Below are 55,882 nucleotides of genomic sequence, written 5' to 3'. Positions count from 1 at the left end.
TGATCGAGTGGTGCTGCCGCTCGTCGAACACCGCGATCGCCGCGGCGGCGATGACGCAGGCCGTGACCGCGGCGTACGCGGCGACGAACGCGCCGGGATAGCCGGTCGACACGAAAGCGAAGAAGATGCCGACGATCATCGCGTTGCCCAGGGCCGCGCCGATGCGCTCGACCGTCTGCTTGATGCCGCCGGCCGTGCCGCCGTGCTCGTGCGGGACGTCCTGGAGGGAGAGGGTCTGGTTGGCCGAGCCGATCGCGCCCATGGCGAACCCGTTCAGCGCCAACGTGGCGCCGAGCGCCCACCACGGCACCCCGTACGGCAGCAGCAGGACGACGCCGATGCTCAGGGCCGTGCCGAGCACCATCAGCCCGAGCATCCAGACGATGAGGCGGCGGCCGTGGCTCAGCACGTACTTCACCGACCAGATCGAGGAGAACGCACTGATGACCGCGTTGGGCAGCCCGATGAGGCCCACCGCGATCGCGGGCACGTGCAGGCCGTTCTGGAGGAACAGCGCCAGCACCGCGAACGTGGAGGCCACGCCGAGGAACATCACGCCCGAGACGAGCATGCCGTTGCGGAACGAGCGGAACCCGAACAGGTTCATGTCGACCATCGGCGCGCGGCCGCGGGCGGCGTAGCCGCGCTCCCAGCGCACCCACAGCCACAGGACGACCGGCGCCAGCGGCAGCAGCCACCACGCCCACGGTTGGTGGGCCATGAAGGGGTACATCAGCGCGAGGATCGCGAGCGTCAGCAGGACGGTGCCGAGCGGGTCGAGGTCAAGGCGCTCGGACGCCGGCCCGCCCCCGGCACGTGCAGCCCTGCGCTTGCGTTCGGTCTCGAACGGGAACCAGGCCAGCGCGAGCGCCAGGGCCAGCAGGCCGATGGGGATGTAGATGAAGAACGCCCAGCGCCAGCCGTCCTCGGGGCCGAGCGCCTGGATGATCGCGCCGGTGAGCACGGGGCCCACGGCGACCGAGGCCGAGATGACCAGCCCGAACATCGCGAAGGCCTTCGCCCGGCCCTGGCCGGTGAAGTACTGCTGGATCATGCCCGTGACCTGCGGGGAAAAGATGCCGGCGCCCACACCCTGCACGATGCGGGCCACGTTCAGCAGGAGAGGGGTGGGCGCGAGACCGCACGCGAGCGAGGCGACCACGAACAGCACCAGGCCGGCGACGAACCAGCTGCCGCGACCCAGCACGTCACCGGCGCGGCCGGCGGGGATGAGGGAGACGCCGAGCGCGAGCGCGTAGCCCGAGAGGATCCATTGCACGTCCGAGGGGGTGGCACCCAGCCCCAACTCGATGGTCGGCAGCGCCACGTTCACCGCAGACACGGCCATCAGGGCCATGGCCAGCGGCAGCAGGACGACGACCAGGATCTTCAGCCGGTGGAAAGTCCTGTCCGTCCCCGCCACGCGGACGATGTTGTGGTCGCTCACCCGGCCGTTCTATCACCCGGTCAGCCACAATCCCCAGTCAGGGCGGCAACCGCCGGTGGTTCAGGGCAACAACGGCAGCACCGCGCCGGCCGCCAGGCCGACGGCCACCGCCACCGTGAACGACGCGAGCGTGCCGATGATGAACCGCTCGCTGGCGCCGCCCGCCTGCTGCAGTTCGGGGTAGCGGCCCAGGCCCTTGACCGCCACAACCACGGCGATCAACTCGGGGTGCTGGGCGATGATCGCGCCGGTGATGGCCAGGCGTTCGAGGATGCCGACCCACAGGCCGCCCCGCAGCAGGGGCCGCGAGGGCTTCGGCGCGGTGGACAGGATCGGGACGAGGCGACCCGAGGCGTCCCGCTCGTACTCGGGCAGCACCAGTTCGGGCACGCGTGCCCAGCGCAGCACGAGGACGGACACGGCCAGACCCAGCCCCACCGAGAGCGCGAGGGCGGCGGCGACCACGAGGGCGGACAGCCAGACGGTCACGTCGCCTCCTCCAGCAGTCGGACCAGCACAGGGTAACCCGCGCGCTCGACCGCGATGGCCGAGGCGGCCAGGGCCTGTGACACGTTCTGCGGGGTGACGCCGAGGGCCTCGGCGGCGGCGCGCTGGGTGGGGGCGGCGTCCACGGCGTCCACCACGGCCCACTGCCGCTCGGTGCGACGGTGGACGAGGGTGCCGATCAGCCGGGCCAGCGCTTCGACGTCGCGTGCCGCCACGGGGTCGGACGCCGACGCCACGGCCAGGCGGACCTCGCCGGCGTCCTTGGCCCGCTCGACCGCGGCGCGGGCGTCCAGGAGGGCCTGCCCGCGGGCGGCCCGGGCCGAGGCGGGGAGGGGGTGCTCGACGGACCCGATGCCGAGCCCGACCGACCAGCGCCCGTCGCGCAGCACCACGAGCAGGGCGGCCAGCACGGCGTCCGCATCGTCGAGCAGACCCTGGACCTCGTCCCCGACCGTCCGCTCGAACGGGAGGACGGCCGGGACGTCGGCCAGCGCGGCGAGGAGCCTCGGCACGAGGTCTTCGCCGCGGCGCGAACCTCGCTGGTCGATCGTCAACGCGAACATGTGTCAATGCTATGAGGTTGATTGCAGGGGATCAACCCTTTGCGCTTGTCACCCGCACGGCTGGGTCCGCCGAATCCGCTCCGACGGGCCCAGCCAAGGCGTGAGTGGTTCAGCCCAGGGGCTGGCGCCCGATCGTGCCCACGAGCGACGCGCGGTACGCGGCGGACCCCAGCCGCTCCACGGACGCCTCGGCGTCCGCCAGACGGTCGGCGATGCCAAGGCGGTCGGCGGCCTCGGCGTTCGCCGGCTCGGCGAGGAAGTCGCCCAGCCCGAACGTCGCACGGTGCGCCTGGCGCAGCTCCTCGGCCCGCTTGGCGTCCAGCCGCGCTGCGTACCAGTCGGAGGCGAGCACGGCATCCCGCTCGAACTGGGAGCGGAACTCGTCCGAGTCGAGCGTCCAGCCCTCGCTGGTCGCGCCGTTGGCCATGATCTCCAGCAGTCCGCGCAGCGGCGGGACGGCGTCGACGATCGTGCCGTCGCCGAAGTAGGACCGAGCGACCCGCTCGTGGGTCTTCACGATCGTGGCCATCGACTCGGCGAAGGTGTCGAGGTCCTGGAGCTCCGGCTTGAGCATCTCGGGGGTGAACACCACGTCGGGGTGCAGGAAGATGCGCCCGAAGAACGTGGTCGCGAACGCCTCGTTCATCCGGTAGCCGAGCCGGGACGCCGCGACGGTCGCGCCGTCGTGCTCGAAGTCGGCCAGCTTCTCCAGGTAGCCGTTCGCGATCAGGGAGGCGGCCGAGCGCTCGTCGTCCTTCATGCGGCTGAACAGTTCGGGCACCAGCATCGAGAAGTCGTGGTCGATGCGGACCTTGGGGCCGATCATGCCCGCCGACGACAGCCAGCCGTCGTACCCGGTCAGCACGAACGAGAGCAGGGCGGCGTTCAGGTCGTAGATGGGCGGCAGCGCGTTGAACGGCCCCTTTGTCATCGCGCCCTCCGAGCCTGCGCCCGTCGTCGACGGGGACTTGCCGGTCATCGAGCTGATGAACTCCATGAAGAGCTCGGGCAGCTCCATGTAGTGCAGCGGGTTGTAGGTGCACAGCGGCGGGACGCCCGGCTCGGCCGCGTTGTTGCGGCGCCCGGCGGCGACGATGTCGACCGGCGCGGGGCACGGCTGGTCGAGCGGAACGCGCAGGAACAGGTGCAGCGCGATGTCGGCCGTGGCCGTCGCCTCCGGCTTCGACAGGTCGGGGCGCACCTGCAGGTACCGCGGGTTCTTCGACGGCTTGCCGTTGACCAGGCGCGGCTCCGAGGAGCTGACGAAGTAGGCGGGGCCCTCGTCGTCGGCCATCTCGGCCACGTACTCGATGAGGCCGGCCATCGGCTCGCTGTACAGCGAGAACGCCTGGACGTCCTCGACCATCTCCCGGGCGTCGTCGTGGGTCAGCGGCTCGAAGTTGGAGATGAACGTGCCGGGCTGGCTCATGTCGATCTCGGTCTGCTTGTCGTAGCCGCGGTGGATCGCGTCGTCGGGGCGCTGGAACAGGAGCTGCTCGCAGTTGGCCACCACCTTGCGTGACAGGCCGGACGCCGTGGCATCCGCGTGCGGAATGCTGGCGCCGGGCACGACGGTGGACGCCGTGATGTCGTCCTCGGACTGCACCTTCACGGCGGCCGAGAAGTCGGGGCGCAGCGAGAACAGGCGCCACGAGCCGTCCGTCTCGAAGCCGACGCGCAGGTAGTTGGCCACCACCGGGTCACCGTCCACGCGCAGTGAGTTGCCCTCGCGGCCGTTGATCGTGCGGACGCTGAAGTGGCTGCGCCAGTCGGAGCCCCACTCGGGCCGGTGGTACCGCTTCACCGTGAAGAGCAGTTCCTTCACGTGGTCGGGGATCGTGCGCAGGTGTGCGTTGTGGCCGTCACTGAAGCGGCTGGAGGGAGTCATCAGCTTGATGACCGAGCCCAGCGAGCGCTCCTCGGACAGGATGCCGCGGTGGTCGGAGCCGTTCCGCTCGGGGTCGGCGAAGCGCCACTGGTAGTCACCGTCGATGAGCTGCTGCACCTGGTCCATGTCGGACTCGAAGTCCGACACCCAGATCGGGCCGAACTGGAAGGCATCCAGGATCGACTTGCTGATCTCGCTCTTGCCGCCGCCGGACACGGTGGCCGGTTTGTGGCAGTGCGTCGGCTCCGACGAGGTGCCCACCAGGTGCCAGTGCGTGCGGTCGGTCTCGCGGTGCTTGGCGTGGACGCGGTAGCCGTTGGGCAGCAGGTAGGTGTGCCCGGCGTCCAGGCGGATCTCGCCGGCGCCGTCGGGGCCGTCCCAGGTCACCGAGCGGTTGGACAGGGAGAAGGACGCGCCGGCGGGCACCAGCGTCAGGTGGTCCCACGCGGCGTGGACGGCGTGACCGGCGGGCTGCCGCTCCCACAGCTCGGGGTCGCGCGCCACGGCGTCCGCGACGGTGTAGGACGCGGGCGTCCGGGCGTCGACCCACTCGCGGCCGAGGTTGTAGGCCGGGAACACGACGGCGCCACCGGCGTGCTCCTCCTCGGCGTTGCCAAGCAGGTTGGCGGAGTAGGAGATCTGGGTCTTGACCTCCTTCTTGCAGTAGCCGAAGTAGTTGTCGGCGATCACGGTGGCGATGACGCCGCGGGCGTCGCGCAGGCACAGCTTGAAGGCCTGGCCACCGTTGTAGCGCTCGTCCTCGGCCTCCCAGCACTGGCCGTCGCGCTTCTGGCGCTCGGTGGCCTCGGAGACGTGGGGCAAGCCCAACTCCTTCTTCGTCAGCGCGGTGAGGTGTGGGGCGAGCACGACCAGGCCGGTGTGGCCGGTCCAGGTCTCGGGGTCGAGCGAAGCGTCGTTCTCGGGCAGGTAGGGGTCGCCGCCGTTGCCGAAGATCGACTCGACGAAGTCGAGGTTGGCGACCATGCCGCCCGGCACGATGAAGCGCACCTCGAGGCTGCGCTCGGGATTGACGCCGTGCACCCCCGGCACCACGAGCGGACGCAGCAGCAACGACACGAAGCACTCGGCCGGATCGTCGGCGGTCGAGGACCAGGGCAGGCGCCGGGCTTCGGCCGGCGGGGTGAAGGCGGCGGCGAAGATGCGCGCGGCGGCGTCGCGGTCGACGGCGACCTTGTCGTCGGGGATCGGCAGCCCGCCCTCGGCGATGTGGAACACGCCCGCGGTCGTGCGGCGGTCGTTGGCGGGGTTGTGCAGGACGCCGTTGACCAGGCGGTAGCTCGAGAGCAGGTCAGAGGAGAAGGAGTCGGAGTCGACAGGCAGGCTCAGTTCGCGCGCGAGCCCGGGCTGGTCCAGGACGAGCGTGCGGCGGGGCAGCTCCACCTTGGTCGACGTGCCGGCGAGGTAGTCGTCGAGGAAGTCCTGGATGCGCTGGTCGGTGGGGGAGAGCCGGTCGGACAGCCGCCGGGACAGCTCGCGCTGCCGGGCCAACAGGGGGGCAATCGTGGTGTCGGAGGCGAACTCCTCGGCGTCCACCAAGGGCTGGCCGATGAGTGCGAGTCGGAGGTTGATGGCGGCGGTGGATGCGTCCATGAGAACACCCTCTTTCGGATCGGGCGAAAAGTCACGGGGTTCCGCGGCGTTGGCACCGAACCGTCCGGACGCAGCGGGTGTGTTAGGGAGGGTGTCGTGCCCACGGCGTCCTGCCGCAGTCTGGGAGACTGGTGCGGCCAGAAGGGAGCCCTCGTGCCACAGGCCCGCAGCATCGTCGTGTTCCATCCGACCTCCTACCGGGAGTCCCGGGTGATCGGCGAGCACCTGCGCGACGGCGACATCGTGGTGCTCGACCTCACCCGCATGGACGCCGAGGAGATGCACCGCCTGGTCGACTTCGTCTCCGGCATGGTGTTCGGCCTGCAGGGCAACATCGACAAGGTGACCGCCTACGTGCTGGTGCTCGCGCCGCCCGGCGTGACCGCCATGGACGACGCCGCGCACCTCACCGGCTCGTTCTACAACCAGAGCTGACGAGCCCCCTCGCACCTTTGACCTTTCCCTGAGGGTTTCTCGGTAATCCTTTGACGATTCCTCAGGGACGCCCGCATGCTCGATTCCGGCCCGCTCGTCGTCGGAAGGACATGTGATGCCCAGCAACCGCCTCGTGACCGGACTGGTCGCAACCGCCATGGTCTCGTGGGGCGCCCTTGTGGGCGGCAGCCTGATGATGTCCCAGGCCGGCGCGAACGAGTTCGAGGTGTGGGACCGCGTGGCCCGGTGCGAGTCCAGCGGCAACTGGTCGATCAACACCGGCAACGGCTATTACGGCGGCGTCCAGTTCTCGCTGAGCACGTGGGCCGCGTTCGGCGGCCGCGAGTACGCCTACTACCCCCACCACGCCACCAAGGCGCAGCAGATCGCGATCGCCCGCCGGACGCTGTACGTCCAGGGCCCAGGCGCGTGGCCGACCTGCTCGGTGAAGGCCGGCCTGACCAAGGAGAACGGCGGGGCCGACCGCTACGCGCAGCCCGTGAACGACGACGGCGGCGCGCAGCCCGCGCCCCCCGCCAACGACACCCTCACCGTCAACGGTGACCTCGACCGCCCGACCATCATCGCGATGCAGAAGTGGGTCGGCGCGTCCCCCGACGGCATCTGGGGCCCGGCCACCACGCGCGCCCTGCAGGCCAAGGTCGGGGCGTCCGTCACCGGAATCCGCGACCGGCAGACCACCGTCCGCGTCCAGACCGTGGTGGGCGCCAGCCCGGACGGCGTCTGGGGCCCCGCCACGACACGTGCGCTCCAGTCGTTCCTGTTGAAGGGAGCACCCAGCACGCCTGCGCCCGCACCGTCACCGGTGCCCGCCCCCGGCGGCGACCTGGCTGTCAACGGCACTTTGGACCGCCCGACGATCACCGCCATGCAGCGGTGGGTCGGCACCAACGCCGACGGCGTCTGGGGCCCGGCGACCACCCGTGCGCTTCAGGCCAAGGTCGGTGTTGCGGTGGACGGCGTCCGCGGGCCGCAGACCACGCGCGGCGTCCAGCGGGTCGTCGGCGCGACGGCCGACGGCGTCTGGGGCCCGGCGACCACGCGGGCCCTCCAGCGGCACCTCAACTCCCTGGGCTGACCCGCTCGACCTCCGTTCTCCACCCCGGGTCGGCCGGGTGTTCCCCGAACGCCCCCTGACCACCCCCTTGAGAGGCTTAAAACGCACCGGGATCGGGTGGATCATGGAGTCATGACTGATCCGCAGGCCCAGAACTCCTCGCCGAACCCCCAGGGCGGAAAGCCCTGGGCCAACCCGATGGACGCGCCGCCGCCGTTCCCCCAGACCGGCCAGCCCTACTCGTCGGGCTCGTCCTACCAGGACGCCTACAACTCGAACCCCTACGCCGGGCAGCCGCTCAGCCGCAACCACTCCGGCGGCCACCGCGCCAGCGGTGACGAGCGACTGTGGGCGATGATCGCCCACCTGTCCGCGCCGATCGCCACGATCGTGTCGGCCGGCTGGCTCAACATCGTCGGCCCCCTCGTGGTCTACCTCGTGAGGAAGGACAGCTCGCCCTTCGTGCGCAACGCCTCGGCCGGCGCGTTCAACTTCGTGCTGACCACCTGGCTGATGAGCATCATCGGCTGGCTGCTGACGTTCACCGTCATCGGTGCCGTCATCGGCATCCCGCTCATCATCGCCGGCGCGCTCGGCTCGATCGTGCTCGGCATCGTCGGAGCCATCAAGACGTGGAACGGCGAGTCCTACACCTACCCCTGGCAGCTGAAGGTGCTCAGCTGACCTGACACACCCCGCAAAGACGGCCCGCGGGCTCACCTCGGAAGGTGGGCCCGCGGTGCCATGCGTGGGCCGTGTTGCGGGTGCCGGACGCCGGCCAGTTCCAGCAGGCGCTGCACCCGGTAGCGGTGCCCCGCGTACGGCTCGAGCAACTCCGCGACCGCGTCGTCGTCGGTCTGCTCACCGATGAGCGCCCACCCGATGCTGCGCGCCACGTGGTAGTCGCCGAAGCTCACGGCGTCGGCGTCCCCGTGGGCGCGCTGGCGCACCTCGGCCGACGTCCACACCCCGATACCGGGCACCGAACGCAGGCGGGCATCGGCGTCCGGCCGCGCAATGGTGCGCTCGAGGCCGGACGCCACCCGCGCGGCCCGCAGCAGTGTCGCCGAGCGGGCGTGGTCGACCGGCAGGCGCAGCCACTCCCAGGACGGGATCGCGCGGAGCTGCTCCGGGGTGGGGGTCAGGCGCAGCCCGAGGTCTGCGGCCGGGCCGGGCGCGGGCGTCCCGAAGCGGCGCGCGAGGCGGCGCTGGGCGCCGAACGCCTCCTGGCCGGTCACCTTCTGCTCGATGATCGCCGACGGCAGCGCCTGCCACACCACCCCGCCGCGGCCCACCCGCCAGTGCCGGTGGACGTGCCACGCCCGCGCCAGGACGGGGTGCTCAGGGCGTGGCTCGAAGCCGGTCGGGTCGTCGTCGGCGCCCAGAAGCTGGGGCAGCTGGTCCAGGGCCCAGTCGGCGCCGTCGCCCCAGGCGTCCGCCTCGACCGTGCCCGCCTGGGGGCGGGGCAGGATGCGCACAGTCGCCGGGCCGGTGGGAGTGTGCAGGGCGCGCCAGTGGCGTCCGGCCTCGTCGACGCGGTAGGTCGGGTCACCCGTGCCGCGGCGCCAAGTGGACCAGATGGACGCCACGGGGCACGGCCACGCGGGCGTCCAGGTGCGGGTGCGGTGGGTCACGGCGTGGTCAGGCCCCTCACGTCGACGGGGTGGCCCGGAACGGCCGTCGGGGCGTGGGCACCTGGCCGGTGTGGGCGGGGTAGCCGAGTTCGCGGATGCGCTCGGCCGTGGCCAGCAGGGACGCCGTCGCTGCGCGGTCGTCGACCTCGCGGCCCTCGTCAACGGGGTAGCTGGGCGGCTTCTCGCGCTCCAGCAGGTCGGCGTAGTGGCCCCAGTTCTCGCGGGCGTCGTGCAGCAGGTCGCCCAGGCCGGCGGTGGCGGTGCGGTAGCGGATCCAGCGGTGGTTGTCCCAGTCGAAGGACTCCAGCTCGGCCGCCCCGGCGTCTCCGCGGCGGGCCACCTCGGTGACGACCTCGGGCGGCATCGTGAGGTGGAGGCCGCCCGCGTCCTCGGGGATGCGCACCTCGACGACCCGGTCGCGGTTGCCCGCGGCCGGCACGGTGAGGGCGTCGCGCCAGTCGACGAGCACGCCGATGATCGCCTCGACGAATGAGCCGACGCCGGTGATGGGGCGCACCCGGCCGAGGATGCCGGAGTTGTTCCTCAGGGGTCGGAACGCCAGCTGGTCGGGGAAGTCGGGGTGCGGGGCCTCGAGTGTCACGCCGAAGGTGGGGTGGCCGGGCAGCGGGGCGTCGAAGAACTCCAGCGGGAAGTTCGACGTGAGGCCCCCGTCGGAGAACCACACCTCGCGCCAGCCCCAATGGCCCTCGGCACGGTACCGGTCGAGCACCCACATCGGCACCGCGCTGATCACGCCCGGGAACGACAGGCTCAGCCGGACGCCCACCGTCACCGGCATGTCGGAGGGGTGGGGGAGGCGGCGCAACGGCACGCCCGTGTGGTGCAGGCAGTGGTCGGGGATGAGCGTCGGCACCCCGTCGATGCGCTGGCGCTCCGGGCGCGCCGGCCTGGACGTGGCGACGAGGTGGTCGATCACGCGTGGGGGGAACCAGCCGGCCCAGCAGTCGGGGCACCAGTGGAAGACCCGCGTCGTGAACGGGAACGTGTACGGACGCCGCAGCGACAGGCAGGTGGTCATGACCTGCAGGTCGATGATCGGCTTGAACGACTCCAGCTTCGCCGGGTCGACGGCGCGCTCGCCGGTGCCGAGCCGCAGCCGGCGGTGGGCGCGGACAGCCTCGGGCCCCCAGAGGTCGCCGAACGTGAGAGGGCGGCCCGGGGGCAGGCCGGCCGTGGCATCGAGGTTGTCGGTGATCCACTCGGTCAGGGCTCCGCCGGGCTCGGTGCCGGCGTCGGGGTCGGTCAAGCCGCGGACGAGCCCGTACCCGTTGTCGACGGCGCGTTCGAAGCCCACCCTGACGAACCAGACCAGACAGAAGAGGGCCACGATGCCGAACAGCAGCACCGCAAGGAGGAGTCCGGTCAGCACCGCGACCCACGGGTCGGCCGCGCCCGTGGCCCAGGTGCACCAGGCCAGGGCGGCCCCGAACGCGAGGCAGGCGACCAGGCCGAGCCCGAGGCGTCCGGCCGAGCCGGCGACGGTGTGGCGCAGGGCCGGGAGGACCTTGCCCGCGCCCCGCTTGTCGACGAGGGCGAGGACCGCGCCGAGGTGGTGGCGGAGGTCGTTGCGGGGGGCGAACAGGGCGGGGAGGCCGTGGGCCAGGGCGTCCGGCATGAGGTGGAGCAGGTCGAAACCCGTCGGGCTGTCGGTGTCGGGCACGTGGCCACCCGCGCGGCGGTGGCGGTCGAACTCGGCGGCCGCGGTGAACGCGGCGGCGATCGCGCCCGCGGACGCGCCGCCGATGCGCACGAAGCGGTGGCGGTGGGACAGGCGCGTCACGAGGCGGGGATAGACGATGCCGCTCGTCACGCCGCCTTTCATCACGAGGTCGCAGGGGGTAGGGGTGGTCATGCGCGAAACACTACGATCTCGGGCCGACAATCCGACAGGGGCTGTCGACGCCCAACACCGGGGCTCTCGGCGGAGGGGGTGTGGTCGAATGGGGGCATGGGTGGGCGTCGGGAGTGGCAGGCGGCGCTGAAGCGCCGGGTATCCGGGATCGCGCACGGGACGGGGCGGCGTCCGGTGCTGCAGTGGGCCTACGGGGGGCTGATCGGGGCCGAGACGGCCGTGGCGTCCGCGTGGGCGCGCCGCCGGGGGCGCGGGCCGGTCGACCCGGGCAACCTCACGCTGGTCGTGAAGACGTTCGAGCGTCCGGCCGTGCTGCGCCGGATGCTCGCCAGCATCCGGAGGGTGTTCTCGGGTCCGGTGGTCGTGGCCGATGACAGCCGTGCGCCGGTGGCGCCGCACGACCCGGCGACGCGGGTCGTGGCGCTGCCGTTCGACACCGGCATCGGCGCGGGACGCAACGCCCTGCTGGCCGCCGTGGAGACCGAGTACGTGTTCATGACCGACGACGACATGGTGCTGCTGCCCGACTTCGACGTCGCCCGCGTGCTCGACTACCTCGACCGCAACCCCGAGGTCGACGTGGTCGGCGGCCGGGTCGTCCACCTGCCGCTGTGGCGCACGGCCGACTACTCCTCGGCCGCCCTCTACGCCGAGGACGGCGAGCCGCGCGTGCGCCGCGGCACGCTCATCGACGGCCTCCCCGTGGCTTACAAAGTGCCCAACTTCTACATCGCGCGCACCGCGTCCGTGCGGGCGATCGGCTACGACGACAAGCTCAAGCGTGTCGACCACAACGACTTCTTCACCTCCGCCTACGGGCGCCTCGTGTGCGTCGTCGACCCCGCGATGGTTTGCCTGCACGCGCACTCCTACTTCGACGCCCACTACCAGTCCTTCCGCATGGACACCTCGGCCGACCAGGCTTGGATCGCCCAGAAGTGGGGCGGACGCGGTGCGTCGCTCCCGGACGCGGACTCGGGCGCGTTGACGGACGCCCAGCGGCTCGCCCTCCACCACGCGGCGCTCGAGGTCGTCGCGCGCGACCTTGGCGTCACGCTGGTGCACGGCGGCGGGCCCGACAGCGACAGGGCCCGGATCAGCGTCATCGGCGGCCCGGACGCCCTCGTCGCGGTGCTGGGCACGATGGGGTGGCGCGGTGCGCGCGGCCAGTTCACGCACCCCCTGTGGGGCGAGTTGCAGCTGCTGCCCAAGGCCGCCGAGGTGGCGGACGCCGTCCCGGCGCTGTTCGCGGGCGTCGCCGGGCTGGCGCGGGACGCCGGGCGCTGGCCGTCCCCCGACGGGGCGGCCGCGGAGGCCGGGGCCGGGGCGTCCGGCCTGCGGCGCTCGCCGCGCGTGGGCTGGGTGGAGACCGAGGAGGCGATCCTCGCCGCGCCGCTGCCAGCCGGGCCGGTTCTCACGCTGACCACCCCCGGCGACGCGGTCTTCGCCGCGTTCGGCGACGAGCGGCGCACGCCCGACGCGGTGGTGGCCGAGGTGCTGGCGGTCTTCGACGACCCGCCCGCCGAGGCCGAGGAACAACTGCACGGGTTCGTCCGGCTTCTCGTGGAGCAGGGCCTGCTGGACCGCTAGCCTTCCGGGCATGGGGGATGCGGAGAGGGCGGCCCGAGCAGCCGCTGGCAAGGGGAAGGGCGCGGCGCGGAAGGTAGAGCAGTCGACGGCCTACCAGTGGCTGGTGAAGGTCGGCCTCGTCTTCTACGGCATCGTGCACCTGCTGGTGGCGACCATGGCGATCCGGCTGGCGCTGGGCATGCGGGGTGTGGGCGAGGAGGCCTCGAACACCGGGGCGCTGCGCTCGCTCGCCGAGACGCCCCTGGGAGCCGGGCTGATGTGGGTCGTGGCCGTCGGGTTCCTCGCCCTGGTCGTCTGGCAGCTGGTCACCGCCGTGATCGGTTTCCACGAGTTCGACGGGTTCAAGCGCCTCCGCAAGCGCGTGTCCGCCGCGCTGCGCGCGGTGCTGTACGGCTACCTGGGCCTGTCGGCGGCGCGGATCGCGTCCGGCCCGGACGCCGACGACGGCGGGGACGCCCAGGAGTCGCTGTCCGAGGGGTTGCTCGCGTTGCCGTTCGGACAGGTGCTGGTGGCCCTGGTCGGCCTCGCCGTGCTCGGCTACGGCATCGCCCAGATCGTGCGCGCGTTCCGTGAGTCGTTCAACGAGGATCTCGACACGACGCTCACGGGCAAGGCGCTCCGCCTCGGCCAGGCGGGGTTCATCGGCAAGGGCATCGCCATCGGCATCGTCGGCGTCCTGTTCCTGTGGGCGGCCCTCGACGCGGACGCCCAGAAGGCAGGCGGGCTCGACAAGGCGCTCCAGCACGTCCTCAATCAGCCGTTCGGCACGTGGCTGCTGGTGGCACTGGCCACCGGCATCGGCGCCTACGGCATCTACTGCTTCTTCTGGGCCAGACACGCGAAGCACGCCTGACCGGGGGCATGTCCTAGGCTCGGTGCACCTGAGGGACGCCGGGGGTGCGCTATGGAATGGCTGGTCGCGCTGGTGCTCGCCGCCGCCCTCGTCGCGGTCGGCCGGCTGGCCGTCCTGCAGCGGCGGCGGGCCACGGAGCTGGGCGTCGAGAACGCCCGCTGGCGGGCGCGGTTGGTTGCTGCCTGCCTGACCCACCCATGATGGCGAAGTGACGCTCAGCCGCCTCTCGACCCACGCGCGACCCGGCCCCCGAGCGGGGGAGGTGGTCGAGCACGAGATCGAGAGGCGGCTGAGCGTCATTTGTCGTGCGCATCAGCGACGGAGGACCCGCTGACCCAGCCAGCCGGACCACCCGCGGGTCAGGAGCGAGCCGGAGCCGGCGCGTTGTCTGGGCGTGGGCCGGCAGTGCCAAGACGCCCACCGACTGGGCGGCAGCAGCGATGGAGGCGAGGCGGTGCGGGGCCGTCGGTGAGGACCACGGCGAGCGTGGGTCGGGGCCGCTGCTCCTCGATCGCAGCCAGGGCCACGCGCAGGTCGGTGCCGCCGCCCCGTGGAGGACGGCGTTCAGGGAGGCGAGGTCGGGTCCTGTCGCGTCGTCGCCGCGGTGGGCGCGTCGCCCCCGTCCGCGGCCACCGCCGTGCCAGCCCCCCTGGGGGCCGTCGCCGCAACGCACGCCCGGACGTGTTCGGGGGAGAGTGGGGGTTGGGTCCGGGTCATCCCTCTGCCGAGGACCGAAGCCCCGGATCGCGGAGGCGTCCTCGCTGGTCAAATCGGGCCAATAGCTTGCTGACTAGCGCAGATGCTGCAATCGTGGGAGGCGCAGCCCGGCTCTCCGCCGGGATTTCGTGCCTTCGAGAGGAGACCTGAATGTCTTCGTACCCCAACGACCCCTATCGCCCGGCAGGGCAGGGGTTGACCCCCGATCCCGTCTCGACCGACCCCGCGGCGCGTGAGCGGCGGGAGGCCGTCGCATCGGTCGCCGGCCCCGCCTCCGACGTCAAGGACGCCGGCGTCGCCGCCGGTCAGGACGTCCTCGCGACCGCCAAGGCCGAAGGTGCCCAGGTCGTCGACGAGGCCAAGGTCCAGGGGCGCCGCCTGCTGGACGAGTCGGTCTCGGAGCTCCGCACCCAGGCGTCCACCGTCCAGGGCCGCCTCGCAGACGCGGTGGAGGCCCTGACCGATGAGTTGCGCGCCATGGCGTCCGCCCCCGAGGCCAACGGCACGCTCACCAACCTGGCGCACACCGGCGAGCAGTACGGCGACCGTGCGGCCGCGTGGCTGCGCGACAACGACCTCGACCAGGCGCTGGCCGGTGTCCGTCGTTACGCCGCGCGCAATCCGTGGGCGTTCCTCGCGATCGCGGGTGGCGCTGGCCTCCTGGCTGGACGCCTCGCCCGCAGCCTGCGCGACGCCGACGACCCGGCCGCCCTGCAGGGCGGCTATCGGGCCTCCGGCTCGCTCGAGTCGACGGACCGTGTGACCCCCGTCGCGCCCGTCGATCCGGTGGTGCCGGTCGAGCCGGTCGAGACCTTCGACCCGAACGCAGGCCGTCCTTGGGGGTCCGCATGACCCAGACCCCCAACGACCCCTACGGCCCGCCGCCCCTCGCCGAACCCACCGCGTCCGGGCTGGGAACGAGCGCGACCAAGGCGGAATCGCCGCCCCCTGTCGACCGCTTCGCCGAGGACCCACGCTCCCTCGGTGAGATCGCCAGCGACCTGCTCGGCAACGCCTCCACGCTGATCCGCCAGGAGGTCGCCCTCGCCAAGGCGGAGGCTGGCCAGATGGCCAGCCGCGCGGGCAAGGGTGCCGGGCTGCTCGGTGGGGCCGGCGTGGCCGGCTTCTTCGCCCTGCTGTTCGCCTCGCTCGCCGCGTGGTGGGGCATCGCCGTCCTCATCGGGGCGGCGGAGCGCCCGGCGCTCGGCTGGTCCGGGCTGATCATCGCCGTCGTCTACGGCATCGTCGCCCTCGTGCTGATGAACAGCGGCAAGGGCGAACTCAAGCGAGTCAAGGGCCTGCCCGAGACCGCCGACACCGTGAGCAAGATTCCCAACGCCGTGACCGGCAACGAGGAGAAGAACTGATGACCGTCCACAACTCGCCCGAGGAGATCCGTCGGGACATCGAGCGCACCCGCGCCGAACTCAGCGACAACGTGAACGCGCTCGGTGACGGCGCCAACCCGGCCAACGTGGCTCGCCGCCAGGTCGACAAGGTCAAGGAGGGTGCGGCCAGCCTCAAGCACCGCGTCTTCGGCGACCCGAACGACCCGTGGGACGACGGCGCCGTGGGTGATGTCCAGAACCGTGCCGCCGGCGCGGTCGAGGACGCCAAGATCGCGGTGGCGGACGCCCCCCGCCAGGTGCGCCGGCAGGCGCAGGGCAACCCGCTGGCCGCTGGCCTGATCGCCTTCGGCCTCGGCGCCCTCGTCGGTGGGCTCATCCCGTCCACGCGGGCCGAGCAGGACCTCGCCGCCACCGCCAAGGACAAGGCGGAGCCGCTGGTCGAGGAGGCCAAGGCGATGGCCCAGGAGGCCGCCGACCACCTCAAGCCGGCCGCACAGGACGCCGTCGAGGGGGTCAAGGGGGTCGCCGCGGCCGCGGGTGAGAACGTCCGCGACGATGCCAGGTCGGCCGTGGACGACGTACGCACCCAGGCCGAGGTGTCGGCGGAGCAGGCCAAGGCGGACCCCCGCAATCCGCTCTGATCCCACCCTCCCCGGAGCCCGCATTCCCGTTCGGGGTGCGGGCTCCGCTGCACCTTGGCGCGACAACCCAACACAAACCCACACAAAAAGTGGCGATGCCTCTTGACTCCGTTTTTGTATTGGCGCAGACTCGTCCCCAGTGGTGCCGTCCGCGACGATGTTCACGGTCGACAACTTCATGGGCAGCCCCGTCTACGACGACGTCGTGGAAGCGGTCAAGCTGGCCAACAGCGGGTCCGCTCCGGCAGCCGCCGCCGCACCCGCGGCGTCCGCCCCGAAGGAGCGCACTAAGAAGCTTGACCCGAACGTGCTGCCGCGCGAGGCCGTGCGCCTGGGCCTGAGCGCGTCCAACAAGGAGGAGGCCATCCGGCTGGCCGGCCAGACGCTGGTCGCCATCGGTGCGGCCGAGGAGGGTTACATCGCCGGCATGCTCGAGCGTGAGCACCAGGTGTCGACGTTCATGGGCAACGGCGTGGCGATCCCGCACGGCACCAACGAGTCGCGCGGCCACATCCGCAAGGCGGCGCTCGGATTCCTGCAATTCCCCGGCGGCGTCGACTGGAACGGCAAGACTGCGTACGTGGCGATCCCGATCGCGTCCAACTCCGACGAGCACGTGGGCATCCTGAGCGCCCTCGCCACAGTGCTCGCCGACAAGTCCAAGGCCGAGCGGCTGCGGACGACCACCAGTGTTGACGAGGTGCTGGACCTGCTGGCACCGGAAGAGGAGTGAAGTCGATGAAGGCCCTGCGTTTCCATGCGCCCGGCGATGTCCGGCTGGAGGACGTCCCCGAGCCCACCTGTGGGCCCGAGGAGGTCAAGATCAAGGTCAAGAACTGCTCGACCTGCGGCACCGACGTCAAGATCCGCAACAACGGCCACGTCAACATCACCCGCGTGACCACCATGGGCCACGAGATCGCCGGCGAGGTCGTCGAGGTCGGGGCGGACGCCCTGGGCGGCTTCGCCGTCGGCGACCGTGTCCAGGTGATCGCGGCCGTCCCGTGCGGTGACTGCCACGAGTGCAAGAAGGGTTGGATGGAGGTCTGCGCCAACCAGACCTCGGTGGGCTACCAGTACGACGGCGGCTTCGCCGAGTACATGATCGTGCCCAAGGAGGTGCTCAAGGTCGACGGGTTGAACCGCATCCCGGACGGCGTGGGGTACGACGAGGCGTCCGCCGTGGAGCCGTTCGCCTGCGCGATCAACGCCCAGGAGCAGCTCGGCATCGAGGAGGGCGACTTCGTCGTCGTCTTCGGCGCCGGGCCGATCGGGTGCATGCACATCCGCATCGCCCGGGGGGTCCACAAGGCCAGCAGGATCGTGCTCGTCGACATCAACGCCGAGCGGCTGAAGATGTCGGCGGAGGCCGTGAACCCGGACCTGACGATCGATGCGTCGTCGGTCAACGTGGTGGAGGAGGTCATGCGGCTCACCGACGGCCGTGGCGCCGACGTGATCATCACCGCGACCCCGGCCAACATCAATCAGGAGCAGGCCATCAACATGGCGGCCCGCAACGGTCGGATCTCGTTCTTCGGCGGCCTGCCGAAGACCAACCCGATGATCGAGTGCGACTCGAACCTGGTGCACTACCGGCAGTTGCACATCCACGGCGCCAACGGGTCGGCCCCGGCCCACCACAAGGCGGCCCTGGAGTACATCGCCTCCGGGGCGATCCCGGTCAAGGACCTCATCACCCGTCACGTCCCGCTGGAGAACGCCCTCGAGGCGTTCGACATCGTGGCCAGGGGCGAGGCCATCAAGGTCACCGTCGAGCCCTGACCGCCCAACCCAACGGGCGCCCCACATCACGTGGGGCGCCCGTTTTCGCCGCACCGGGCCATCCTTCCCGCACCGGGCTATCGTTCCCGCACGGGGCCATCGGCCCAACGCTGGCCGCGTGGCCCAACGCTGGCCGTGTGGCGGACGGGTGGCCGTGTGGCCCAGCGGTTGCGGTCGCGGATCTCTCTAGGCCGGCGGCCGGACGAACCCGCTGCGGTAGGCCAAGGCCACGGCGGCGGCCCGATCGCGGGACCCGGTCTTCATCAGCACCCGGGCCACGTGGGTCTTCACCGTCGCCTCGCTCAGGAACAGCCGGTCGCAGAGCTCGGCGTTCGACAAGCCCTCGGCCACCAACGTGAGCACTTCCCTTTCGCGAGGCGTCAGCACCGCGGCCACCGCCGCCCCGTCGGGCCCGGGCGGCAGCCGCAGCGCCCGGATCACCCGGCCCACCACCGCCGGGTCGAGCCACGACTCGCCCTCGGCCACCCGCCGGATCGCCGTCGCCAGCACGTCCGCCGAGGCGTGTTTCAGCAGGAACCCACTCGCCCCCGCCCGAAGCGCCGCGTAGACGTCGGCGTCCTCGTCGAAGGTGGTCAGCACCAGCACACGCGTGAGGGCGTCCGGGGTGTGTTCCTGCTCGGCGACGATGCGCCGGGTGGCCTCGGCTCCGTCCGTGCCTGGCATCCGCAGGTCCATGACGATGACGTCGGGACGCAGTCGCTCGACGGCCGCGATCGCCTCGTGCCCGTCGGACGCCTCGCCGACCACCTGAATCGCCGGGTCGACGCTCAACAACATGCGGACGCCGGCGCGCACCATGGGCTGGTCGTCTGCCAGGACGACGGTGACGGTCATCGGGTGCCTCCTGCGGGGTCGAGGGGGAGCCGGGCGCGGGTGCGGAACCCGTCGGCGGTGGGTCCGGCAGCGAGGGTGCCACCGACGGTGCTGACGCGCTCGGCCAGGCCGCTCAGCCCGTGTCCGCCGGGCAGTGCGTGCGGGCGGACGGGGCCGGTGCGGGTGCTCACCTCGATGGTCAGGGCCGGCGCCGACCACGCGACGTCGACCGCGGCGCTTCCGCCGTGCCCGGCGTGCTTCATCGCGTTCGTCAGGCACTCCTGGACGACGCGGAATGCGGTGTGCTCGACGCTGGGATCGAGCGTGCGTCGGGCTCCCGTTTCGACGAAGGTGACGCGGACGCCGGCGTCCTGGGCCAGCGCGACCAACGCGGGTACCTCGGTCCAGCGACGCAGTCCGGGATCGGCGTCGTCGCCCGGTCCCGTGATGAGTCCCAGCAGGCGGTGCAGTTCGCGCATGCCCTGGGAGGCTGCGTCCTCGATGCTGGTCAGGGCGCCGGCGAGGGGGTCGGTGGGTCGTTGCGCGGCGAGCACGGTGCGAGCGCCGGCGGCCTGCAGGGCGATGCCCGACAGGGAGTGCGCGACGGTGTCGTGCAGTTCCCGCGCGATGCGGGTCCGCTCGCGGGCGCGCGCCTGCTCCTCGGATGCCGCGAGCTCGGCTGACAGCCGGTCGACCTGATCGGCGCCCCGGCGCAGCCGCAGCGCCAGGGCGACGACCAGCGCGTAGACGACCACCCACACGCCGAAGATGAAAGCGACGGCCCCCGGGTCGCCGCCGGGGCGGCCGGTGACGAACGCGGCGGTGCTGACCGACGAGACCGTGACGGGGACGAGAGCGGCAGCAGCCGCGACGGCGGTGGCGGCGCGGCTCTGGGTACGCGCCACCCGGAACAGCCCCAGCAGCAGGCCGGCGTTGGGATCGTAGGTCGGTACGAGCAGGCACCAGCACCCCACCACCCACACCCCGAGGAAGCCGATGCGGGGGCGTTCCGGAAGGGCGGCCAAGGGGAGGAACCCGACGACCGTCACGGCCACGACCGCCTCCCACGGCAGGGTGTCACCCCAGCGGGTCAGCGGCGCGCCTCCCCACGCCGCCAGTTGCGCCGCGCAGGCGAGGGTGGCCACGACGGTGGGCGTCACCCGACGGGGCCGGCCGGTCGTCGGGGGTGTGGTCGCCGAGCCGGCAGCCACGGCGTCAGCAGTAGGGGAGCCGGGGCAGCAGGAAGCACCACAGAGGCTTGTGGGCCGGGTCCGGCCGGACGACGTCGCCCTCGTCGGCGTCCCAGAAGGGTCCCGGGTCGGGGTCCGGTACGTCCGCGCTGCCCGGGGGTAGCAGGAGCGCCGTGATCAGGGGCGGGTGCACCGAGTGCTGGACGTCGATCACGTCGAACCGGCAGCCGTCCTCGAACCGCACCGTGAGGGGCGCGGTGAGGCGCTCCGTCCCGGTGTGGATGATGGTGTCCGGCAGCTCGAGGCGTCCGGTGGCGACGACCATGTCGTCCTGCTCGATGGTGACCACGGGCCGTTGGGTCATGGCGGGTCCTCTCGTGGGGGTGGTGCAGATACCCCTCACCCTGCCCGGGCCGGGCCCCGGGGGCATCCTCCCCCGAGGGTAGCGCCGGGACCCCTCGTCGGGTAGGGCTGCGTACCGCACCGGGATGATGCCGCAGGGGCCCCCGGCAGGCCGAGCGGATACCGGGGTGCTCCGACGCGGCCGGTGCCCCCGGCGCGACAGGATCGGAGCACGTGTCGCACCGGCACGCCTGACACCCTCAGGAGGACTCATGCCCACCCCCACCCGAAGCCAGGCCGTGGCCCTGTTGGTCGCCGCCCTCGTCGTCCCGACGTTGGGAACCTCGGCCGCCATGGCCACCGAGATCGGCCGCCGGCCCCCACCCATCTTCGGCTGCATCCCCCAGCGGATGATCGACGACTCGTGCCCGCCCGAACCGCCGCCGCCGCCCGATCCGGATCCGACCCCCACGCCCGTCCCCCCACCGCCTCCGCCGCCTCCGCCTCCGCCGCCCCCGTTGCCGCCCGACCCGACCCAGGCCGCGCCCGCGGGTGCCACCGCCAAGCTCGAGCGCTGGGCGCTGCTCAGCAAGCAGCCCAAGCCCGACAAGCGGACGCTGAACGGAACGCCTCCGCACCACAACGGCCAGCTCAGCTGGCGCATGGAGAAGGACCTCGGAAGGGCCTACCCGACCCAGGTGCCCGGCAGCGCCCCGCTCTACCGATGCTTCCTCTACGGCTGGAACGAGATGAGCTCCCGGGACCCCGGCTGTGAAGGTGCAGGCGTCAACCTCGGCGTCCTGGGCCACGTCCTGACCGGCCCGACCACCGATTCCGTGCCGCTGTACCGTTGCCGGCTGGCGTCACGCCCGGACGGCTTCGAGGCGGGCGACCACTTCGACAGCCTGCAGGCCGACTGCGAGGGGAACCCGTCCGACGGCATCGTGGGGTGGATTCTTCCCGCCCCGGCCACGACGCCCCCGCCTCCTCCGCCTCCGCCTCCGGCGCCGACGCCGGCGTACAAGTCAGCCGTCCTTGGGCACACGTGCAACGCGTGGCGTGGGCTGCTGCTGCAGATCAAGGCGCCGAACGGGCCGGTGCCCGCTGGAACGACGTGGAAGGTGAGCAAGTCCGACATCCAGCCGATCGCGCTCACGACGATCCCGGACCATCCCGATATCAGCGTCGAGGTGATCGACTACCGCAACCTGAAGGTGATCGCGAAGCGGGACCTGCCACGGAACACCATCGTGAACCTGCACACCTACAACTTCTCGATCCCCAACACCTTCTACGGCGCGCGGACGGCCGTGGCCATCGAGGGAACCAGCCTCTACGGCGGCTCCCGGCACGTCACCTGGTGGTCCACCGACAGCCGTCCGTGCTGACAGGAGACTGAACCCATCCCCGAACAGCAGCGGTTCCCGTCCAGCGCTCTGGACGGGAACCGCTCGCTGATCAGCCCAGCAGTTCGGCCGCGAGCTCCTTGGCGTCGCGGCTGTTGCGGGACGCCGCGACCTGCAGGGCAGCCTCGCGGCACTGGTCGATCGTGACCTTGCCCAGCTGGACGCCGACGGCCGGGATGGCGTTGGTCGCCATCGACAGCGACGTGACGCCCAGGCCCACCAGCACGCACGCGAGCAGCGGGTCGGCAGCGGCCTCGCCGCACACGCCGACGGGCTTGCCGGCGCGCTCACCTGCCTGCGCGGTCAGCGCGATCAGGCGCAGCACGGCGGGTTGCCACGGGTCGGTCAGCATCGCCAGGTGCGAGGACATCCGGTCGGCCGCCATCGTGTACTGCGTCAGGTCGTTCGTGCCGATCGAGAAGAAGTCGACCTCGGCCAGGAACTGGTCGGCCAGCAGCGCCACCGACGGCACCTCGACCATGATCCCGGGCTTGAGGTCGCGGGCGCGGCACTTCTGCGCGAACTCGTACGCCTCGTCCACGGTCGCCACCATCGGCGCCATCACCCAGGCCTCGCTCACGCCGTTGTCCTCGGCGGCCATCTGGATGGCGTCCAGCTGCCGCTCCACCAGACCCGGGTTCGTCCAGCCAAGGCGAATGCCCCGGACGCCCAGGGCCGGGTTCTCCTCGTGCTCGTGGTTCGCGAACGGCACCGGCTTGTCGGAGCCGGCGTCCAGCGTGCGCACGACGACCTTCTTGCCGCGGAACGCGCTGAAAACCTCGCCGTAGATGCGCGCCTGCTCTTCCACGCTCGGCTCGGTCTGCGCGGACAGGAAGCACAGCTCGGTGCGGAACAAGCCCACGCCCTCGGCCTCGCTCTCGGACGCCTTGGCTGCGGCCTTGCCGTCCTGCACGTTGGCCAGCAGCTGGACGCCCACACCGTCGGCCGTCTTCGCCGGGCCGGTCCACGAGCGGATCTCCTCCCGCAGGCGGGCGTCCTCCTCGACGAGCGCCTGGGCGGACGCGGGGTCCGGGTTGAGCGTGATGATGCCGGACGTGCCGTCGACCAGCACCTGCGTGCCCTCGGGGACGGTGTCGAGCGAGGACGCCGCCACGATGCACGGGATACCGAGCTGGCGCGCGATGATCGCGGTGTGACTGGTCGGGCCGCCGAGGCGGGTGACGAGCGCGCGGACGAGCGCGGGGTCGAGGCCGGCGGTGTCGGCGGGGGCGAGGTCATCGGCGCACAGGATGACCGGCGAGGTGGGCTGCGGGACGCCCGGCTCGGGCAGTCCCATGAGCTCGGCGACGACGCGGTTGCGGATGTCCTTCAGGTCGGTCGTCCGCTCGGCCATCAGGCCGCCCAGCTTCTCGAACTGGGCGACGAACTGCTCGATGGCGGCGGTGGTCGCCCCCTCGGCGGCGGTGCCGCTGTTGATCAGCCTGATGGCGGCGCGGCTCCAGCCGCGGTCGCGGGCGAGGGCGGCGGTGGCGCCGAGCACCTCGGCGGCGACACCGGTGGCCGCGCTGGCGCGGTCAGCGAAGCGGGTGGCGACCGTCTCGACGGCGGCCTTGAACCGCGCGACCTCGGCCTCGCGGGCGTCCTCGGCGACGACCGCCGCGGACGCGGGGGGCACGGGCGCCGGGCGCGTCCAGGCGACGGGGGCGTAAGCGTAACCGGCGACCACGCCGGTGCCGCGGACGGTCTGGTGCTCCATGGGTTCCTCCACTGTGAGGTGCTGCGGTACGTGCCCTGATTCTTCCAAGCCACCCTTGCCGCGTCAACGCAAAATGGATATACACATGGTGGGAACATGTCCGAACGTGTGGCTTTTGGTCACCGTCGGTCGACACGAGGAGTGCCCATGTATGCCGAGGAGCGCCAGCACGAGATCGTGACCCGCGCCCGCGAGTTGGGGCGCGTCTCGGTCGCCGACCTCGCCGCCCGCTACGACGTCACCCCCGAGACGATCCGCCGCGACCTGGACTCGCTGGCTGGGCGAGGGCTCGTGAGCAGGGTCCATGGCGGCGCTGTGCCGGCCGACAAGCTGCTGCTGGGCGAGCCGTCCGTCACCGCCCGTGAGGTGTCCTCGCCCGAGGAGAAGCTCGCCATCGCCCAGAAGGCGATCGGGCTGCTCCCGCACCGTGAGGGGCTCACCGTCCTCGTCGACGCCGGCACCACGACGGGCCGCCTCTGCGGGCTCCTGCCCAGCTGGGTCGGCCTGGTGGTGACGAACTCGGTCCCGGCGGCGGCTGTCCTCTCCCAGCAGGAGGGGCGCTCGGTCTGGCTCCTCGGGGGGCAGGTGCGGGGGATCACCCAGGCGGTCGTGGGGCCGCCGGCCCTGGAGACGCTGGCGCGGCTCCGCGTCGACGTCGCCTTCCTGGGCACGAACGGGTTCTCGGTCGCGCACGGCTTCTCGACCCCGGATCCGAGTGAGGCTGCCGTCAAACGGGCGATGGTCGCCAGCGCGCGCGAGGCGTTCGTGCTCACCGACTCCGCCAAGCTGGGGGTCGACCACCTCGTCCAGTTCGCCTCCCTGGAGGACGTGGACGCCGTCGTGACCGACTCCGGCCTGCCCGAGGCGAGCGTGGCCGAGCTGCGCGCGGCGGGGATGCGGGTCGAGGTGGCCTGATTCCAACACAAAACAACATGAATCCACGTAAAACCCTTGCGCTGGTCCGGCTGGGGCCGCTATAAAAGTGCCAACACTCCAACGAGGGAGAAAACGACATGGCCGACAGCAGCGCAGCGCACCATGGCCTCCGCGTGGTCACCTTCACCGCGAACCCCAGCATCGACCGGACGGTCGCGCTCGGCTCCGCCCTGGCGCGCGGCGAGGTCCAGCGCGCTACCGCCGCCTCCGCCCAAGCGGCCGGTAAGGGCGTGAACGTGGCCAAGGTGGTCGCCGCGGGAGGCGTCGCCACGGAGGCGGTCCTGCCGTTCGCGGACGAGGCGTACCGCTCGTCGCTGGACGCCGACCTGCCGGCGGGCCTCACGGTCATCGCCCCGGCGACCGTCCGCCACCCCCGTACCAACACCACGATCACCGAGCCCGACGGCACGACGACCAAGATCAACGAGCCGGGGCCGACCCTGTCCGTGGACGACCTGGCCGTGGCCACGGACCTTCTCGTGGAGGCCGCGCGTGGTGCAGTGTGGGTCGCCCTGTCCGGATCCCTGCCGCCCGGGGCCCCCACGGACTGGTACGCCCGGCTCACGGCCCGCCTCAAGCCCCTCGGGTGCCGGGTCGCCGTCGACACCTCGGACGCCGCCCTCGATGCCGTGTTGGACGCGCTGCCCGGGGCGTCGTTCGACCTGATCAAGCCCAACTCCGATGAACTGGCCCAGCTGACCGGCGGTGACGCCGCCGCCTTCGAGGACGCCGCCGTGCGGGGCGACCTCCACGACATCGTCGAAGCGGCTTCCCGCCTGCGCGACCGGGGCATCGCGAACGTGCTGGTCACGCTGGGCGGAGCCGGTGCCGTCCTCGTGAACGCCGAGGGCGCCTGGCACGCCACAGCGCCGCGGATCGAGGTGCGCAGCACGGTCGGCGCGGGTGACTCCTCGGTCGCCGGCTTCATCCTCGCCGACGTCGCCGGGGGATCCCCGGCCGACTGCCTCGCCTCCGCGGTCAACCACGGCTCGGCCGCCGCCTCCCTCCCCGGCACAAGCCTCCCGACCCCCGCCGACCTCCCCCTCACCCATCCTTACGTCTCTTCCCTGTCGAACTCCTGAAAGGAACGCCGGTGCCCCTCATCATCGAAGAACTGGTCGCGCTCGACGCCGACCTCGGCTCCACCAAGGCGGACGTCATCGCCTCCCTCGCCGGTCTCGTCGCGGCGGCCGGCCGTGGCGACGCCTCCGGTCTGACCGCCGACGCCATGGAGCGCGAGGGCAAGTCCGCAACCGGCCTGCCCGGTGGGTTCGCCATACCGCACTGCCGCTCGGCGGCCGTCTCGGAGGCGTCCCTGGCCTTCGCCCGCCTCGCCAACCCGGTCGACTTCGGCGCCAAGGACGGCCCGGCCGACCTCGTCTTCCTGATCGCAGCGGCCGCGGACGGCGACGCCGACCACCTCAAGCTGCTGACCAAGCTCGCCCGCGCGCTGGTCAAGAAGGACTTCCTCGCTGCGCTGCGCTCCGCACGGACCGCCGGCGAGATCGTCCAGTTGGTCGACGGCGTCCTGAACCCCGCGCCGGCGGAGGTTCCGGCCGCCACTGCCGCTGCGACGGCGGCGGCACCTGCCGCGGCCGCGGCGTCCGGGGCCGACGTGACGCGACCGGTGATCGTGGGCGTCACCGCTTGCCCGACCGGCATCGCGCACACCTACATGGCGGCGGACTCCCTGGTCGCCGCAGGCCAGGAGCTCGGTTACGACGTCCAGATCGAGACGCAGGGGTCCGGCGGCGTCACGCCGCTGCCCGCCGCCACGATCGCCCAGGCCGCCGCCGTCATCTTCGCCACCGACGTCGGCGTCAAGGATCGTGAGCGGTTCGCCGGCCTGCCCGTGATCGAGTCGGGGGTGAAGCGTGCGATCAACGAGCCGAAGAAGATGGTCGAGGAGGCGGTCGCCGCCTCGGCGAACCCCAACGCCCGGCGGGTGTCCGGCACCCCGGGTGCGGCGTCGTCCGAGGGGTCGGGTACCCAGCTCGGGTGGGGCAAGCGCATCCAGCAGGCGCTGATGACGGGCGTGTCCTACATGATCCCGTTCGTCGCCGCGGGCGGCCTGCTGATCGCCCTGGGCTTCCTCCTGGGCGGCTACGACATCGCGCTGGCCCCGACCTGCGACGCGCTGCCGGCGTGGGCGTCCGGCGTAGGTGCGGACGCCTGCACCACCTACGGCTCGAACGCCGACATGGCCCTGGCCCTCGGACCGAACGCGGGCCTGCTGATCTGGCTGGGCGCGATCATGTTCAAGATCGGCGGCGCGGCGTTCGGCTTCCTCGTCCCGGCGCTGTCGGGCTACATCGCCTACGCGCTGGCCGGACGCCCCGGCATCGCGCCCGGTTTCGTCGGCGGCGCCATCTCCGTCGCCCTCGGCGCGGGCTTCATCGGCGGCCTGGTGACGGGTCTCGTCGCCGGCCTCATCGCGATGTGGCTCGCCGCGCTCAAGCCCCCGCGCTGGTTGGCCGGCCTGATGCCGGTGGTGATCATCCCCCTGATCGCGACGCTGTTGACCGGCGGCCTGATGTACATGCTGCTCGGCAAGCCCCTCGCGGCCCTGACCACGTCCCTCTACGACGGCCTGACCGGGATGTCGGGTGGCTCCGCGATCCTCCTCGGCGTCGTGCTCGGCCTGATGATGTGCGTCGACCTGGGAGGCCCGGTCAACAAGGCGGCGTACCTGTTCGCCACGGCCGGCCTGTCCGCCCAGACCGACGCCTCGTTCCAGATCATGGCCGCCGTGATGGCCGCGGGCATGGTTCCGCCGCTGGCGATGGCGCTGGCCACCACCGTCCGCAAGCGCCTGTTCACCGAGCCCGAGATCGAGAACGGCCGGACGGCCTGGCTGCTCGGGGCCGCCTTCATCTCCGAAGGGGCCATCCCCTTCGCCGCGGCCGACCCGCTGCGCGTCATCCCGTCCATGATGGCCGGCGGTGCCGTCACCGGCGCCCTGGTCATGGCGCTGGGGGTGGGCAGCCGCGCCCCGCACGGCGGAATCTTCGTTTCCTTCGCGATCACCAACCCCGTGGGGTTCATCATCGCCATCATCGCTGGCATGATCGTCGGCGCGGCCGCCGTCATCGCCGCGAAGCAGTTCATCGGTACCCGGAACAAGGCAGCCGTCGCCTGACGGCTGCCGGCAACAACCGATTCAAAAGGAGAAATACATGGCCAGCAAGACCGTTGTCGTGGGTTCGGCCGTCGGCCTCCACGCCCGCCCCGCCGCGATCATCGCCGAGGCCGCCGAGGCCTACGACGACGAGATCCTCCTGTCGCTGGTCGGCGGGGACGACGACGAGGGCGTGGACGCGGCGTCCAGCCTCATGATCATGACCCTGGGTGCGGAGAGGGGCGCAGAGGTCGTCGTGACCTCCGACAACGCCGAAGCCGTCGAGGCCATCGCAGCGCTCATCGAGAAGGACCTCGACGCGGAGTGATCCCTGCCGCGCGGAAGCGCACCTGCTGGCCCGGGCGTGCCTGGGCCAGCCGGTCTGCGTCCGCGTCGGTGACGACCCCCACGACCGGGTAGCCCCCGGTCACGGGGTGATCGCTGCCGAACACCACCGGTAGCCCGCCCGCGGGCACTTGTACCGCGCCCCGGACGACGCCCTCGCTGGGGAGTTCGGCGTCCGCGAAAGCGGCTGCGCGCAACAGCGGCACGCCGTCGAGGCGGACGCCCACGCGATCGGAGTGCGTCGACACCACCCAGGTGCGCTCGCCCAGGGCGGCCAGGCCGTCCGCCACCCAGTCCTCGCGGGGGCCCGGGGTGACCGTGACCGTCAGCGTCTCGAGGGTGGGCAGGAGCACGGGCGCGTGGTCGACGCGCGCCCCGTCGGCGGCCGCCCCGCCGAGCGGCAGGACGGCGCCGGCCCGCAGGGGAGCGGGTCCGAGGCCCGCCAGCGAGTCCCACGAGCGTGAGCCGAGGACGGGGTCGACCTCGAACCCGCCCGACGCCGCGACGTAGCACCGCAGCCCCGCCTCCGGGAGGCCCAGACTCAACTCGTCCCCGCCACGGAGGTAGAGGGGGGCGTGGTGGTCGGCGTCTCGCCCGTTGACCCTGACGGGGCAGGGTGCGCCGGTGACGGCGACGACCACGTCGGCTTCCGCGCGGGCGGTCAGGCCGCCGAGGAGGCACTCGATGGTCGCGGAATCCGTGGGGTTGCCGACGAGCCGGTTGGCGAGGTGGTGCGCCCCGCGGTCGGCGGCGCCCGAGTGGCCCACGCCGACGTGGGCCCAGCCGGGGCGTCCGGCATCCTGCAGGGAGGCGAACGTTCCCGGGGCCAGGACGGTGAGCGTCCTCACGGCGCGGCCACGAAGCGGACCCATGCACCGGGCCGCAGAAGAGCAGGGGGGTCGCGGTCGACGTCGAACAGGGCGGCGTCCGTGCGCCCGATCAGCTGCCAGCCGCCGGGTGAGCTGCGTGGGTAGATCCCGGAGAACGCTCCGGCCAGGCCGACGGATCCGGCGGGCACGGCCGTGCGCGGCTCGGTGCGGCGCGGGGTGCGCAGGCGGGGGTCGCCGTCGACGAGGTACGCGAAGCCGGGGGCGAACCCGGCGAACCCCACGCGCCAGAGGCGTCCGGTGTGGGCGGCGACCACCTCGTCTGCGCTGAGCCCGCACAGCCGGGCCACCTCGGCCAGGTCAGGGCCGTCGTAGTGGACGGCGAGTTCGACCACCTCCGCCCCAGTGTGCGGTTCGAGGCGGCGTTTCGGACGCCCCAGCGGGCGGATCGCCGCCTCGAAGTGCACACCGAGGGCTGCTAGGACGTTCCCGAGCGCGTCCGTGACCGCGCCGAGATCGCGCGGGTCGCGGACGGTGAGCAGCAGCGTGCGGGCCGCGGGGACGCGGTCCTCGACGGCGTGCCACGGCGGGTCCCCGCCGGCGGCGAGCGTGGTCAGCGTCGCGTCGAGGGTGAGGACGGCGTCCAGGTCGTCGAGCTCGGCCAGCACGCCGCGTTCCCCGGCCGGCAGCAGCCGCCAGGTCATGGCGCGAAGGGGGCGAGGGTCACGCCGGCGTCGACCGTGCGCGCCCAGCCCTGGGTGGCGATGGAGAGGGCCTGGCCGACCGCGGCGTCCGGGTCGTGGAGCACTGATCCGGGCTGGGAACGCGCTGCGAGCGTGCCGTCGGCGGTGGAGGCGCGGTCGGCGAACGCTTCGGCGACGGGGCGGAGGCCGGCGTCCGCGGCCAGGCGGAAGACGAGCGAACCTGGCAGCCCGAGCACCGGGAGGCCGGGGGAGAACACCGCCACTGCCGCCACCACCGCGGCCTGCGCCTTGTCGGGCACGATCACGTTGTACAGGGCGCCGTGCGGCTTCACGTAAGCGACGCGGGTGCCGGACGCCAGCGCGTGGGCCTGCAGCGCGCCGAGTTGGTGGAGTACCTCGGCGGTGAGCCGGTCGGGCGGGACGTCGAGGGAGCGGCGGCCGAAGTGCTCGCGGTCGTCGTCACTGGGATGGGCCCCGACTGACACGCCACGCGCGGCTGTGGTGGCGACCGTCCGTGGCGAGGTCAGAGGGGCGCCCGCGTGCACCACGCAGGAGTCGTGCGCGCTCGTGGCGATGCCGAGCATGGCGTCGTCGTCGCCCAGCGCCTCACCGAGGTCGGCGTTGAGGTCGATGGCAGCCATGGGTCAAGCCTGCCACGTCGGGCGTTGACCCGGCCGCCCCGCGCGGCGCACGCTGGGACATGGCCGGATCGGAGGGACGCGTGCGCCGGTGGCACCGCTTCCTCGCGGACAAGAGCCGCGGGGACGCCATGGTCGCGCGCCTGCAGGCCCTCGGCATCGTGGAGGTCAACCCCGACTGCGGTGAGCGCCGACGCGCCTACTAGGCGGCCGGCCTCGACTGCGGCGAGGAGCGCAGCTGACCGCCGACAGCCCCGGCCTCGTGCGCCGAGAGCCCCCAGCTGGGGGGTGTCTGCGCACAGAACGGGGCTGTCGGCAGGCAAACCGGGGGCTGTCGGCAGGTAAACCGGGGGCTGTCGGCAGGCAAACCGGGGGCTGTCGGCAGGCAAACCCGGGGCTGTCGGCAGGCAAACCCGGGGCTGTCGGCGGAGGGAGTGGTGGCGGGGGTCACCAGACCCACACGCGTGCCTCGAGGGGGTGGTGGCGGGGGTCACTGCGTTTGCTCCGGGGAGGTGTTTCCATCCGAGCCCGTGGGGAGGAGTGGTCCCCCTTGTCCCATGTTTCCAGCCCGAGCACAATCCATATCATCGTCCGGAAGGACGCATGATCGGGGGATCGCGGTACGGCAAGCCTTTGGCACGCCGATTTGCGCCTCGTGATCCCCTCGACCCCACTGGCGGCACCCCCCCGTCGCGCACCGATCGCTGCCAGGGATGACCATCGGTGCGCGAACAGAGGAGGTCGATCCGTGACGACATGGAACAACGAAGTCCGCCCGGTGAGGCCAGCGGACCTGGGGCTGCGGCTGCCAGCCGCTCGCTCGCGGCAGGCGCAGAGGACATTCGCTTCGGTCAGCCGCAGCTACGTGGCGTGGCTGGCGCTCGCCGACCTGGGCCTGGGGCTGGCAGCGTTCGGGTTGGCGGCGGTCATCGATGCTCTCGTCCTGCCAGGCGACATGGTGCCCTCCCGGCTGGCCGCTCTTGCGGCCGCGATGTGGCCTGTCCTCGTCGGAGCGGCCGGTGGCTACCGTCGCCGGCGGATCGGGCTGGGTGGGAGCGAGCTGCGCGCGGTGCTGCGCGCCGGGCCCGCCATGGTGGTCCTCGGCGCGTATCCGGCGGCGGTGATCGGTGAGGTACACCTGCTGACGATCACGGCGCTCACCGTTCCGTTGTGCGTGGTGTTGTCCGTGGGCGCACGTCTCGTCTCACGACGAATGTTGCATCGTCTGCAGGAGCGCGGCATTGGGTCTCGCCGGACGCTGGTCGTAGGGCCTGCGGACGCGGTGGCCGCCCTGCAGAAGGCGGTCGCGCGGGAACCCCACTGCGGGATGGAGATCCGGGCGGCCTGCCTGCCGGGCGGTGAAGGTCCTGCGGGTCTGGACATCCCGGTAGCCGGTGACTTGGAGCAGGTGCGTGCAGTGGTGGACCAGGGCGGATTCGAGGCCGTGGCCGTGGCCGGTGGCGAATGCCTGCGCGAGGACTACCTGAGGCGCCTCGCGTGGTCGCTAGAGGGGGCGGAGGTGGAAATGCTGGTCGCGCCCGGACTCGCCGAGGTTGTGGGCCCCCGCCTCGACATCAGGCCGCTGGTGGGAATGCCCCTGTTGGTGCTCCAGCAGCCCCGCTTCACGGGGTGGCGCCATGCGGTCAAGAGGACGTTGGACGTCGTCCTGACCGCACTGGGGCTGATCGCGCTCGCGCCGTTGATGGCGGGAGTGGGATTGGCGATCCGGCTGCAGGATGGTGGCCAGGTCTTCTTCCGTCAAAAGCGCGTGGGGAGGGACGGCAAGCCGTTCGAGATGTTGAAGTTCCGATCCATGGTGGTGGATGCCGAAGCGCGCAAGGGAGCGCTGATGGCACGCAACGAGGGCCACGGGGCGCTGTTCAAGCTGCGCGACGACCCGCGGGTGACCCCCCTGGGGCAGTTCATCCGCGACTACTCCATCGACGAACTGCCCCAGCTCTTCAACGTGTTGGCCGGCTCCATGTCGCTGGTCGGCCCGCGGCCGCACCTCGCTGAAGAGGTGGCCCAGATGCCGGCCGAGGCCTCACGTCGTGCGCTCGTGACGCCGGGGCTGACGGGCCTGTGGCAGATCAGTGGGCGATCGGACCTGCCCGGGGAGGACGGCGTCCGGCTCGATCTGCGTTATGTGGAGAACTGGTCCATCACGTTGGACCTGCTGATCCTGTGGAAGACGTTCCGCGCCGTCGTCACGAAGGCCGGAGCGCGGTGACAGGCTGATCCGCGGCTGAGGTCCTGCGGGAGGGCTTCAGCGGGTCAGCCTTGGGTGGCGATCGCCACGGCGGTCGCGTGCTGACGACTGTGTGACAGGGAGATCTCCACGACGGTGACCGACTGCGTCGCTGCCCAATCCGCCACCTGACCGGTGAGGCGGACGAGGGGCGCACCCCCTTCATCGTGGAGGACCTCGATGTCGCGCCAGGGCACAGGCCCGGTCCACTGCCAGCGGACGGCCTTGGCCACGGCCTCCTTGGCGGCGAGGCGGGCGGCGTAGTGCGCGGCGGGATGGGCCTTGCCGGAGCAGTAGGCGCGCTCCGCATCGGTGAACCAGCGCGCCAGGAACGCGTCTTCGCCCCCCTCGATGAGGCGGTGGACGCGCTCGATCTCGATAATGTCGGTACCCGGCAGCAGACGCATCTCAGCTGACCGGTTCGGGGCGGCCCAGCAGGCCAAGTAGACGGGTTGCGACGGCCAGGGAGCCTGTCGCGTTCAGGTGGCCGGGATCCTTCGCGTTCGCGGGGGCCAGGGCCAGGTGTTGCCGACCGGCGTGCGGCACCGTGGTCAGCGACCCGTCGGGCGCGGTCGCCTCGATGAGGGCTAGGTCGAGCAGCAGGTCGTCGCCGTACTCGGCACGCATCAACGCGTTGTACCGCTCGCGGGCCGCATTGTCGTTGGGCCGCCTGATCAGTTCCTTGACCCGCCACTTCAGGTCGGTCGGCTCTGTCCTGAGGGGAGAGGTCATGTGGACGAAGGTCACCTCGGGGTACTGGGCCTCGAGCGCCGCCAGGGTGACGCGGTAGCGCTCGAAGAGGGCCGGCACGTCGGTGTCGTCGGTGACGTCCTCGTAGCAGAACTTCAGGACCGCCACGTCCAGCTGGTCGGCCAGGCCGGCGCGCAGGCGCGCATCGAAGTTGCCCAGCTTGCCCAGGGGGTCCCCGTTCTCTCCGATCCGCGTGTCGGCGATCATCGGGCCTTCGCCGGGCAGGGCGGATGCCTCGCCGATGTCCACCATCGCCGGGACCGGCAGGCCGGCGGCGGTGTACGCAGCCGGCACTGCGTCGAGGATGTTCTTCCCCACGGAGCGGTGCCCGAAGAACACCCGCAGCTCCGCAACCTTGGCGAGGTCGTCGCGGGTCGCCGGAGGGTTCTCGACCGGACCGATGCGCAGCGGCTCCCCCGGGAATGAGGTGCTCCACAGCAACGCCCCGGCGCCGACGCTGGCGACCAGGACAAGGGCCAGCGCAGAAAGCCCCACCCGCACTGCTCTGGACATGCTGGGTCCTCCCCTCGAGTGGGCCGGGTGCGGCGCCATGCAGTGGAAGCTGAGTCTACGCCTCGCCCGCCTCCCTGACCATGTCCCGGACGCGGGCCTTGACCAGCTTGCCGTTCTCGTTCAGCGGGAGCGCGTCCACGAGCCGGATGGAGCGCGGCACCATGTGTTTGGCCAGGGTGGCGCGGAGGTGGGCCGCGATGTCCTCCTCCGAGAGGGTCGAACCCCGCCGCCGGACGGCCACCAGCACGATCGCCTCGCCGGCGTCCGGGTCGGGTACGCCGACCGCCGCCGCCGAGACGAGGTCGGTGAGGCGCAGGGCCGCCCCCTCGACCTCTTGGCTGGACACCCGGTTGCCCCACGACTTGATGAAGTCCGCCAGGCGATCGACGATGAAGATAAACCCGTCCTCGTCGAGCACGGCCAGGTCACCCGTGCGCAGTCGTCCTCCGGTGAACTTCTCGCGGGTGGCTGCGGCGTCACCCAGGTAGCCCGGGGAGATGTTCTGACCGGCCGCGACAATCTCACCGGCCACCCCGGGGGAGACCGGGTCTCCGTGCTCGTCGACCACCGCCAAGGTGACCCCCGGGATGCCGCGCCCGATCGAGCCCAGCTTGGTGCTGAGCAGGTTGGGGGGGAGGTAGGACAGGCGGGCCGTCGCCTCGGTCTGCCCGTACATGACGAACACCCGCGCCTGCGGCTGGGCAGCCACCAGTTCCTCGATGAGCACGGGGGGGAGCTTTCCACCGGCCTGCTGCAGGTGGCGCAGGGACGGCAGGCGCCGCGTCCCGAAGCTCGATGCGCGGAGCAGCAGCTGGTAGGTCGAGGGCACCCCGGCCAGCCCGGTGCACCGCTCGCGCTCGATCATCTGCAGCGCCGTCTCCGGGAAGGTGAAGGTGTTGCACACCGCGAGGCTGCCGCCCACGCGCAGGTGCGTGTGCAGGAGCGAGGCCCCGTAGCAGTAGAAGAAGGGCAGCACGACCAGCATCCGGTCGTCGGCACGCAAACCCAGGTACTCGATGATGGACGCGGTGTTCGCCCAAAGATTGCGGTGGGTGATCCGGACGGCCTTGGGGCTCGCCGTGGTCCCGGACGTGAACATGAGCGCCGCGTCCTGATCGAGGTCGACCTCGGCGTCGGGCCACGCGGGTGCGGTGGCGTCCGCCAGGTCCGCGTCGGTGACCCGCGGGCGGTCCCCGAAGGCGTCCCCGTAGGCACGCTCGTGCCGGGCGTCCATCAGTACGGCGGCACAGCCCGCCCAGTCGGCGAGCCGTGTCACCTCGGCGGCCGGCAGCTTGGTGGAGAACGGCACTGCGACGTGGCCGTGCAGGGCGGCGAGGTAGGCGGCCACCCAGAACGCCGAGTTCTCGGCCAGGACGGCGATGCGGGCCCCGGGCGCCACCCCCCGGGCGTTCAGGGCGGCGAGGATCCGGGCCACGTCGGCCCGCAGCTGCCCGTACGTGACGACCCGCTTCGCCTCGACGACGGCGGGGGCGTCCGGTGAGCCCGCCGCTAGGAGGAAGTCCGTGGTGCTCCCCTGGCGGGGGGCTTTGCTCGCCCGTCCGGTCACGTCAGCCTCCTCGGCGCCTGCCCCCGAGGGGGCTCGATCCCCTTACCCCGGCAAGGATTGCACGCTAACCTCAGCACGCATAACCCACCTGCTAGGGGAGGTCCCATGGTCGAACAGGTGCAGACCCGCATCATGGACTTCATCGTGTCCAACTACCTGTTCGGGGATGTGTCGCGCGCTCCGGCGCCCGATGAGTCCCTGCTGGAGAGCGGGATCGTCGACTCCACGGGGATCCTGGAGTTGATCCAGTTCCTTGAGTCCGACTTCGCCCTGGAGGTGAAGGACTCGGAGACCGTGCCGGACAATCTCGGCTCCGTCGCCAACCTGACGCGCTTCGTCCTCGAGCGGAGTCCCGATGCCGAGCCGGCCGTCTGACGCACCCCACGCGCCGCACCGGGTCGACGCCGTCCTCGACGAGTTCTACGCGCTTCGGACGCCGTCCGGCGACCCCGTCCTGGACGCCATCGCCACGGCCATCTTCGTCGAGGACGCCTTCGGGGTGACACTTTCCGACGCCGAGATCGACCCGGCGCACCTGGCCGGACGCAACGCCGTCCGAAACCTCGTGACGCGCCACCTCGCCTGATGTGCGGCATCTGCGGGGTCGCGACACCCGGGCCCCCGCCCGATGCAGCCCTGTTGCTCCGCATGGTGGGACGCCTCCGGCACCGCGGACCCGACGGCAGCGGTTACCTCCGCGACGAGGGCGTGGGTCTGGGTCACGCCCGGCTGGCCATCATCGACACCGCCGGGGGCGCCCAGCCGCTGTCCAACGAGGATGGCAGCCTGTGGATCGTCTTCAACGGGGAGATCTTCAACTACGTCGAACTGGGGAACGAACTCCGGTCGCGCGGCCACGCGTTTCGGACGGCCAGCGACACCGAGGTCATCGTCCACGCGTGGGAGGAGTGGGGGGAAGAGGCGCTGGACCGGTTCAACGGGCAATGGGCCTTCGCTCTCTGGGACCGGACCCGCCGCCAGTTGGTGCTCTCCCGGGACCGCCTCGGCGTCCGCCCGCTCTACTACGCCCACACCGGAGGGGGGCTGATGTTCGCGTCCGAGGTCAAGGCCCTGTTCGCCGACCCGTCGGTGCCGCGAACCCTCGATCCCGCCGGGCTGGACGAGACGTTCACCTACTGGTCCCCCGTCGCCCCACGGACCCCTTTCGCCGGCGTCCGGCAGCTCGAGCCGGGGTACGTCGCCTACCTGGATGCGAACGGCTTCCGCAGCCACCCCTACTGGTCGATCGACTTCCCCCCGCGCGGTGAGGAACCCGGGCAGGACGCCCGCGCCAACGCCGAAACCTTGCGCGACCGGATCGTCGAGGCGAGCCGGCTGCGCTTCACGCGCAGCGACGTCCCGGTCGGGGCCTACCTGTCGGGAGGCATCGACTCGTCGGTGACCGCCGCCGTGGTGGCCCGCCACACCGACGCCCCGCTCGACACGTTCTCCCTGCGCTTCGCGGATGACGAGTTCGACGAGGGCGACTACCAACAGCTCATGGCCCGGCGTCTGGGCACGCGCCACCACGAGGTGGTCGTCGGCCCGCAGGACGTCGCCGAGGTGTTCCCCGAGGTCGTCCGGCACGCAGAGGCGCCCCTGCTCCGGGCCGCCCCGGCACCGCTGTTCCTGCTGTCGCGCCTCGTGCGCGCCAGTGGCTACAAGGTGGTGGTGACCGGGGAGGGGGCCGACGAGGTCCTCGGCGGGTACGACCTCTATCGCGAGGCTCGGGTCCGGGAGTTCTGGACGCGCGACCCGTCCTCCGACGTGCGCGGACGAGCGGCCGAGTTGCTGTACCCGTGGATGGCGCGTGCCCCCGGCCAGGCGCCCGCCTTCGCGCGCGGCTTCTTCGGGATGCACCTCGCTGCGGACGACCCCGCGCTCTCACACCGGCCACGCTGGACGTCCACCGCTGCCCTGAAGGGGTTGCTCACCGCCGACATGCGCGCGCGGTGCGCGGAGAGCGGAGCCCCGCTGGACCTGCTAGCCCGTTTGCCTGCCCACAGTGCGGGCTGGGACTCGCTCGCCCGCGCCCAATGGCTGGAGATGACGACCCTCCTCCCCGGCTACATCCTCTCCTCCCAGGGCGACAGGATGCTGATGGCCAACTCGATCGAGGGACGCTTCCCGTTCCTGGACCGGGACGTCGTCGCGTACGCCGACGCCCTGCCGGCCCGGCACAAGCTCTCGGGCCTGGAGGAGAAGTACCTGCTCAAGCGGGCCTTCGCCGACCTGCTGCCTCCGGAGATCGTCCGCCGACCGAAGCAGCCCTACCGCGCGCCGGACGCCGCCAGCTTCTGCGCGCCGGGCGCCCCCGACTGGGTGGGCGACGTTACAGGGACGGACGCCCTCGCGGCCGCGGGCGTGTTCGAGCCCCGCCTCGTGCAGGGCCTGCTCACCAAGGCGCGCCGCAGCGGGGGGAGCGGCCTGGGCAACACCGACAACATGCGCGTGCTGGCCGTCCTGTCCACGCAACTGCTGCACCACCAGTTCGTGGTCGGGGACGGCGGCGACGACGCCGCGCCCGCGACCCCTCTGACCGCCATCGACCTGACCGTGGAAGGACAGCCATGACCACCGAGGACAACCGCTTCGGCGCCGCCACACTGCGCATCGATGCCGAGCAGGAGGTGACGCGGATCTCGGCCGTCCTGACGCACTACCTCGCCCGCACCCGGCGGCGCGGCGCGGTGGTGGCGCTGTCGGGCGGGATCGACTCCAGCGTCGTGGCGGCGCTCTGCGTCCGGGCTTTCGGGCCCGACCGGGTGTTCGGCCTGCACATGCCCGAGAAGGAGTCTTCCGACGACACCCTCGGCTTCAGCCGCCAGGTGTCGGACGCGCTTGGCATCGATTCGGCGCTCGAGGAGATCTCCTCGATCCTGGACGCGGCCGGCTGCTACCGGCGGCGCGACGACGCGATCCGGCTCGTGGTCCCCGACTACGGGCCGGGGTACCGCTCCAAGATCGTGCTTCCCAGCGTCGTGGACTCCGAGGCCTTCCGGCTGTATTCCGTCGTCGTGGAGGCCCCGGACGGCACCACGACGAAGCATCGGCTGACCACGGAGGCCTACCTCGGGATCGTGGCGGCCACCAACTTCAAACAGCGGGTCCGGAAGATGCTGGAGTACCACCACGCCGACCGCCTCAACTACGTGGCGACCGGGACGCCGAACCGGCTCGAGTACGACCAGGGCTTCTTCGTGAAGCTCGGCGACGGGGCGGCGGACGTCAAGCCGATCGCGCACCTGTACAAGTCGCAGGTGTACCAGCTCGCCGAGCACCTCGGCGTGCCCGCGGACGTCCGGGCACGGCCGTCCACCACCGACACCTACTCGCTGCCCCAGTCGCAGGAGGAGTTCTACTTCTCGCTCCCGCACGAGCGGATGGACCTGTGCCTGTACGGCAAGAACAACGACGTCCCGGTCGAGCAGGTTGCCGAGGCGGCGGGCCTGACGACCGGGCAGGTCTACCGCGTCTACCGGGACATCGACCAGAAGCGCTCGACCACCCAGTACCTGCACCTGCCGCCCGTGCTGGGCGCAGCCGTGCCCGAGATCAGCGACGACCTCGACTGAACAGCCATCGCTCCACGAGCCGACCCCCCGGAGGACGACTGTGCAGAAAACACACGAGCTGGACCGCATCATCCGTGGACGGATGTGCTCGGGCTGCGGCGCCTGCGCGTTCGTCGGCGCTGCGCACGGGGTCACCATGATCGACGTGGCCAGCGTGGGCCGGAGGCCCTCCTGGGGGGAGGACCTCCCCGGCACGGTCAAGGACGCCATGGTCGCAGCGTGCCCCGGCATCGCCATCGAGGCGCCGGCGGCCTCCCTGCCGCGCCCCCGGGACGCGGCCGAACTCGTCGTGGGTCCCACGGTCGCCATCTGGGAGGGCTGGGCGACCGACCCTGACGTGCGCAGGGCGGCTTCGTCCGGCGGGGCCGTCTCCGCGCTGGCCGCGTACGCGGTGGAGCGTCTCGGCATGGCGCTCGTGGTGCACACGGGTGTGGACCCCACCCTGCCGTGGTCCAACCGCACCACCACCAGCACCGGGATGGACGGCCTGATCGCCCACGCGGGGTCGCGGTACGCCCCCTCGTCGCCGGTCGAGGCTTTGGAGATCATCGAGGCGAGCGACCGTCCCTGCGTCTTCATCGGCAAGCCCTGCGACGCCGCGGCGGTCGCGAAACTGCGGGCGGTGCGCCCCGCGCTCGACCGGAACCTCGGCCTCGTCCTGAGCTTCTTCTGCGCCGGGACACCGTCCACCTCGGCCACCTTGAACCTGGTGGCCTCCCTCGGGTTCGACGCGCCCGACCAGATCGAGGCCATCACGTACCGGGGCGCGGGCTGGCCGGGGCGGTTCCTCGTAAGCGACAAGCGGGGACGCCAGGCCTCCCTCAGCTATGAGGAGTCATGGAGCTCCCTGGCGTCGCGACAGCGCCAGCTCCGCTGCCAGCTGTGCCCCGACGGGTTGGGGGAACTGGCCGACGTGACCGGCGGTGACGCGTGGCATCGCAAGGACGAGGGGACCGACGGCATCTCCGTCATCCTGGCGCGCACGGAGCGCGGGCGCCGGGTGGTGGACGGTGCGATCAGGAACGGCTACCTGACCGCGACGACGAGTGACGCGGCGAGCGTCGTCCGGGGGCAGGGCTTGGTCCGGCGTCGTCGCCTCGTGTTGGCGCGCCTACTGGGCCTGCGTGCGTTCGGGCGGCTGACGCCCCGGTTCCGGGGGTTCCACTTGGTGGCCGCCGCCCGGCAGGAGGGGCCCGCCACGTTCCTGAGGGAGTTCGCGGGCATGGTCAAGCGGGTGTGGACCAGGGGCTACTTCCGGCCGGAGCCGCGGCACTGAGCCCGAGCCCAACGGGCGGCGATCAGGGCCGTGGCCGTCTCGAACGCACGCGCCGCCCATCCCGCCCCCAGAGGGGTGGTGACGAGCGTGTCGCCGGGTGCAGCAGCCTGGAGGGGCCTGGCGGGTGACATGGCCTCCAGACGCCACAGGGCGCCGATGGCGCCGACGGCCACGAACACGACGGTCACGAAGGTGGCGAACGAGAACGAGTCGAAGGTCGCGGTGGCCAGGAAGGCGGCAGGCATGATGGCGGCCAGTGCCTGACCGAGGTGTCGTGTCTCCTGGTCCGATCCCCGGAGCCGGAGGCTGCGTGCCATCAGGTAGGGCCCGGCGAAAAGCAGGACGAGGGCGACCAGCCCCGCGATCCCCCCGGTGACCAGGGTCATGAACAACTGGTTGTCGAGCAGGAGGTACGGCTCCGACGTGTAGGAGCCGATGGTGGTCACGTAGGTGCCGGCGCCACGTCCCCACCAGGGACGCATCGCCCACAACTCCATGACGTAACCGATGTCGGACAGGCGGTTCTGGACGCTCGGATCGTGTTCGGCACTGGCGAACAGGGCCCTGATGGTGCCCAGTACCCCCGGGTTCACCGCCCGGAAGGCGATCAGGGAGACCGCCGCCACCGCCAGGGCGTTGTAGCGCATGCGCCAGGGCCAGACGACGGCCAGGATGCCGACGGCGACCAGCAACGTGAGCGTGCCGGACCGGGAGATCGCGAAAGGCACACTCCCCGCGATCAGCGCCACGGCCGACCAGGGGTAGACGCGCCGCCAGCCTCGTGCCGCCGTGAGTGCGTAGTGGAGGGCCAGCGGCAGGACGAGGGCGAGCACCACCCCGAATTCGATGTAGTGATTGGCGGTGCCGGCGACTCTCGGGACACCACCGCCGGAGCCTCGCTCACCGACGGAGATCAGGTTCGCGTTCAGGCTGAGGCCGGGAATGCGGATGTACCGGGTCAGGTCGATCACCCCGAAGAACTGGAGCGTCCCGACCAGCGCCATCACCGCTGCTGCCCCGACGAGGACCTTCAGGAGGCGGTCGAGGTCCTTTCGCGTGCGGAGGCCGTCGGACGCGGCGAGCGCGGCCCCCACCATGGCCAGGTTGAGGATCATCCAGCGATCAGCCGCGTTGGCCTCGACCTCGGGAAGCGCCCGATCCACCCCCACGGCATAACCGATGTACTGGACGGCCATGTACGCCCCCAGGATCCAGCGGACGGGCTGCGGGTGCGAGGGCAGGCCCGGCGGCCTCAGGAAGCCCAGGAACCAGAGGAGCAGGAGCAGGACCCCGACCAACACCGCAGGACGGCCCACGGCGCCCAGGCCGCTGATGACCATCCGGCTGGGGATCACGAACTGCAGGAGCACCAGCAGGCACAGCAGTGTGCTGAACTGGGGACGCCAGGAGCCAGGACCAACGGGCAGCCACCACCGGCGACGCGGTGGGTGGGCTCTTCGGGGCAGCGGCAGGGAGGTCGAGGCGGCGCTCCCCCCAACGCGCTGCGTCGTCCCGGTCACGGGGAACTGGTGCCGTTCCGGGAGGCCGGGTCGCCGTACGGCTCGGCGTCGTCCGGATCCCCATCCGGAACCTCCGTCTCCCTGCCCGTGGGGCCGGTCTCCGGCGGTGCGGCCGTGGAGCCCGGCTCCGGGCCGTCGTCCAGCCCGGCCGGGCGCGCCGCGCGCCGCCCCCGCAGCTTGAGGATGACACCGTCCACCAGGGCGGCCAGCACCACGGCGGCCACGAGGCCGCCTGCGGCCACGAGCGCCCGCACCTGGGTCCGGTCGTCCGTGACGACCTCGATGACGGCCGGCTGGGAGAGGCTCACCAGTCCGTACTGCACCTCGGGCCGGACTCCAGCACCGGACTGGCGGGACGACAGCTCCTCCACGGCGAGGTCGTGCAGCGCCTCGCCCGTCCTGATCCCCACCTCGGCAGACGTTGCTCGCAGCGTCATGTGGATGATCGTCGCGCGTGACTCCGCGGTGATCTGGTACGTCGCGATCAGGCCGCTGTCGCCGAGTTGCTGACGTGTCTGCGGGCTGGAGAGGACGACCTCCACGGCGCCCGCGGCGCCGCTGATGTTCCCGTAGGGGTTCGGCCCGTCGACGCGGCTCTCCACAGGGGTGGAACCCGGGACGAGCATCCACGTGGCCCGGACGACATACTCGGGTGCGACCCCCGGCCCGACGAGGTAGACGCCTGCCGCCGTGACCAGGAGGACGGGCAAGACCACGAACCAGCGGCGAAGTACGGCGAGTGTGATCCCCCAGGCGTCCATGCGACTCCTTCCGCTCGCGTGCACCACGTTTCCGGGGACACCGGTCGTTCCCAGCATACGCCGGGTGTCCACCATGGGCCCGTGACGTTGGGGAAACCGTCCCCTATGCTGCGCCCATGAGGCCTCGTCTCCGTCTGGTACTGGCTGGTGCCGCGATTGACAACGGGAACCGCGGGGTGGAGGCGCTGGGCCTGTCGGTTGTGCAAGGCATCCATGAGGCCGCACCCGACAGCCACGTGACGGTCCTGGACGACGGCTGGGGAGTACGTCCCGATCGCGCGCTCGGGCTGGAGGGTGTGCGGGCCGACCTCGTCGGCGTCCGCCGTTCACGGCGCTGGTACCGACCCGAGAGCTGGGCACGGGTGCGTTGGTCCCTCGCGGCGGGCGGGGGGCGCAACCCGGTGGCCACGCGTCTCCTTCGAGCACACGCCGTCCTCGACATCAGTGGCGGGGACAGCTTCACAGACACCTACGGGCCGACACGACTGCGCACCATCTGCGCGCCCAAGCACGCGGCCCTGCACGCGCGCAGGCCGCTGGTGCTGCTTCCCCAGACCATCGGACCGTTCCTGACGCGTCAGGGCAAGGCGGTCGCCGCGAACATCGTGCGCCGCGCCGCCCTGGCTTATGCGCGCGATCCGGACAGTCACGAGCGATTGCTCGCCCTGGCCGGGCCCGATGTCGACCGGGGACGCCTGCGGCAAGGCGTGGACGTGGCGTTCGCGCTGGGTGCCACGGCACCGGACGAGGGTGTCCGGGCGCTCCTCGACCGGGGAGCAGGGGAAGCTCTGGTCGGTGTCAACGTCAGCGGGCTCCTCCTGTCACCGGGCCTGCGCGACCGGTTCGGCGTCCACGATGACTACCTCGCCACGATGGTCGAGGTGGTCCGGCGCCTGGTTCGTGAGGAGGGGGTCCGGGTGGCCCTCGTTCCGCACGTGCACGTGCCGGGGGGTGGTGGCGAGAGCGACCGGGCCGCGATCGAGGCCCTGCTCTCGCAGCTGGACGAACGGGAGCGCGGCCGTGTCCTTGTCGTTCCCGGCGAGTTGCACGCGAGCCAGCTGAAGTGGTGCATCGCGCAGACGGACTGGTTCGTGGGCAGTCGGATGCACGCCACCATCGCGGGCCTCTCCTCGGGGGTTCCCACGTTCGGTTACGCCTACAGCGGCAAGACCGAGGGGGTCTTCGCCACGTGCGGGATGTCGTCCCACGTGGCGGATGCCCGCGCGGTGTCCGGGGAGGAGGCGGTGCGCCTGATGATGGAATCCTTCGCCGCCCGCGACCGGACCCGGGACGAGCTGCAGGAGAAGGTGGCGGTCGTCACCGAACTCGCCCGGCGGCAGTTGGTCGACATGGTCGGGGAGGTGTCCGACTGGCCCCCGGCTCCCGGACGCCGGGGGGTCCGGCGATGAACGCCCGCGCCGACATCCTGATGATCACCCATCGCAGCGCCGGCTACCTGCACCTCACCCTGCCCAGGCTCCTGGACACGCTCGGGCCGGACGACCGTGTCTGGCTGTGGCAGAACGGCAACGACGAGGCGACCCTGGCGGCCCTGCGGCCCTACACCGAAGACCCGCGGGTGCACCGGTTCCACCACAGCCCCGAGAACGTCAAGCTTCGGGAACCCACGACGTGGCTGTGGCGTGAATCCGACGCCCGGTACCTGTCCAAGGTGGACGACGACTGCATGGTCACACCGGGCTGGCTGGACACGTTCGTCGCGGCTCACGAGGCCAACCCCACGTTCGGGGTCGTCTGCAGCTGGCGCCACCCCCCCCAGGACTTCCGTCAGGAACTTGCGCGGAAGAAGATCAGGTCCTTCGCGGGTGGGCACCAGCTCATGATGAACCTGTGGGTCCAGGGCAGCGGCTACCTGATGAAGAGGCAGGTCGTCGAGGAGCTAGGACACCTCGGCCCCGACGAGTCCTTCACCGGGTACTGCATCCGCGCCGCACGGGGCGGTTGGGTGAACGGCTACCACTACCCCTTCGTTCCCGAGGATCACCTGGACGACCCGCGTTCCCCTCACTCTCTCATCCGGACCGACGCTGACCTCCTCGATCGCATGCCCCTGTCGGCGAAGGCCAACGGCGTGACCACGGTGGCGGACTGGGTCGCGCAGTTGGAACAGAGCGCGCTCGTCCTGCAGACGGCCTCCCTCGATCCCAGGGACTATCAAGGATGGCGTCGCCGCCTTGCCAACGCCCGGCGCCGGCTCCGGGCGCTGACGGGGCGCCCGGCCCGATGGTGACCCGGGCGCTGCCGGAACCGCCGGGTCTGGTGGCCCCGGGCGCCACGGAAGCGGACGTGGTCACGGCGGTCGTGACGTACAACAGTGCCGACACCATCGCGCCCTTCCTGGCGGCGCTGGGCCCCGCGCTCGCCGGCGTGGGGAGTTGCCTGGTGGTCTGTGTGGACAACGCGTCAAGCGATGGCACCCCCGAACTCATCCGCACCCTCGCACCGTGGGTGGTCCTGCGGGAACCGGGGCGGAACCTCGGCTACGCCGCGGGCATCAACCTCGCTCTCGAGGGCACCCACTCCCGACGTGGCGTCTACGTGCTGAATCCCGATGCGATCCCCTCGGTGGGAAGCGTCCGCCTCCTGGCCGACGCTGCGGCACGGGACCCCTCACTGGGGATCGCCGTGCCGCGGGTGGTCGACTCGGCCGGCCGCCTCAAGTTCTCGCTCCGGCGGGAGCCCACCATCCTCCGGGCACTGGGGGAGGCCGTCCTGGGCGGGCATCGAGCTGCCCGGTTCCCGGCGCTGGGGGACCAGATCCGTGACCCCGGCCACTACGTGGACGGGGCGACGGCCGACTGGGCCACCGGCGCCGCCCTGTTCATCACCACGGAGGCGGTCCGGCGAGCCGGGGCGTGGGACGAGTCCTTCTTCCTGTACTCCGAGGAGACCGACTACGCCCTGCGTGTGCGGGACGCCGGGTTGGGGTTACGCTTCGTCGCCGGCGCAGAGGTCGAGCACCCGGGCGGACAGATGGAGCAGTCGCCCTGGCTGTGGAGCCTGGTGGCCGTCAACCGGACGCGGCTGTATCGCAAGCGGCACGGGCGCGTGCTCGGTGCGTTCTACTGGCTCGTTGTCTTCTTCAACGAGGTCGTGCGCGCTGCGATGGGCCGGCCCACGCACCGAGCCGCCGTCAAGGCGCTGCTGGTGGGGCCTCACCCGCGGCAAGGTTGATGCTGGAAGCGGGTGGGGCGGTCTCGGCCGAGCGTCTTGCGGCTTCCCGCCGCTGGTAGTCATGCAACCAGAGTTGCGCCGAGGCGACCTTGCCGAGCGTCAGCGCGGGAGCTGTGGGAGTTCCCCTGCGCAACCCTTCGACGGCCCGGTCGATCGCCTCGTCGTCGAGCAGGGGCGTCGCCCCACGTCCCGCCTCCAGCAGCTCGCGGAGGCGCTGCGAGTAGGGAGCGCGTGTCCTCAGCCAGAGGTCGGCGGGGAACACGGTGCGGCGGGCGTCGAGTCGGTCGGCCGGCCCGCTCAGGGGGCTGTGGGCGCGAAGGTGCGGGAGGGCGACCTGCGCCGCCAGGCCGAGGCCTCGCCTGACTCCTGAGACAGGGTGCCGGAGGGTGAGCTTCCCCAGTTGCGCGAGGTAGGGGGTGTCAGCAGCCCAGTAGACGTGGTCGAGCGCACGCGGTGCGTTCCCATCGGAACTGCGCGGCACCTTCGCCGAACGAGGGAACACCTCCCGGTGCACACGCAGGTACCACGCGCCGTGGCGCCTCTGGTCCGGGGTCAGGCGAGCCGTCAGGGCCAGGAGGCGGGCGTCCATGAAGGGAAGCTCGGAGCGCACTCCGATGCGCCGGAGGGCGCTGGTCAGCATCGTGCCCCAGCGCTGCTGACGGTTGTCCATCCTCCAGAAGAGGACCATGTCCGAACGGGCCGCGAGATCCCACTCGCCGAGCGAGTCGGACAGCGACCGGCGAACGGCCGGTTCGGCATCTCCCCGGTGTCCCGCGGCGAGGAAAGGAGCCATGGCCGCAACCTCACCCGCGTACCGCTTCCAGACGACCGACCTCACGGCCTCCGGATCCTGCAGGCCGGTGGCCTTGTCGCTCCCCATCAGGAGGTCACCATTCAGTCCGTTGACGACGAGGTCGCCACAACTCCGCAGCAGGTCGGAGAACCACAGCTCGTACATCTCGCTGGCGCTGTGGGCTCCATCGAGCAGGTCCAGCGAGGAGCGCGCCTGCGCGAGCAGTCGGTCGTCGCTGACCGGGATAGCCAGGTGGGGGAGCCCCAGGGATCGGGCGACCCGGGAGGCGGCACGCCCCTCCGAGGTCCCGACACCGCCGTAGGTGTACGTGAGTGGGCTGTGTCCCAACTGGACGGCCGCCTCGGCGATCGCCCTGCTGTCCAGACCGCCGCTGAGGGCGATGCTCGTCCTCTCGCTTGTCGCCAACACGTCGGCCATCACCGCCGACCAGGTCTCGGCGAACGCGGCCAGCGCGTCGTCGTCGGACAGCGTCTCGTCCGACGGCTGGAACAGCATCTTCCTGGTGCGGTCGACGTGGCCCGTCCGCCAGGACAGCGACGTGCCGCCGGGGAGCAGGGAGGCTCCACTCAGGAGTGTGCGGTCGCCGAGGGGGTGCAGCATGGTCAGGTACTCGAGCAGGCCCTGGGCATCCGCCTGGGCAGCCATGCCGAGGCTCACCAACGAGGCGAGGTGGGTGGACAGCAGGAGAGTCCCGTCGCTGACGCCCCAGAACGTGGGAACAGAACCCAGGCCGTCGTTCGCGACGTGAACCGAACCGTCGGGGTGCAGTGCGGCCGTGACATGGCCGGCCTCGGCGCCGTCCGCGGCGTGCCGCTGCTCCGGGACGTCCAGACCACGCAGGGTCGTGGCGACCGTCACGCTCCCCCCACCGACGCACGGCTGGGCCGAGGCGAAAGATCCTCCGGCGGGCGAGGTGTCCACCAGCGCGGCCGCGGCCGTCGCGGATTCGAGCACCACATGGGAACGGTGCCCCGGGACGCTGGGGCACGCGTGCTCGAGCATGCGGAGCCGCCACGCACGAGCCAGGTCGTCCCCCGGGCCGGCGATGAGCAGGATCTCATGGGACATGGCCGATCACTTCCTCGCTGAGTCGTGGCAAGGCCCATCATCGTGGCGGACGCGTGCGGCGACAAGGCGGACGCCCGCCGCAGGGAACATCAGCGGGTGAGCGGCAGCCCGGTCTCGTGCCACACGTTGCCGGTGAACTCGTTGCCCCGGACGTTGTTGGCGAAGCCGGCGACGGCGCCGGACTTGCCGCACGTGTCGAAGAACTCCGTGGAGAAGTGGTTGTCGATGAAGCGGATGTTCGACCCGTTCGGGTAGGGCTTCCCCGGCAGGCTGCCACCGTAGGCGCAGTAGCTGCCGGTGGTCGACAGCAGGTTGTGCTGGATGAGGTAGTCCTCGACGGGGGCGAAATCGCCGTACATCGGCAGCGCGGCCGAGCAGCCCACCCCGCTGCACTTGATCACGTTGTTGATCAGCGCGTTGTTGGAGCCGCCGTTGTTGGCCACGCCCCCACGATGGGCGCGGGAGTCACCGGTCCGGTCGGAGTAGATGTAGGAGTTGCTGATCGTGGTGTCGTTCCGCACCCGCGAGGAGCGCCCGACGTTGTGGACATGCCCACGATCGAAGGTGTAGCCACAGTCGGGGGAGTACAACGGGATGTCGTCCTCGGCCGCCATGGCCCCGTCCACCTCGACGTACTCGAACAGGACGTTGGCCGGGCAGGAGCCGTCCTCCTTGGCCAGCACCTGAACCATGTAGGTGCCGGTGCCCCGGACGGTGACGTCGCGCACCGTCACGTTGTCGTGTCGCACGGTGAGCCGTCCGGTCACGGTGGTGCGCTCGATGACCTGACCGTCGGCGGTGCTGGACAGGGACCCGGTCTCGGTGACCGCGGGGTAGCGCGGACCGGTGGTGTCAGGCGTCGGCCACTCGCCATACCTCGCAGGCGGAGGCGTCTCCTCGCCGCGGGCCACACAACCGGTCAGGGCGAGGAGGAGCGTGGCGGCTGCAATCAGCCACCGGCTCGTGCCGCCCGGCGACCTCGAAGGAGAGCGGCAGCGCGAACCTCGGTGTCCGGCGTTCATCGTGGGGAGCCTCCCGGAAGAGCTGTGTAAGCCATCATCCGCGAAGAGTCCGGCCGGGGCAAGGCGATGCTCAGGTGGGCCACGACCAGGTCTGGTCGTGGCCCACCAGGGCTGGCGCTGCAGGGGTCAGGTCAGCGCGTGAGCCGCAGCCCGGTCTCGTGCCACACGTTGCCGGTGAACTCGTTGCCCCGGACGTTGTTGGCGAAGCCGGCGACGGTACCGTACTTGCCGCAGGTGTCGAAGAACTCCGTCGAGAAGTGGTTGTCGATGAAGCGGATGTTCGACCCGTTCGGGTAGGGCTTCCCCGGCAGGCTGCCACCGTAGGCGCAGTAGCCGCCGGTGGTCGACAGCAGGTTGTGCTGGATGAGGTAGTCCTCGACGGGGGCGAAATCGCCGTACATCGGCAGCGCGGCCGAGCAGCCCACCCCGCTGCACTTGATCACGTTGTTGATCAGCGCGTTGTTGGAGCCGCCGTTGTTGGCCACGCCCCCACGATGGGCGCGGGAGTCACCGGTCCGGTCGGAGTAGATGTAGGAGTTGCTGATCGTGGTGTCGTTCCGCACCCGCGAGGAGCGCCCGACGTTGTGGACATGCCCACGATCGAAGGTGTAGCCACAGTCGGGGGAGTACAACGGGATGTCGTCCTCGGCCGCCATGGCCCCGTCCACCTCGACGTACTCGAACAGGACGTTGGCCGGGCAGGAGCCGTCCTCCTTGGCCAGCACCTGAACCATGTAGGTGCCGGTGCCCCGGACGGTGACGTCGCGCACCGTCACGTTGTCGTGTCGCACGGTGAGCCGTCCGGTCACGGTGGTGCGCTCGATGACCTGACCGTCGGCGGTGCTGGACAGGGACCCGGTCTCGGTGACCGCGGGGTAGCGCGGACCGGTGGTGTCAGGCGTCGGCCACTCGCCGTAGCCCGTGACAGGAGGTGTCGTCGGCGTGGGGGTCGGCGTCGGCGTCGGCGTGGGGGTGGGCGTCGGCGTGGGGGTCGGCGTCGGCGTGGGGGTGGGCGTCGGCGTGGGGGTCGGCGTCGGCGTGGGGGTGGGCGTCGGCGTGGGGGTCGGCGTCGGGGTCGGCGCGGACGTCGTCGAGAAGGATTCACCGTCGATGGAGCTGTTGGTGACGGTGGCGGGGCGCCTCTCGGAGAACATGAAGTCGTTCCGGCAACCGTTGACCGCGACCGAGTCGGCGGTGTAGTTGCCGAACACGATGCCGTTGGTCCGGTCGCCGGTGCAGGCGACGGTCGTGTTCTCGATCCTCGTCCCCTCCGCACCGTCGAAGATGCGGATCGAGTGCGAACTCCCGCCGTAGGTGACGCGGGTGTTGCGAATCGTCACGTCATCGGCCTGGACCGCGATGACTCCTCGGACGTCGCGGCCGTCGATGACCGTACCGGGCTCGGTGACGGTGATAGACCCCGAGGGGGTGAGGGCGATCTGATCAGGAACGCCGGGGGCGGCAGCCTGGGCGGATGAGGCGAAGCCGGTCATCAGGCCGGCGCAGAGAAGCAGCGATGCGGGAATCGCCAGCCAACGTCTCGTGATGGTGCCCCGTGGGGCATGAGGGCGGACGAAGATGTCAGCCATGGGGGTACTCCCTCGTTCTAGTTGGTGAGGTGTGGGCGAACTCGACGGAGGGCCGGGCGCCCGGGAGACGGACCCAAATACCTTAACTTATCCTGTGAGTTTCTCAGAATCCTGCGTGTGGGAGGTGGCAACCCGGGGCGGATGGCTGCCTTCAGGCCCGGGGCTGGCCCCGCCGGTGGGCTAATGTGGGAACATGCCCCAGCACTTGGGGAGGCTCCGACGGCAGGGGGTTTCGCTCATGGTCCGTATGGCTGGCTACCTCCGAGCCTCCCCCGACCGAGCACCCTTCCTGAACGGGACGCGAGGTCCCGCGGTGTGGGTGCGGAAGGCAACCGCCAAGCTGCGGCGAGCCGCGGAAAGGCTCGATCCCGCACGTGAGGTGACCCTCCCGCCCGGCACCAGACTGGATGCGAGGCCCGACCTGCGCCAGTACGACATCGGACGCTTCTCCTGGGGCCACGTCACCGTGTCCAACCGGTCCCCGGGGGCACGCTTCAGCATGGGGCAGTTCTGTTCGTTGGCCTACGGATGCCACGTGCTGTTGGGCGGCGAGCATCGGGCCGACTTCGTGTCGACCTACCGCTTCCCCGCGTATGAGCCGTTCCGGGAGGTCTTCAGCGATCCGGGCCTGGAGACGTCGACATCCAAGGGCGACGTCCTGATCGGCAACGATGTCTGGATCGGGCACCAGTCGTTGATCATGTCCGGCGTGGAGGTGGGCGACGGCGCGGTGGTGGGCGCCGGGAGCGTGGTCCGCCGGAGCGTGCCGCCCTACGCCATCGTGGCGGGCAACCCTGCTCGGGTCCTGGGGTTCCGATTCCCGCCGGAGCAGATCGAGGCGCTACTGCGGATCAGATGGTGGGACTGGCCGGTCGAGCAGATCATGGAGCACCTGCCCCTGCTCGCATCACACGACGTCCAGGCGTTCATCGATGCCTGCGAGCCGCCGGCACCTGCCTGAGGTCGGCGGCGGCCCTGCACGGCCGTTGACATGTCCGCCCGGAGGTGGTGCCATGGGCAGAGCCTGCTCGGAGGTGGCGATGACGTATCCCTGGAGGCGCCGGGTCAGGTGGACCTCACTGGCCGTCGGCGCGGCTGTCGTCCTGACGGCGTGCGGAGCGCCGGAGCCGGAGCGTGTCAGCGGACCTGCCCCACGGCCGTCGATGACCGAGCCACGGGCCCCCGCGCCGTCCCTTTCCACGACACCCGAACCGACGACCACCCCGAGTGATCGCGGCACGCCGGGAGGCATCCTCGAGACGGCCAGCGTCGCGACCGGGCTGCAGACCCCCTGGGGCGTCGCGTTCCTCCCCGACGGTTCGGCCCTGGTGACCCTGCGCGACTCGGCTGAGGTGCTGCGCGTCGACGACCGCGGGCAGACGCGCCTCAGCGCCGACGGCCCCGGCGGTGCGGTGCCGGCGGTTCACCACGAGAGCGAGGACGGACTCCTGGGCATCGCCATCGGCCCGGACCACGGCATCTACCTGTACCTGACGACGGACCGCGACAACCGGGTGGTGCGCTACAACCTCGACGGCGACGACCTGGTCGATCCGACGGTGATCATCGACGGTATCCCCTCGCACCAGAACCACAACGGGGGCCGGCTGGCGTTCGGTCCGGACGGCTACCTCTACGTGACCACCGGGGACGCCCGCCAACAGGACCGAGCGCAGGACACGGACAGCTTGGCGGGGAAGATTCTCCGCTTGACGCCCACGGGGGACCCGGCGCCGGGGAACCCGTTCGGCAACGCCGTGTGGAGCTACGGGCACCGCAACGTCCAGGGCATCGGCTGGGCGTCCGACGGGCGGATGTACGCCTCCGAGTTCGGGACCAACGAGTTCGACGAGCTGAACCTCATCGAGCCGGGCGGGAACTACGGCTGGCCGGACATCGAGGGGTGGGCGGGGCGCTCCGGGTTCATCGACCCGCTGGTGACCTGGCCCACCGACGAGGCGTCGCCCTCGGGCATCACCGTCACCGACGACGGTGTCTGGATGGCGGCGCTGCGCGGCGAGACGCTGTGGTTCATTCCCCTCGGCCCCGGGGGCGAGGTGGGCGAGCCCCGTCCACACCGGCTGGGGATCGGGCGCCTTCGGGACGTGGTGCCGGCGCCGGACGGTTCGCTGTGGGTGATGACGTCGAACACGGACGGACGCGGCAGGCCGAAGGCCGGGGACGACCGGATCCTCCGCCTCGTGGTCCGGCCGCCATCGTGAGGGCGACCCGCGTGCAGGCCTCGGTGGGCGAGTCACCGGCAGTGGCGGCTCGCCGCGCGCTGGCGGGGTTCGGCCTCGAGGACGCCAGCGCGGTGTCGATCGAACCCCTGGGCGGGTACCGGACGACCGGTAACAGCCTGCGCGTGAGGGCGGGGGGAGAGGCGTGGGTCCTCAAGCGCCACACATCCGCCGCGGAGATCGGGCGGCTCGAGGCGTCCCACCGCTTGGAGGAACGTCTTGCCACGGAGGGCTTCCCCACAGCTCCGCTGCGGCGCTCGCTCGAGGGCGAGACGTTGTTCCCGGACGGCCCTGCCCGGTACTCCCTCCACGCCTGGGTCAGCGGGCAGCAGTTGGAGATCGCCGACCGGGACGCGGCCCTGGCGCAGGATCCCGGGCTGGTCGTCTCCTTCGGGGCCATGTTGGGCACGCTCCACCGCATCAGCGCGGGGCTCGAGCCCAGCGCAGGCGGTGTCTCCGCCGTCGAAGCGGCGGGGCGCCTCCAGGGTCCGGCACACGCGCTGAGGGCGCTCCGACGCCCGCGTCGGACCGGGCTCTCGCACTGGCACTCGTTGCGACTCAAGCGCCACAAGTCCGACTTCGACCGCTGGATCATCGACGTGCTGCCGGAGGTGGCTGATTCGGTGAGGTGGCTCGCCGGGCGGTCCCTGGGGCGAGGCCTGACGACCGCTGACGTCGGGCTGATCCACAACGACATCAACTGGGAAAACCTGGTGTTCGACGACGAGTTGCGCGTGGCCGGCCTGCTCGACTTCGACAACGCCATCCCGGCCCCCTGGAGCCAGGAAGTCGGGGCGGCCGCCGTGGTCCTCGCCGGTACCCGGGCGGAACACGTCGACGCGTTCGTCGGAGCCTACGAGGAGGTTGCGGGTCGCCCCATCGACCGAACTGCGCTCCACCTGGGCATGAGGCTGAAGTGCACCCAGTCCCTCCTCAATTCGATCAACACCTACCTGCGCGGTGACGTCCGCGACATCGACCTCCTGTCCTCGTGGTGTGTGCACCTGCACGCTTCCTTGGTGGAGCTGGGACGGGCCTGAGATGCCTTCACCATCCGAGACCGGGAGGCTGCACCCATGAGCGCGATCATCATCCCGGCGCACAACGAGGAGCGGGGAATAGGGCGGCTGCTCGATGCGCTCGCACCCGGGGCCCCGGACGCCGAGATCGTGGTGGTCGCCAACGGGTGCACCGACCGCACCGCTGCGGTCGCCCGGGAACGCGGGGTCCTCGTGCTGGAGACGCCGGTCCCCTCCAAGATCCACGCGCTCGCCCTCGGAGACCGGGCGGTTTCCGCGTTCCCTCGCATCTACGTGGACGGGGACGTCGTGATCGGTGCGGCCGACATCCAGGCCTTGTGCGCGGCTCTCACGCAGCCGGGTGTCCACGCTGTAGGCCCGACCCGACGGTTCGACATGACAGGGGTGGCCCGCTCCGTGCGCCTGTTCTACTCAGTCTGGCAGGACCTTGACGCGGTGCGTGACGAGTTGTTCGGGCGAGGGGTCATCGCCGTCGACGAGGTCGGGCACCAGCGGATCGCCGACTGGGCCGAGGTGATGTCGGACGACCTGCACGTGGCCCTCAGCTTCTCGCCGGAGGAACGCCGCGTCGTGTCGGACGCCTTCGTCACTATCTGGCCGCCGAAGACCTATGCGGACCTGCTGCGCCGACGGGTCCGTGCGATGCACGGCAACAGGACTGTTCAAGAGCGGGCAGTGGCGGCTGGCCGGAGGAGGGTGGCTGGGTCGGGAGCCTCGCTGCTCCGCCTGGTGACCCAGGACCCCAGGCGGCTGTGGGCGTCCGCTGTGTTCGTGGCGACGGCGGTCTGGGCGAAGGCCCGGGGGCGTCTCCATGCGGCGCAGGGCCGGACCGTGTGGCTGCGCGACGAGAGTAGCCGGTCGTGAGTGACATCCGCCCTGGCGGCCGGGCAGGTCGCCGCGGGCCGATCGCGGCCGTCACGGCGATGCGCCGAGCGTGGGGCCGGCTCAGCCCGTTCTTCGGAGGTGCGCGGAAGCAGATCGCGGTGCTGATCGCGCTGGCCGTCATCGCGGGGCTCGTGGAGGCTGCGCTGCTCGCTCTCATCGCCACGATCGCTGCCGCCCTGTCGGAGGGGGCCGACACCATCAGCGTCGGGCTCGGGCCCTGGGCCGGGGACGCGTCGCGGCCCCTGGCGTTCGGGATCGCGGCCGGGTTGGCGCTCGCTCGGGCGGGGCTGCACCTGTGGCTCGCGCATCTGCCGGCGCGGATGAGTGCCCAGGTGCTGGCCAGGCTCCGCTCTCAGCTCTTCAGCTCCTTCACCGGCAGTTCCTGGTCGGTGAAGGCCGACGAGCGGGAGGGGCGCTTCCAGACCCTGATGAACGTCGCCGTCCGCGAGAGCGCGCAAGCCGTGATCAACGTGGCGGCCGGCATGACTGCGGCCGTGATGTTCACGACCATGGTCGTCGCAGCCTTCCTCCAGAGCGTGGTCGGCGCCGCGAGTCTGGTGGTCACCTCCGTGGTCCTCTACATCGCCCTGCGACCGCTGTCGAGGGGGCTGCGACGGCAGGCCCAGGTGCTCAGCCGTGAAGTGGTCGAGTTCACGGAGGCCGTGCAGGAGATCGTGGCGTCCGCAGAGGAGGTCGAGGCTTTCGGCGCCACCGACAGCTACCGGGCCGGGTTCCACCGCAGGGTCGAAGAAGTTCGGCGACCGCACGAACGCACGCGTTTCCTCGCCGCTGCGGTCCCCGGTCTCTACCAGAGCGCTGCCCTCCTGATGTTGGTGTTGGCGCTGGCGGCCATCTCGGTCTCGGGTACTGCCCGGCTCGCGGCGCTCGCGGCCGTCGTCCTGCTCCTCATCCGCTCCTTCACGTATGCCCAGCAGATGCAGGCGGCGCTGGCCAGCCTCGACGAGCGCGCCCCGTTCATGGACCAGGTCGCGGACGCCCTGACGCTGTACCGAACCCATCCGTACCAGGACGGCACGGAGGACCTCGGGTCGATCACCACGCTCGGCATGGACCGGGTGAGCTTCGCCTACCGTCCCGGACGTGACGTGCTGCGCGACATCACCTTCGAGGTCTCCCGCGGGGAGGCGATCGGGATCGTCGGTCCGTCCGGCGCGGGGAAGTCCTCGATCGTGCAACTGCTTCTTCGCCTGCGCGAACCGACGGCGGGGGCCGTGCGCGTCGATGGCCGCGACGTCCGACGGGTCCGGCGAGAGCCGTGGCGGGAGCAGGTCGCGTACCTGCCCCAGCACTCCCAACTGATCTGGGGCACGGTGCGGGACAACATCCGTTTCCACCGCGAGTGGTTGGATGACGGTGACATCGTGGCAGCCGCCCGACTGGCCCACGTCCACGACGAGATCGTCTCGTGGCCGCAGGGTTACGACACGGTGGTCGGGCAACGCGCGAGTGCGGTGTCCGGGGGGCAGCGTCAGCGGCTCTGCCTGGCGCGCGCACTGGCCGGTCGTCCGCGCGTCCTCATCCTCGATGAACCCACCAGCGCGCTCGACGTCCGGTCGGAAGAACTGGTCCAGGCGTCCCTGGGGGCGGCGAAGCCCGACATGATCCTCGTGCTGGTCGCGCACCGCCTGTCCACCCTGTCGCTGTGCGACCGGATCATGGTGGTGGTGGACGGGCGGATCTCGGCCATCGGGTCGCGCGCGGACCTGCTCGAGCAGAGTGACTTCTTCCGTCAGGTGAACGAAATCACGCAGCGCGCGCAGGACCGCGACT

General features: G+C 71.4%; 53 protein-coding genes (3 of these 53 running past the window's edge). 31 read left to right on the top strand and 22 right to left on the bottom strand.

Translation table 11 applies throughout. From position 1 onward, the window contains the following. The 4 genes from ET989_RS01640 to ET989_RS01625 all read right to left on the bottom strand — a co-directional run. Positions 1–1,447: the 5' portion of an MFS transporter gene (locus tag ET989_RS01640; RefSeq protein WP_206662171.1), read on the bottom strand. 8 nt of this gene lie to the left of the window's left edge; only the first 1,447 of its 1,455 coding nucleotides appear in the window; its start codon is at positions 1,445–1,447; its stop codon lies off the left edge, out of view. A 60-nt stretch (positions 1,448–1,507) separates the two neighbouring features. Continuing rightward, complete coding sequence (locus ET989_RS01635) at positions 1,508–1,936, bottom strand: hypothetical protein (protein ID WP_131166799.1); 429 nt, start codon at positions 1,934–1,936, stop codon at positions 1,508–1,510. Continuing rightward, on the bottom strand, positions 1,933–2,517 hold the full coding sequence (locus ET989_RS01630; RefSeq protein ID WP_131166798.1) for a hypothetical protein: 585 nt from the start codon (positions 2,515–2,517) through the stop codon (positions 1,933–1,935). Before ET989_RS01630 ends, ET989_RS01635 begins: the two co-directional genes overlap by 4 nt. A gap of 109 nt (positions 2,518–2,626) precedes the next feature. Next, positions 2,627–6,016, bottom strand: coding sequence for a PPi-type phosphoenolpyruvate carboxykinase family protein (locus ET989_RS01625; protein WP_131166797.1), 3,390 nt, complete (start codon positions 6,014–6,016; stop codon positions 2,627–2,629). 153 nt (positions 6,017–6,169) lie between these two features. Here ET989_RS01625 and ET989_RS14755 point away from each other — a divergent pair, with 153 nt between their 5' ends. From ET989_RS14755 to ET989_RS01610, 3 genes are all read left to right on the top strand, one after another. Beyond that, positions 6,170–6,451 (top strand): cell division protein SepF, encoded by a 282-nt coding sequence (locus ET989_RS14755; RefSeq protein ID WP_165489977.1) that lies wholly within the window; start codon positions 6,170–6,172, stop codon positions 6,449–6,451. A gap of 115 nt (positions 6,452–6,566) precedes the next feature. Next, complete coding sequence (locus ET989_RS15750) at positions 6,567–7,550, top strand: transglycosylase family protein (RefSeq protein WP_206662170.1); 984 nt, start codon at positions 6,567–6,569, stop codon at positions 7,548–7,550. A 111-nt stretch (positions 7,551–7,661) separates the two neighbouring features. Further along, positions 7,662–8,213 (top strand): DUF4870 domain-containing protein, encoded by a 552-nt coding sequence (locus tag ET989_RS01610; RefSeq protein ID WP_206662169.1) that lies wholly within the window; start codon positions 7,662–7,664, stop codon positions 8,211–8,213. Between the two features lie 32 nt (positions 8,214–8,245). On the opposite strand, the gene ET989_RS01605 is transcribed toward ET989_RS01610, so the two are convergent. Together ET989_RS01605 and ET989_RS15205 are read right to left on the bottom strand one after the other, a co-directional pair. Then, entirely contained in the window at positions 8,246–9,163 is a 918-nt protein-coding gene (locus tag ET989_RS01605) for a DNA-3-methyladenine glycosylase family protein (protein ID WP_131166796.1), read from the bottom strand. A gap of 16 nt (positions 9,164–9,179) precedes the next feature. Then, the gene (locus tag ET989_RS15205; protein WP_131166795.1) at positions 9,180–11,036 is read right to left on the bottom strand and encodes a patatin-like phospholipase domain-containing protein; all 1,857 of its coding nucleotides are present in this window, start codon (positions 11,034–11,036) and stop codon (positions 9,180–9,182) included. 96 nt (positions 11,037–11,132) lie between these two features. Between ET989_RS15205 and ET989_RS01595 the strand changes: the two genes are divergently transcribed. The 8 genes from ET989_RS01595 (at position 11,133) to ET989_RS01565 (ending at position 17,971) form a co-directional block, all read left to right on the top strand. Continuing rightward, a complete protein-coding gene (locus ET989_RS01595; RefSeq protein WP_131166794.1) occupies positions 11,133–12,626 on the top strand; it encodes a glycosyltransferase in 1,494 nt (497 codons plus the stop codon). Between the two features lie 10 nt (positions 12,627–12,636). Next, a complete protein-coding gene (locus ET989_RS01590) occupies positions 12,637–13,479 on the top strand; it encodes a DUF1206 domain-containing protein (RefSeq protein WP_131166793.1) in 843 nt (280 codons plus the stop codon). A gap of 51 nt (positions 13,480–13,530) precedes the next feature. Continuing rightward, entirely contained in the window at positions 13,531–13,680 is a 150-nt protein-coding gene (locus ET989_RS14745; RefSeq protein WP_165489976.1) for a hypothetical protein, read from the top strand. 666 nt (positions 13,681–14,346) lie between these two features. Then, positions 14,347–15,048, top strand: a complete 702-nt coding sequence (locus ET989_RS01585; protein WP_131166792.1) for a hypothetical protein — start codon at positions 14,347–14,349, stop codon at positions 15,046–15,048. After that, positions 15,045–15,563: a phage holin family protein gene (locus ET989_RS01580; RefSeq protein WP_131166791.1), complete on the top strand. Its 519-nt coding sequence runs from the start codon at positions 15,045–15,047 to the stop codon at positions 15,561–15,563. The genes ET989_RS01585 and ET989_RS01580 overlap by 4 nt, the downstream gene beginning before the upstream one ends. Further along, the gene (locus tag ET989_RS01575) at positions 15,563–16,186 is read left to right on the top strand and encodes a DUF3618 domain-containing protein (RefSeq protein ID WP_131166790.1); all 624 of its coding nucleotides are present in this window, start codon (positions 15,563–15,565) and stop codon (positions 16,184–16,186) included. Before ET989_RS01580 ends, ET989_RS01575 begins: the two co-directional genes overlap by 1 nt. A gap of 142 nt (positions 16,187–16,328) precedes the next feature. Continuing rightward, entirely contained in the window at positions 16,329–16,919 is a 591-nt protein-coding gene (locus tag ET989_RS01570) for a PTS mannitol transporter subunit IIA (RefSeq protein WP_241656162.1), read from the top strand. A 5-nt stretch (positions 16,920–16,924) separates the two neighbouring features. Further along, entirely contained in the window at positions 16,925–17,971 is a 1,047-nt protein-coding gene (locus ET989_RS01565; RefSeq protein ID WP_131166789.1) for a zinc-dependent dehydrogenase, read from the top strand. A gap of 186 nt (positions 17,972–18,157) precedes the next feature. Here ET989_RS01565 and ET989_RS01560 read toward each other — a convergent pair whose 3' ends face one another. Genes ET989_RS01560 through ET989_RS01550 form a run of 3 tightly spaced genes read right to left on the bottom strand, consistent with a single transcriptional unit; the run spans position 18,158 to position 20,359 of the window. Continuing rightward, the gene (locus ET989_RS01560) at positions 18,158–18,826 is read right to left on the bottom strand and encodes a response regulator (RefSeq protein WP_131166788.1); all 669 of its coding nucleotides are present in this window, start codon (positions 18,824–18,826) and stop codon (positions 18,158–18,160) included. After that, complete coding sequence (locus ET989_RS01555; protein ID WP_131166787.1) at positions 18,823–20,016, bottom strand: sensor histidine kinase; 1,194 nt, start codon at positions 20,014–20,016, stop codon at positions 18,823–18,825. The genes ET989_RS01560 and ET989_RS01555 overlap by 4 nt, the downstream gene beginning before the upstream one ends. A gap of 4 nt (positions 20,017–20,020) precedes the next feature. Beyond that, complete coding sequence (locus ET989_RS01550; RefSeq protein WP_131166786.1) at positions 20,021–20,359, bottom strand: hypothetical protein; 339 nt, start codon at positions 20,357–20,359, stop codon at positions 20,021–20,023. 250 nt (positions 20,360–20,609) lie between these two features. On the opposite strand from ET989_RS01550, the gene ET989_RS14735 reads away from it, so the two are divergent. Next, on the top strand, positions 20,610–21,725 hold the full coding sequence (locus ET989_RS14735; protein WP_180320746.1) for a hypothetical protein: 1,116 nt from the start codon (positions 20,610–20,612) through the stop codon (positions 21,723–21,725). Between the two features lie 70 nt (positions 21,726–21,795). Here the strand turns inward: ET989_RS14735 and ptsP are convergent, their stop codons facing one another. Next, positions 21,796–23,460 (bottom strand): phosphoenolpyruvate--protein phosphotransferase, encoded by a 1,665-nt coding sequence (gene ptsP / locus ET989_RS01540; RefSeq protein WP_131166785.1) that lies wholly within the window; start codon positions 23,458–23,460, stop codon positions 21,796–21,798. Between the two features lie 147 nt (positions 23,461–23,607). Between ptsP and ET989_RS01535 the strand changes: the two genes are divergently transcribed. The 4 genes from ET989_RS01535 to ET989_RS01520 all read left to right on the top strand — a co-directional run bounded on the left by ET989_RS01535 (position 23,608) and on the right by ET989_RS01520 (position 27,842). Then, on the top strand, positions 23,608–24,375 hold the full coding sequence (locus ET989_RS01535) for a DeoR/GlpR family DNA-binding transcription regulator (protein ID WP_131166784.1): 768 nt from the start codon (positions 23,608–23,610) through the stop codon (positions 24,373–24,375). 98 nt (positions 24,376–24,473) lie between these two features. Next, complete coding sequence (locus ET989_RS01530; protein ID WP_131166783.1) at positions 24,474–25,478, top strand: 1-phosphofructokinase family hexose kinase; 1,005 nt, start codon at positions 24,474–24,476, stop codon at positions 25,476–25,478. An 11-nt stretch (positions 25,479–25,489) separates the two neighbouring features. Further along, positions 25,490–27,535 (top strand): PTS fructose transporter subunit IIABC, encoded by a 2,046-nt coding sequence (locus ET989_RS01525; protein WP_131166782.1) that lies wholly within the window; start codon positions 25,490–25,492, stop codon positions 27,533–27,535. A 37-nt stretch (positions 27,536–27,572) separates the two neighbouring features. After that, positions 27,573–27,842, top strand: a complete 270-nt coding sequence (locus ET989_RS01520; RefSeq protein ID WP_131166781.1) for an HPr family phosphocarrier protein — start codon at positions 27,573–27,575, stop codon at positions 27,840–27,842. On the opposite strand, the gene ET989_RS01515 is transcribed toward ET989_RS01520, so the two are convergent. From ET989_RS01515 to ET989_RS01505, 3 genes are read right to left on the bottom strand one after another with little or no spacing between them, the layout of a single operon-like run. Next, on the bottom strand, positions 27,814–28,707 hold the full coding sequence (locus ET989_RS01515) for a 5-oxoprolinase subunit C family protein (protein ID WP_241656161.1): 894 nt from the start codon (positions 28,705–28,707) through the stop codon (positions 27,814–27,816). The genes ET989_RS01520 and ET989_RS01515 overlap by 29 nt on opposite strands. Next, a complete protein-coding gene (locus ET989_RS01510; RefSeq protein ID WP_131166779.1) occupies positions 28,704–29,390 on the bottom strand; it encodes a 5-oxoprolinase subunit B family protein in 687 nt (228 codons plus the stop codon). Before ET989_RS01510 ends, ET989_RS01515 begins: the two co-directional genes overlap by 4 nt. Then, positions 29,387–30,031, bottom strand: coding sequence for a 5-oxoprolinase subunit PxpA (locus ET989_RS01505; protein ID WP_131166778.1), 645 nt, complete (start codon positions 30,029–30,031; stop codon positions 29,387–29,389). Before ET989_RS01505 ends, ET989_RS01510 begins: the two co-directional genes overlap by 4 nt. A gap of 59 nt (positions 30,032–30,090) precedes the next feature. Here ET989_RS01505 and ET989_RS14730 point away from each other — a divergent pair, with 59 nt between their 5' ends. Continuing rightward, entirely contained in the window at positions 30,091–30,234 is a 144-nt protein-coding gene (locus ET989_RS14730; RefSeq protein ID WP_165489974.1) for a hypothetical protein, read from the top strand. 542 nt (positions 30,235–30,776) lie between these two features. Then, entirely contained in the window at positions 30,777–32,258 is a 1,482-nt protein-coding gene (locus ET989_RS01500) for a sugar transferase (protein ID WP_165489973.1), read from the top strand. 44 nt (positions 32,259–32,302) lie between these two features. Here ET989_RS01500 and acpS read toward each other — a convergent pair whose 3' ends face one another. From acpS to ET989_RS01485, 3 genes are read right to left on the bottom strand one after another with little or no spacing between them, the layout of a single operon-like run. After that, on the bottom strand, positions 32,303–32,683 hold the full coding sequence (gene acpS / locus ET989_RS01495) for a holo-ACP synthase (protein ID WP_131166776.1): 381 nt from the start codon (positions 32,681–32,683) through the stop codon (positions 32,303–32,305). 1 nt (position 32,684) lies between these two features. Further along, the gene (locus tag ET989_RS01490) at positions 32,685–33,539 is read right to left on the bottom strand and encodes a hypothetical protein (protein WP_131166775.1); all 855 of its coding nucleotides are present in this window, start codon (positions 33,537–33,539) and stop codon (positions 32,685–32,687) included. A gap of 55 nt (positions 33,540–33,594) precedes the next feature. Next, a complete protein-coding gene (locus tag ET989_RS01485) occupies positions 33,595–35,106 on the bottom strand; it encodes a class I adenylate-forming enzyme family protein (protein WP_131166774.1) in 1,512 nt (503 codons plus the stop codon). A gap of 105 nt (positions 35,107–35,211) precedes the next feature. Here ET989_RS01485 and ET989_RS01480 point away from each other — a divergent pair, with 105 nt between their 5' ends. The 5 genes from ET989_RS01480 to ET989_RS01460 are packed head-to-tail and all read left to right on the top strand — an operon-like array spanning position 35,212 to position 39,957. Beyond that, complete coding sequence (locus ET989_RS01480) at positions 35,212–35,481, top strand: acyl carrier protein (RefSeq protein WP_131166773.1); 270 nt, start codon at positions 35,212–35,214, stop codon at positions 35,479–35,481. Further along, positions 35,462–35,692 carry a hypothetical protein gene (locus ET989_RS01475; protein WP_131166772.1) on the top strand — a complete coding sequence of 77 codons (231 nt, stop codon included), beginning with the start codon at positions 35,462–35,464 and terminating at the stop codon, positions 35,690–35,692. Before ET989_RS01480 ends, ET989_RS01475 begins: the two co-directional genes overlap by 20 nt. Further along, positions 35,692–37,680 carry an asparagine synthase (glutamine-hydrolyzing) gene (gene asnB / locus ET989_RS01470; RefSeq protein WP_131166771.1) on the top strand — a complete coding sequence of 663 codons (1,989 nt, stop codon included), beginning with the start codon at positions 35,692–35,694 and terminating at the stop codon, positions 37,678–37,680. The genes ET989_RS01475 and asnB overlap by 1 nt, the downstream gene beginning before the upstream one ends. Further along, entirely contained in the window at positions 37,677–38,681 is a 1,005-nt protein-coding gene (gene nadE, locus ET989_RS01465) for an NAD(+) synthase (RefSeq protein ID WP_131166770.1), read from the top strand. The genes asnB and nadE overlap by 4 nt, the downstream gene beginning before the upstream one ends. A 40-nt stretch (positions 38,682–38,721) precedes the next feature. Beyond that, on the top strand, positions 38,722–39,957 hold the full coding sequence (locus ET989_RS01460; RefSeq protein WP_131166769.1) for a Coenzyme F420 hydrogenase/dehydrogenase, beta subunit C-terminal domain: 1,236 nt from the start codon (positions 38,722–38,724) through the stop codon (positions 39,955–39,957). Here ET989_RS01460 and ET989_RS01455 read toward each other — a convergent pair. After that, the gene (locus tag ET989_RS01455; protein ID WP_131166768.1) at positions 39,930–41,327 is read right to left on the bottom strand and encodes an O-antigen ligase family protein; all 1,398 of its coding nucleotides are present in this window, start codon (positions 41,325–41,327) and stop codon (positions 39,930–39,932) included. The genes ET989_RS01460 and ET989_RS01455 overlap by 28 nt on opposite strands. Before the next feature lie 146 nt (positions 41,328–41,473). Next, entirely contained in the window at positions 41,474–42,238 is a 765-nt protein-coding gene (locus ET989_RS01450; RefSeq protein ID WP_131166767.1) for a hypothetical protein, read from the bottom strand. A 116-nt stretch (positions 42,239–42,354) separates the two neighbouring features. Here ET989_RS01450 and ET989_RS01445 point away from each other — a divergent pair, with 116 nt between their 5' ends. The 3 genes from ET989_RS01445 to ET989_RS01435 are packed head-to-tail and all read left to right on the top strand — an operon-like array spanning position 42,355 to position 45,433. After that, the gene (locus ET989_RS01445) at positions 42,355–43,647 is read left to right on the top strand and encodes a polysaccharide pyruvyl transferase family protein (protein ID WP_131166766.1); all 1,293 of its coding nucleotides are present in this window, start codon (positions 42,355–42,357) and stop codon (positions 43,645–43,647) included. Continuing rightward, positions 43,644–44,489 carry a glycosyltransferase gene (locus ET989_RS01440; protein WP_241656159.1) on the top strand — a complete coding sequence of 282 codons (846 nt, stop codon included), beginning with the start codon at positions 43,644–43,646 and terminating at the stop codon, positions 44,487–44,489. Before ET989_RS01445 ends, ET989_RS01440 begins: the two co-directional genes overlap by 4 nt. Beyond that, complete coding sequence (locus ET989_RS01435) at positions 44,483–45,433, top strand: glycosyltransferase (RefSeq protein WP_131166765.1); 951 nt, start codon at positions 44,483–44,485, stop codon at positions 45,431–45,433. The genes ET989_RS01440 and ET989_RS01435 overlap by 7 nt, the downstream gene beginning before the upstream one ends. Here ET989_RS01435 and ET989_RS01430 read toward each other — a convergent pair. The 3 genes from ET989_RS01430 to ET989_RS15115 all read right to left on the bottom strand — a co-directional run bounded on the left by ET989_RS01430 (position 45,393) and on the right by ET989_RS15115 (position 49,830). Continuing rightward, positions 45,393–47,315, bottom strand: a complete 1,923-nt coding sequence (locus ET989_RS01430; protein ID WP_131166764.1) for an asparagine synthase-related protein — start codon at positions 47,313–47,315, stop codon at positions 45,393–45,395. The two genes, ET989_RS01435 and ET989_RS01430, sit on opposite strands and share 41 nt — an antisense overlap. 89 nt (positions 47,316–47,404) lie before the next feature. Continuing rightward, positions 47,405–48,337: a hypothetical protein gene (locus ET989_RS01425; protein WP_131166763.1), complete on the bottom strand. Its 933-nt coding sequence runs from the start codon at positions 48,335–48,337 to the stop codon at positions 47,405–47,407. Positions 48,338–48,468: 131 nt separating this feature from the next. Continuing rightward, positions 48,469–49,830, bottom strand: a complete 1,362-nt coding sequence (locus tag ET989_RS15115) for a right-handed parallel beta-helix repeat-containing protein (protein WP_180320745.1) — start codon at positions 49,828–49,830, stop codon at positions 48,469–48,471. Between the two features lie 475 nt (positions 49,831–50,305). Between ET989_RS15115 and ET989_RS15745 the strand changes: the two genes are divergently transcribed. From ET989_RS15745 to ET989_RS01395, 5 genes are all read left to right on the top strand, one after another. Continuing rightward, positions 50,306–50,887 (top strand): CatB-related O-acetyltransferase, encoded by a 582-nt coding sequence (locus ET989_RS15745; protein ID WP_277751334.1) that lies wholly within the window; start codon positions 50,306–50,308, stop codon positions 50,885–50,887. A 202-nt stretch (positions 50,888–51,089) separates the two neighbouring features. Continuing rightward, positions 51,090–52,148: a PQQ-dependent sugar dehydrogenase gene (locus tag ET989_RS01410; RefSeq protein WP_206662168.1), complete on the top strand. Its 1,059-nt coding sequence runs from the start codon at positions 51,090–51,092 to the stop codon at positions 52,146–52,148. Continuing rightward, positions 52,145–53,206: a phosphotransferase enzyme family protein gene (locus tag ET989_RS01405; RefSeq protein WP_206662167.1), complete on the top strand. Its 1,062-nt coding sequence runs from the start codon at positions 52,145–52,147 to the stop codon at positions 53,204–53,206. The genes ET989_RS01410 and ET989_RS01405 overlap by 4 nt, the downstream gene beginning before the upstream one ends. Before the next feature lie 36 nt (positions 53,207–53,242). Next, positions 53,243–54,070, top strand: a complete 828-nt coding sequence (locus ET989_RS01400; protein ID WP_131166760.1) for a glycosyltransferase family 2 protein — start codon at positions 53,243–53,245, stop codon at positions 54,068–54,070. Continuing rightward, positions 54,067–55,882, top strand: partial view of an ABC transporter ATP-binding protein gene (locus tag ET989_RS01395; RefSeq protein ID WP_241656158.1) — the 5' portion only. The gene runs 2 nt beyond the window's last position; 1,816 of the gene's 1,818 nt are visible here — the first part of the coding sequence; its start codon is at positions 54,067–54,069; only part of the stop codon is in view: it crosses the right edge, with 1 base visible at position 55,882. The genes ET989_RS01400 and ET989_RS01395 overlap by 4 nt, the downstream gene beginning before the upstream one ends. Beyond that, positions 55,881–55,882 carry a 2-nt sliver of an asparagine synthetase B family protein gene (locus ET989_RS01390; protein WP_131166759.1) on the bottom strand. Its footprint extends 1,231 nt past the window's final position, so only 2 of the gene's 1,233 nt are visible here; its start codon lies beyond the right edge, outside the window — the gene reads right to left on this strand; its stop codon straddles the right edge of the window (only 2 of its three bases are visible, at positions 55,881–55,882). The two genes, ET989_RS01395 and ET989_RS01390, sit on opposite strands and share 4 nt — an antisense overlap.

Origin of the sequence: Propioniciclava sinopodophylli, from assembly GCF_004324755.1 — a bacterium.
In the GTDB taxonomy this organism is placed as follows: Bacteria; Actinomycetota; Actinomycetes; order Propionibacteriales; family Propionibacteriaceae; genus Propioniciclava; species Propioniciclava sinopodophylli.
This window is presented reverse-complemented; position numbering and strand designations above follow the sequence as displayed.

What these genes read in the sequence shown, in the direction of transcription:
- ET989_RS14730 (WP_165489974.1), top strand. Translation starts at nt 30,091, where the DNA reads ATGGCCGGATCGGAGGGACGCGTGCGCCGGTGGCACCGCTTCCTCGCG.
- ET989_RS01475 (WP_131166772.1), top strand. Translation starts at nt 35,462, where the DNA reads ATGCCGAGCCGGCCGTCTGACGCACCCCACGCGCCGCACCGGGTCGAC.
- ET989_RS15750 (WP_206662170.1), top strand. Translation starts at nt 6,567, where the DNA reads ATGCCCAGCAACCGCCTCGTGACCGGACTGGTCGCAACCGCCATGGTC.
- asnB (WP_131166771.1), top strand. Translation starts at nt 35,692, where the DNA reads ATGTGCGGCATCTGCGGGGTCGCGACACCCGGGCCCCCGCCCGATGCA.
- ET989_RS01410 (WP_206662168.1), top strand. Translation starts at nt 51,090, where the DNA reads ATGACCGAGCCACGGGCCCCCGCGCCGTCCCTTTCCACGACACCCGAA.
- ET989_RS01575 (WP_131166790.1), top strand. Translation starts at nt 15,563, where the DNA reads ATGACCGTCCACAACTCGCCCGAGGAGATCCGTCGGGACATCGAGCGC.
- ET989_RS01565 (WP_131166789.1), top strand. Translation starts at nt 16,925, where the DNA reads ATGAAGGCCCTGCGTTTCCATGCGCCCGGCGATGTCCGGCTGGAGGAC.
- ET989_RS01440 (WP_241656159.1), top strand. Translation starts at nt 43,644, where the DNA reads ATGAACGCCCGCGCCGACATCCTGATGATCACCCATCGCAGCGCCGGC.
- ET989_RS01625 (WP_131166797.1), bottom strand. Translation starts at nt 6,016, where the DNA reads ATGGACGCATCCACCGCCGCCATCAACCTCCGACTCGCACTCATCGGC.
- ET989_RS01450 (WP_131166767.1), bottom strand. Translation starts at nt 42,238, where the DNA reads ATGGACGCCTGGGGGATCACACTCGCCGTACTTCGCCGCTGGTTCGTG.
- ET989_RS01445 (WP_131166766.1), top strand. Translation starts at nt 42,355, where the DNA reads ATGAGGCCTCGTCTCCGTCTGGTACTGGCTGGTGCCGCGATTGACAAC.
- ET989_RS01590 (WP_131166793.1), top strand. Translation starts at nt 12,637, where the DNA reads ATGGGGGATGCGGAGAGGGCGGCCCGAGCAGCCGCTGGCAAGGGGAAG.
- ET989_RS14735 (WP_180320746.1), top strand. Translation starts at nt 20,610, where the DNA reads ATGCCCACCCCCACCCGAAGCCAGGCCGTGGCCCTGTTGGTCGCCGCC.
- ET989_RS01630 (WP_131166798.1), bottom strand. Translation starts at nt 2,517, where the DNA reads ATGTTCGCGTTGACGATCGACCAGCGAGGTTCGCGCCGCGGCGAAGAC.
- ptsP (WP_131166785.1), bottom strand. Translation starts at nt 23,460, where the DNA reads ATGGAGCACCAGACCGTCCGCGGCACCGGCGTGGTCGCCGGTTACGCT.
- ET989_RS01400 (WP_131166760.1), top strand. Translation starts at nt 53,243, where the DNA reads ATGAGCGCGATCATCATCCCGGCGCACAACGAGGAGCGGGGAATAGGG.
- ET989_RS01560 (WP_131166788.1), bottom strand. Translation starts at nt 18,826, where the DNA reads ATGACCGTCACCGTCGTCCTGGCAGACGACCAGCCCATGGTGCGCGCC.
- ET989_RS01490 (WP_131166775.1), bottom strand. Translation starts at nt 33,539, where the DNA reads ATGTCCAGAGCAGTGCGGGTGGGGCTTTCTGCGCTGGCCCTTGTCCTG.
- nadE (WP_131166770.1), top strand. Translation starts at nt 37,677, where the DNA reads ATGACCACCGAGGACAACCGCTTCGGCGCCGCCACACTGCGCATCGAT.
- ET989_RS01520 (WP_131166781.1), top strand. Translation starts at nt 27,573, where the DNA reads ATGGCCAGCAAGACCGTTGTCGTGGGTTCGGCCGTCGGCCTCCACGCC.
- ET989_RS01480 (WP_131166773.1), top strand. Translation starts at nt 35,212, where the DNA reads ATGGTCGAACAGGTGCAGACCCGCATCATGGACTTCATCGTGTCCAAC.
- ET989_RS01425 (WP_131166763.1), bottom strand. Translation starts at nt 48,337, where the DNA reads ATGAACGCCGGACACCGAGGTTCGCGCTGCCGCTCTCCTTCGAGGTCG.
- ET989_RS15115 (WP_180320745.1), bottom strand. Translation starts at nt 49,830, where the DNA reads ATGACCGGCTTCGCCTCATCCGCCCAGGCTGCCGCCCCCGGCGTTCCT.
- ET989_RS15205 (WP_131166795.1), bottom strand. Translation starts at nt 11,036, where the DNA reads ATGACCACCCCTACCCCCTGCGACCTCGTGATGAAAGGCGGCGTGACG.
- ET989_RS14745 (WP_165489976.1), top strand. Translation starts at nt 13,531, where the DNA reads ATGGAATGGCTGGTCGCGCTGGTGCTCGCCGCCGCCCTCGTCGCGGTC.
- ET989_RS01550 (WP_131166786.1), bottom strand. Translation starts at nt 20,359, where the DNA reads ATGACCCAACGGCCCGTGGTCACCATCGAGCAGGACGACATGGTCGTC.
- ET989_RS01535 (WP_131166784.1), top strand. Translation starts at nt 23,608, where the DNA reads ATGTATGCCGAGGAGCGCCAGCACGAGATCGTGACCCGCGCCCGCGAG.
- ET989_RS01530 (WP_131166783.1), top strand. Translation starts at nt 24,474, where the DNA reads ATGGCCGACAGCAGCGCAGCGCACCATGGCCTCCGCGTGGTCACCTTC.
- ET989_RS01610 (WP_206662169.1), top strand. Translation starts at nt 7,662, where the DNA reads ATGACTGATCCGCAGGCCCAGAACTCCTCGCCGAACCCCCAGGGCGGA.
- acpS (WP_131166776.1), bottom strand. Translation starts at nt 32,683, where the DNA reads ATGCGTCTGCTGCCGGGTACCGACATTATCGAGATCGAGCGCGTCCAC.
- ET989_RS01505 (WP_131166778.1), bottom strand. Translation starts at nt 30,031, where the DNA reads ATGGCTGCCATCGACCTCAACGCCGACCTCGGTGAGGCGCTGGGCGAC.
- ET989_RS01580 (WP_131166791.1), top strand. Translation starts at nt 15,045, where the DNA reads ATGACCCAGACCCCCAACGACCCCTACGGCCCGCCGCCCCTCGCCGAA.
- ET989_RS01435 (WP_131166765.1), top strand. Translation starts at nt 44,483, where the DNA reads ATGGTGACCCGGGCGCTGCCGGAACCGCCGGGTCTGGTGGCCCCGGGC.
- ET989_RS01510 (WP_131166779.1), bottom strand. Translation starts at nt 29,390, where the DNA reads ATGACCTGGCGGCTGCTGCCGGCCGGGGAACGCGGCGTGCTGGCCGAG.
- ET989_RS01595 (WP_131166794.1), top strand. Translation starts at nt 11,133, where the DNA reads ATGGGTGGGCGTCGGGAGTGGCAGGCGGCGCTGAAGCGCCGGGTATCC.
- ET989_RS01585 (WP_131166792.1), top strand. Translation starts at nt 14,347, where the DNA reads ATGTCTTCGTACCCCAACGACCCCTATCGCCCGGCAGGGCAGGGGTTG.
- ET989_RS01430 (WP_131166764.1), bottom strand. Translation starts at nt 47,315, where the DNA reads ATGTCCCATGAGATCCTGCTCATCGCCGGCCCGGGGGACGACCTGGCT.